General features: G+C 53.8%; 51 protein-coding genes and 1 pseudogene (1 of these 52 running past the window's edge). 16 read left to right on the top strand and 36 right to left on the bottom strand.

Features of this window, described 5'->3' with window-relative positions:
- Positions 1-523, bottom strand: partial view of a response regulator gene (locus tag ACOTZF_RS09910; RefSeq protein WP_040023207.1) — the 5' portion only. Its footprint begins 155 nt before the window's first position; only the first 523 of its 678 coding nucleotides appear in the window; it begins with the start codon at positions 521-523; its stop codon lies beyond the left edge, outside the window.
- A 205-nt stretch (positions 524-728) separates the two neighbouring features.
- On the opposite strand from ACOTZF_RS09910, the gene ACOTZF_RS09905 reads away from it, so the two are divergent.
- The 3 genes from ACOTZF_RS09905 to ACOTZF_RS09895 all read left to right on the top strand — a co-directional run bounded on the left by ACOTZF_RS09905 (position 729) and on the right by ACOTZF_RS09895 (position 3,373).
- A complete protein-coding gene (locus tag ACOTZF_RS09905) occupies positions 729-1,562 on the top strand; it encodes a MipA/OmpV family protein (RefSeq protein ID WP_047351743.1) in 834 nt (277 codons plus the stop codon).
- 270 nt (positions 1,563-1,832) lie between these two features.
- Positions 1,833-2,549: an SDR family oxidoreductase gene (locus ACOTZF_RS09900; RefSeq protein ID WP_047351742.1), complete on the top strand. Its 717-nt coding sequence runs from the start codon at positions 1,833-1,835 to the stop codon at positions 2,547-2,549.
- Between the two features lie 128 nt (positions 2,550-2,677).
- Positions 2,678-3,373: an alpha/beta fold hydrolase gene (locus ACOTZF_RS09895; protein ID WP_129318099.1), complete on the top strand. Its 696-nt coding sequence runs from the start codon at positions 2,678-2,680 to the stop codon at positions 3,371-3,373.
- Positions 3,374-3,443: 70 nt separating this feature from the next.
- Here the strand turns inward: ACOTZF_RS09895 and ACOTZF_RS09890 are convergent, their stop codons facing one another.
- The 15 genes from ACOTZF_RS09890 to paaA form a co-directional block, all read right to left on the bottom strand.
- Entirely contained in the window at positions 3,444-3,926 is a 483-nt protein-coding gene (locus tag ACOTZF_RS09890; RefSeq protein WP_038980521.1) for a hypothetical protein, read from the bottom strand.
- Positions 3,927-4,002: 76 nt separating this feature from the next.
- Positions 4,003-4,515, bottom strand: a complete 513-nt coding sequence (locus ACOTZF_RS09885; protein WP_047351739.1) for a GNAT family N-acetyltransferase — start codon at positions 4,513-4,515, stop codon at positions 4,003-4,005.
- A gap of 38 nt (positions 4,516-4,553) precedes the next feature.
- Positions 4,554-5,150 carry a phenylacetic acid degradation protein PaaY gene (paaY, locus tag ACOTZF_RS09880; protein ID WP_047351738.1) on the bottom strand — a complete coding sequence of 199 codons (597 nt, stop codon included), beginning with the start codon at positions 5,148-5,150 and terminating at the stop codon, positions 4,554-4,556.
- A 9-nt stretch (positions 5,151-5,159) separates the two neighbouring features.
- Positions 5,160-6,092, bottom strand: coding sequence for a phenylacetic acid degradation operon negative regulatory protein PaaX (gene paaX / locus ACOTZF_RS09875; protein WP_129251637.1), 933 nt, complete (start codon positions 6,090-6,092; stop codon positions 5,160-5,162).
- 136 nt (positions 6,093-6,228) lie between these two features.
- Positions 6,229-7,545 carry a phenylacetate--CoA ligase PaaK gene (gene paaK, locus ACOTZF_RS09870; protein ID WP_023621640.1) on the bottom strand — a complete coding sequence of 439 codons (1,317 nt, stop codon included), beginning with the start codon at positions 7,543-7,545 and terminating at the stop codon, positions 6,229-6,231.
- A 26-nt stretch (positions 7,546-7,571) separates the two neighbouring features.
- The gene (gene pcaF / locus ACOTZF_RS09865; RefSeq protein ID WP_129251636.1) at positions 7,572-8,777 is read right to left on the bottom strand and encodes a 3-oxoadipyl-CoA thiolase; all 1,206 of its coding nucleotides are present in this window, start codon (positions 8,775-8,777) and stop codon (positions 7,572-7,574) included.
- Complete coding sequence (gene paaI / locus ACOTZF_RS09860) at positions 8,777-9,199, bottom strand: hydroxyphenylacetyl-CoA thioesterase PaaI (RefSeq protein ID WP_013096754.1); 423 nt, start codon at positions 9,197-9,199, stop codon at positions 8,777-8,779. The genes pcaF and paaI overlap by 1 nt, the downstream gene beginning before the upstream one ends.
- Positions 9,189-10,613, bottom strand: a complete 1,425-nt coding sequence (gene paaH, locus ACOTZF_RS09855) for a 3-hydroxyacyl-CoA dehydrogenase PaaH (protein ID WP_129318098.1) — start codon at positions 10,611-10,613, stop codon at positions 9,189-9,191. Before paaH ends, paaI begins: the two co-directional genes overlap by 11 nt.
- Position 10,614: 1 nt before the next feature.
- A complete protein-coding gene (paaG, locus tag ACOTZF_RS09850) occupies positions 10,615-11,403 on the bottom strand; it encodes a 2-(1,2-epoxy-1,2-dihydrophenyl)acetyl-CoA isomerase PaaG (protein ID WP_097533547.1) in 789 nt (262 codons plus the stop codon).
- A complete protein-coding gene (paaF, locus tag ACOTZF_RS09845; RefSeq protein ID WP_129318097.1) occupies positions 11,403-12,170 on the bottom strand; it encodes a 2,3-dehydroadipyl-CoA hydratase PaaF in 768 nt (255 codons plus the stop codon). Before paaF ends, paaG begins: the two co-directional genes overlap by 1 nt.
- Complete coding sequence (gene paaE / locus ACOTZF_RS09840; protein ID WP_038419322.1) at positions 12,167-13,237, bottom strand: 1,2-phenylacetyl-CoA epoxidase subunit PaaE; 1,071 nt, start codon at positions 13,235-13,237, stop codon at positions 12,167-12,169. Before paaE ends, paaF begins: the two co-directional genes overlap by 4 nt.
- A gap of 7 nt (positions 13,238-13,244) precedes the next feature.
- Positions 13,245-13,742 (bottom strand): 1,2-phenylacetyl-CoA epoxidase subunit PaaD, encoded by a 498-nt coding sequence (gene paaD / locus ACOTZF_RS09835; protein ID WP_038980517.1) that lies wholly within the window; start codon positions 13,740-13,742, stop codon positions 13,245-13,247.
- 11 nt (positions 13,743-13,753) lie between these two features.
- Entirely contained in the window at positions 13,754-14,500 is a 747-nt protein-coding gene (paaC, locus tag ACOTZF_RS09830) for a 1,2-phenylacetyl-CoA epoxidase subunit PaaC (protein ID WP_023621630.1), read from the bottom strand.
- 8 nt (positions 14,501-14,508) lie between these two features.
- On the bottom strand, positions 14,509-14,796 hold the full coding sequence (paaB, locus tag ACOTZF_RS09825; protein ID WP_003857353.1) for a 1,2-phenylacetyl-CoA epoxidase subunit PaaB: 288 nt from the start codon (positions 14,794-14,796) through the stop codon (positions 14,509-14,511).
- Between the two features lie 12 nt (positions 14,797-14,808).
- Positions 14,809-15,738, bottom strand: a complete 930-nt coding sequence (gene paaA / locus ACOTZF_RS09820; RefSeq protein WP_013096761.1) for a 1,2-phenylacetyl-CoA epoxidase subunit PaaA — start codon at positions 15,736-15,738, stop codon at positions 14,809-14,811.
- Positions 15,739-16,024: 286 nt separating this feature from the next.
- On the opposite strand from paaA, the gene paaZ reads away from it, so the two are divergent.
- The 7 genes from paaZ to ACOTZF_RS09785 all read left to right on the top strand — a co-directional run bounded on the left by paaZ (position 16,025) and on the right by ACOTZF_RS09785 (position 25,291).
- The gene (gene paaZ, locus ACOTZF_RS09815; protein ID WP_129251633.1) at positions 16,025-18,064 is read left to right on the top strand and encodes a phenylacetic acid degradation bifunctional protein PaaZ; all 2,040 of its coding nucleotides are present in this window, start codon (positions 16,025-16,027) and stop codon (positions 18,062-18,064) included.
- A 211-nt stretch (positions 18,065-18,275) separates the two neighbouring features.
- Positions 18,276-18,758, top strand: a complete 483-nt coding sequence (locus ACOTZF_RS09810) for an Hcp family type VI secretion system effector (protein WP_038980514.1) — start codon at positions 18,276-18,278, stop codon at positions 18,756-18,758.
- A 2-nt stretch (positions 18,759-18,760) separates the two neighbouring features.
- Positions 18,761-19,165 carry a polymorphic toxin type 44 domain-containing protein gene (locus tag ACOTZF_RS09805; RefSeq protein ID WP_072036484.1) on the top strand — a complete coding sequence of 135 codons (405 nt, stop codon included), beginning with the start codon at positions 18,761-18,763 and terminating at the stop codon, positions 19,163-19,165.
- Positions 19,143-19,538, top strand: a complete 396-nt coding sequence (locus ACOTZF_RS09800) for a hypothetical protein (RefSeq protein ID WP_038980512.1) — start codon at positions 19,143-19,145, stop codon at positions 19,536-19,538. The genes ACOTZF_RS09805 and ACOTZF_RS09800 overlap by 23 nt, the downstream gene beginning before the upstream one ends.
- Before the next feature lie 156 nt (positions 19,539-19,694).
- Positions 19,695-21,971, top strand: a complete 2,277-nt coding sequence (gene tynA / locus ACOTZF_RS09795) for a primary-amine oxidase (RefSeq protein ID WP_038980510.1) — start codon at positions 19,695-19,697, stop codon at positions 21,969-21,971.
- A gap of 166 nt (positions 21,972-22,137) precedes the next feature.
- On the top strand, positions 22,138-24,111 hold the full coding sequence (locus ACOTZF_RS09790; RefSeq protein ID WP_029882838.1) for an alkyl/aryl-sulfatase: 1,974 nt from the start codon (positions 22,138-22,140) through the stop codon (positions 24,109-24,111).
- Positions 24,112-24,184: 73 nt separating this feature from the next.
- Positions 24,185-25,291, top strand: a complete 1,107-nt coding sequence (locus ACOTZF_RS09785; protein WP_129317974.1) for a GGDEF domain-containing protein — start codon at positions 24,185-24,187, stop codon at positions 25,289-25,291.
- 94 nt (positions 25,292-25,385) lie between these two features.
- Here ACOTZF_RS09785 and ACOTZF_RS09780 read toward each other — a convergent pair whose 3' ends face one another.
- Positions 25,386-26,885 carry an aldehyde dehydrogenase family protein gene (locus ACOTZF_RS09780; protein ID WP_129317975.1) on the bottom strand — a complete coding sequence of 500 codons (1,500 nt, stop codon included), beginning with the start codon at positions 26,883-26,885 and terminating at the stop codon, positions 25,386-25,388.
- Between the two features lie 241 nt (positions 26,886-27,126).
- Here ACOTZF_RS09780 and feaR point away from each other — a divergent pair, with 241 nt between their 5' ends.
- A complete protein-coding gene (feaR, locus tag ACOTZF_RS09775; RefSeq protein WP_038980505.1) occupies positions 27,127-28,035 on the top strand; it encodes a transcriptional regulator FeaR in 909 nt (302 codons plus the stop codon).
- On the opposite strand, the gene ACOTZF_RS09770 is transcribed toward feaR, so the two are convergent.
- From ACOTZF_RS09770 to ACOTZF_RS09755, 4 genes are all read right to left on the bottom strand, one after another.
- Positions 28,036-28,353 (bottom strand): YdbL family protein, encoded by a 318-nt coding sequence (locus ACOTZF_RS09770; protein ID WP_028028066.1) that lies wholly within the window; start codon positions 28,351-28,353, stop codon positions 28,036-28,038.
- A gap of 7 nt (positions 28,354-28,360) precedes the next feature.
- Entirely contained in the window at positions 28,361-28,552 is a 192-nt protein-coding gene (locus ACOTZF_RS09765; RefSeq protein ID WP_038980502.1) for a YnbE family lipoprotein, read from the bottom strand.
- On the bottom strand, positions 28,549-31,188 hold the full coding sequence (locus tag ACOTZF_RS09760; protein WP_038980501.1) for a YdbH family protein: 2,640 nt from the start codon (positions 31,186-31,188) through the stop codon (positions 28,549-28,551). The genes ACOTZF_RS09765 and ACOTZF_RS09760 overlap by 4 nt, the downstream gene beginning before the upstream one ends.
- Before the next feature lie 215 nt (positions 31,189-31,403).
- Entirely contained in the window at positions 31,404-31,727 is a 324-nt protein-coding gene (locus ACOTZF_RS09755) for a hypothetical protein (protein ID WP_038980500.1), read from the bottom strand.
- A 316-nt stretch (positions 31,728-32,043) separates the two neighbouring features.
- On the opposite strand from ACOTZF_RS09755, the gene ACOTZF_RS09750 reads away from it, so the two are divergent.
- Entirely contained in the window at positions 32,044-33,033 is a 990-nt protein-coding gene (locus ACOTZF_RS09750) for a 2-hydroxyacid dehydrogenase (protein ID WP_013096773.1), read from the top strand.
- 39 nt (positions 33,034-33,072) lie between these two features.
- Here ACOTZF_RS09750 and ACOTZF_RS09745 read toward each other — a convergent pair whose 3' ends face one another.
- From ACOTZF_RS09745 to dcp, 5 genes are all read right to left on the bottom strand, one after another.
- On the bottom strand, positions 33,073-34,281 hold the full coding sequence (locus tag ACOTZF_RS09745) for an MFS transporter (RefSeq protein WP_421636088.1): 1,209 nt from the start codon (positions 34,279-34,281) through the stop codon (positions 33,073-33,075).
- A 200-nt stretch (positions 34,282-34,481) separates the two neighbouring features.
- Complete coding sequence (locus ACOTZF_RS09740) at positions 34,482-37,064, bottom strand: bifunctional diguanylate cyclase/phosphodiesterase (protein WP_129317976.1); 2,583 nt, start codon at positions 37,062-37,064, stop codon at positions 34,482-34,484.
- A 210-nt stretch (positions 37,065-37,274) separates the two neighbouring features.
- Positions 37,275-38,393 carry an aspartate-semialdehyde dehydrogenase gene (asd, locus tag ACOTZF_RS09735; RefSeq protein ID WP_129251628.1) on the bottom strand — a complete coding sequence of 373 codons (1,119 nt, stop codon included), beginning with the start codon at positions 38,391-38,393 and terminating at the stop codon, positions 37,275-37,277.
- Between the two features lie 331 nt (positions 38,394-38,724).
- Complete coding sequence (locus tag ACOTZF_RS09730) at positions 38,725-39,528, bottom strand: DUF6694 family lipoprotein (protein ID WP_129251627.1); 804 nt, start codon at positions 39,526-39,528, stop codon at positions 38,725-38,727.
- A gap of 222 nt (positions 39,529-39,750) precedes the next feature.
- On the bottom strand, positions 39,751-41,784 hold the full coding sequence (dcp, locus tag ACOTZF_RS09725; protein WP_129251626.1) for a peptidyl-dipeptidase Dcp: 2,034 nt from the start codon (positions 41,782-41,784) through the stop codon (positions 39,751-39,753).
- A gap of 143 nt (positions 41,785-41,927) precedes the next feature.
- Here dcp and ydfG point away from each other — a divergent pair, with 143 nt between their 5' ends.
- Together ydfG and ACOTZF_RS09715 are read left to right on the top strand one after the other, a co-directional pair.
- Complete coding sequence (gene ydfG, locus ACOTZF_RS09720) at positions 41,928-42,674, top strand: bifunctional NADP-dependent 3-hydroxy acid dehydrogenase/3-hydroxypropionate dehydrogenase YdfG (RefSeq protein WP_020688209.1); 747 nt, start codon at positions 41,928-41,930, stop codon at positions 42,672-42,674.
- Positions 42,675-42,765: 91 nt separating this feature from the next.
- Complete coding sequence (locus ACOTZF_RS09715) at positions 42,766-43,452, top strand: GntR family transcriptional regulator (RefSeq protein WP_129251625.1); 687 nt, start codon at positions 42,766-42,768, stop codon at positions 43,450-43,452.
- 32 nt (positions 43,453-43,484) lie between these two features.
- Here the strand turns inward: ACOTZF_RS09715 and ACOTZF_RS09710 are convergent, their stop codons facing one another.
- On the bottom strand, positions 43,485-43,916 hold the full coding sequence (locus tag ACOTZF_RS09710) for a universal stress protein (RefSeq protein ID WP_038419309.1): 432 nt from the start codon (positions 43,914-43,916) through the stop codon (positions 43,485-43,487).
- Between the two features lie 289 nt (positions 43,917-44,205).
- Between ACOTZF_RS09710 and ydfZ the strand changes: the two genes are divergently transcribed.
- Positions 44,206-44,409, top strand: coding sequence for a putative selenium delivery protein YdfZ (ydfZ, locus tag ACOTZF_RS09705; protein ID WP_013096785.1), 204 nt, complete (start codon positions 44,206-44,208; stop codon positions 44,407-44,409).
- A 42-nt stretch (positions 44,410-44,451) separates the two neighbouring features.
- On the opposite strand, the gene ACOTZF_RS09700 is transcribed toward ydfZ, so the two are convergent.
- The 6 genes and pseudogenes from ACOTZF_RS09700 to ACOTZF_RS09675 form a co-directional block, all read right to left on the bottom strand.
- Positions 44,452-45,915 carry a mannitol dehydrogenase family protein gene (locus ACOTZF_RS09700; protein WP_048972388.1) on the bottom strand — a complete coding sequence of 488 codons (1,464 nt, stop codon included), beginning with the start codon at positions 45,913-45,915 and terminating at the stop codon, positions 44,452-44,454.
- Between the two features lie 224 nt (positions 45,916-46,139).
- Complete coding sequence (locus tag ACOTZF_RS09695; RefSeq protein WP_038419307.1) at positions 46,140-47,678, bottom strand: MFS transporter; 1,539 nt, start codon at positions 47,676-47,678, stop codon at positions 46,140-46,142.
- A 27-nt stretch (positions 47,679-47,705) separates the two neighbouring features.
- A complete protein-coding gene (gene uxaC / locus ACOTZF_RS09690; RefSeq protein WP_062729596.1) occupies positions 47,706-49,112 on the bottom strand; it encodes a glucuronate isomerase in 1,407 nt (468 codons plus the stop codon).
- A pseudogene (locus tag ACOTZF_RS09685) lies at positions 49,109-50,416 on the bottom strand (MFS transporter); the annotation flags it as partial. The pseudogene ACOTZF_RS09685 and the gene uxaC, both read right to left, overlap by 4 nt.
- Positions 50,417-50,557: 141 nt before the next feature.
- Complete coding sequence (locus ACOTZF_RS09680; RefSeq protein ID WP_060578694.1) at positions 50,558-50,875, bottom strand: hypothetical protein; 318 nt, start codon at positions 50,873-50,875, stop codon at positions 50,558-50,560.
- A complete protein-coding gene (locus ACOTZF_RS09675; protein ID WP_129317978.1) occupies positions 50,875-51,114 on the bottom strand; it encodes a hypothetical protein in 240 nt (79 codons plus the stop codon). The genes ACOTZF_RS09680 and ACOTZF_RS09675 overlap by 1 nt, the downstream gene beginning before the upstream one ends.
- 299 nt (positions 51,115-51,413) lie before the next feature.
- Between ACOTZF_RS09675 and ACOTZF_RS09670 the strand changes: the two genes are divergently transcribed.
- Positions 51,414-52,505: an acyltransferase family protein gene (locus ACOTZF_RS09670; RefSeq protein WP_129317979.1), complete on the top strand. Its 1,092-nt coding sequence runs from the start codon at positions 51,414-51,416 to the stop codon at positions 52,503-52,505.
- Between the two features lie 200 nt (positions 52,506-52,705).
- Here the strand turns inward: ACOTZF_RS09670 and ACOTZF_RS09665 are convergent, their stop codons facing one another.
- The 3 genes from ACOTZF_RS09665 to ACOTZF_RS09655 form a co-directional block, all read right to left on the bottom strand.
- Positions 52,706-54,868 (bottom strand): GDSL-type esterase/lipase family protein, encoded by a 2,163-nt coding sequence (locus tag ACOTZF_RS09665; RefSeq protein WP_164989332.1) that lies wholly within the window; start codon positions 54,866-54,868, stop codon positions 52,706-52,708.
- Positions 54,869-54,925: 57 nt separating this feature from the next.
- Positions 54,926-57,403 (bottom strand): host specificity factor TipJ family phage tail protein, encoded by a 2,478-nt coding sequence (locus ACOTZF_RS09660; protein ID WP_129317980.1) that lies wholly within the window; start codon positions 57,401-57,403, stop codon positions 54,926-54,928.
- Positions 57,390-57,671, bottom strand: a 282-nt coding sequence (locus ACOTZF_RS09655; RefSeq protein WP_421636087.1) for a peptidoglycan endopeptidase, incomplete at its 5' end; no start/stop codon positions are given. The genes ACOTZF_RS09660 and ACOTZF_RS09655, both read right to left, overlap by 14 nt.

The raw sequence follows: 57,671 nt of genomic DNA, 5'->3' as shown, positions 1-57,671 counted from the left end.
CCAGAAAACGGCGCGTAAGCACGCGGTCAGCACGCAACATCAGGGTTTCAAGCAGCGCGTATTCGCTGGCCGTCAGCTCAATATGCCGGGAACTCACCGTGACGCGACGCGTCGGCACATGCAGGGATAATCCTCTGATTTCTACCGCCTCGTTTTGATAGCCATAACTGCGTCGCGCCAGCGCCCTCACCCGGGCCAGCAGTTCCGCGAGCACAAACGGTTTAACCAGATAGTCATCGGCACCGGCATCCAGCCCGCTCAGGCGATCCTGCAGCGTTCCTCGCGCCGTCAGGATAATAACGGGGATGCCTTTTAGCTGCTGACGCACGTATGCCATCAGGCTCATACCATCGCCATCCGGCAGCCCCAGGTCGAGCAGAATAAGTTCAGGTGCGCAGACAGCAAGTTGATGCAGCGCATCCTCTTTGCGGCGGACCCATATGACATCTAATCCTTGATCTGCAAGGGCAATACGCACGCCATTGCCGAGATCAAGGTCGTCTTCAATAAGTAATATTTTCACAAGGGCAACTTTATCAAGCGTGAATGAAGAACGTCTTAAGAAAGAGACGGTAACAGGTAATTTAACAGTTTTGCATCATCGGCATCTGCTTCAGTCTTTCTTCATTTTGAGCTCATAAGAACCTTAGGGTGGACATTCAAACTGGGCGCTCTGGCGATTAACACCGCTTGTAACGTAATCATTTGAATCCAAAAGGACTTCTTTAATGAGACATATCGAACTGCGTCACTCGTTCCCCCTTTCGCTCCCGGGGCTCAGTCTGAAGAACATCGTGCCAGGCGCGCTGCTGGCATTACTGGCCACCCCGGTACTGGCCTCAGAACAACAGGGCAACGTGCTGACCTTAGGCGGAGGCGTGGATGTTGCGCCCCGCTATTCGGGTTCGGATAAAAACCGCGCCACCACGGCGGTGGTGGTGGATTACGCGATGTATAACGGATTCTTCGTCAGCACCACGCGAGGGATCGGTTACGGCAACAACATCGGCAACCTGGATTACAGCGCGGCGCTGAGCTATCGCGCGGGCCGTAAGGATCGGGACGTGGACAGCGATTCGATCAGCGGCGGCAGCGATTATTTGCGCGGTATGGGCGACATCAAAGGTTCGGCTCTGGTAGTGCCAGGGCTGGGGTACAAAGTGACCGACTGGCTGAATCTGCAATTACAGGCAGAGGTGCCGGTTTCGGAGCGAGACAATGGCGAAGCGCTGCATTTCGGCATTTCCAGCCCGCTCTTTACCTCACCAAACAACGCGGTGACGCTGTCGCTGACCGGTAGCTGGGGCAGCAGCAAGTACATGCAGACTTACTACGGGGTGAATGCATCCCAGTCCGCCGCATCCGGGTTTGCCCGATATGATGCTGGCGCCGGAATTTATGCCTGGTCAACGAATCTCGACTGGACGCATAAGCTCACCCAACGCTGGAGCGTGGTTGCTGGCGCAGGCGTTACGCAGCTGATGGGGGATGCAGCCGACAGCCCGATTGTTCAGCGAAAAACCTCGCCGACGGGAAGTTTGAAGGTTACGTATAGTTTCTGATTTATTTGGATGGAACGCCAAAACCCGCCCCGTGTTAGATGACGGGGCGGCACTTGATAGGGATAAGGAACGTATCGCGTCAGGTTGACAGGTCATGATTGCAGGCTGGTATGTGTACCAATACGCCATTCTGTTCCTGCGTTAGCGTCGGTTTTGAGCGAGGAGCAAACGTTGGCAATTATTCTGCTAGCCTAATAGAGGGTTAGTAAAAAATGGGATTTCAGTAAGCATTGGATTCTCATTCTTCCAAACGAAACTGAGGATTTTAATATGGGGCCTTATCGCACTTATCTAATCACTGGTGCAACAAAAGGGATAGGAAGAGCACTCAGTGACAAATTATCAGAACAGGGTCACCAGGTTGTGGGTATTGCCCGTAATGTTGATGCCAGCTTTCCGGGGGTTTTATATACGGCTGACCTGAGTAGCGCTGATGAGACTAACTTAATTTTATTGAAAATAGTCGAAAATCACGAAATTCACGGCATTGTAAATAATGTGGGTGTAGCCTTACCTCAACAACTTGGAGGCATTGATATTCAAACGTTCCTGAAGGTCATGGATATAAACGTACGGGTGGCAGTTCAAATAACACAAGCACTCATCGGCAACATGAAGAGCAGAGGCTGGGGAAGAATAGTTAATGTATGTAGCCGTGCCATCTACGGTGCGATTGACCGAACAGCTTACTCAGCAGCAAAAAGTGCTCTGGTAGGTTGTACACGGACCTGGGCATTAGAGCTTGCTCAATTCGGGATCACCTCGAATGCGATTGCTCCTGGGCCAATAGAGACAGAGCTTTTTCATAAAACACGACCTGTTGGAAGTGAAGCAGAACAACGTATTTTATCGACAATCCCAATGGGCAGACTGGGTTCTCCTGCTGAAGTGGCTTCAGCAATAGCCTTTCTTTTATCACCAGAAGCGAGTTTTATTACTGGCGTAGTGCTGCCTGTTGATGGTGGAGGAAGCCTGGGAGGACGTTAGAAACGTTCAGAAACTCTGTGGAAATAGATAACGCCTATCCAGGGCAGAAATTTGATATTGTCGCAGTTAGTAAGATATTTTTAACCGGTCTAATCCAATAAATACACTGATGCATTGAAGCGAGATCTATGAGTTTAAAGCTGCGTAAAATCGTTTTAATTCCAGGGTTTATGCTGAATGAAATGCTTTGGCATGAATTTGAAACATACCTCCCGTCAAACTGTATTGTTCATCATGCAGCTGTAACTGAAGGACGAACCATTCATGATGTAGTGCAGCATTTGATTACTCTTCTGCCTGAGAAGTTTTCTTTGATAGGTTTTTCGATGGGAGGGTATATTGCCCGGCAACTGGCAGCAGAATTCCCTGAACGTGTAGAGTCCTTAGTGCTTATTGCCAGTTCCTTACGGGAAGATACGCCGTTAGAGGCTGAAGCAAAGCGGAAAAGCGTGCAGTCATTGTCCCCCACAATGTTTAAGGGACTGAGCAGACATGCTATTGCCCGGTCACTCCACCCTCTAAACACATCAAATCAGGATATGATTTCAGCTATCCAGAAAATGGGATGCTCTCTGGGATTTGAAGCCTTCATCACGCAATCATCCTTGTCCAGGCAAGGTATACCTTCTGCAACGATACGTTGTCCAACACTGGTTATCGCCAGTGAAAATGATGCCATCCGTTCGATGAAGGAGGCAGAAGAATTGGTCGAAGCCATACCTTATGCGTCGTTAAGAATCATTCTGGATTGCGGCCATATGATTCCGCTCGAACAGCCCAGGGAGTTGGCAAAAACTATTGTTGAATGGATCCCGGCTACGTAAATTATTGGGGGTTTATCCGGCAAATATCCTGACTTACTTCATCAGGGTATGTAGCGCAACAGCCCATATTTCACTCCTCCCTCCAGGGAACAGGCTCACCAATAAAGGTGTGCGTACAGCATCGGCAAGTCACCTCTACATCCCTGGCACTGATCGATGGGTTAACCTGTTGTAAAACACCATTCTCATCAACAAACAGGCCCGGATAAAAGCTGCTATCGCCAATACAGACTAAATCCCTTTGCTGATGCTCATGCAACGCGACTAACCAGAACACTGGCTCGGTAGTATCAAGACGTCCACAAACTTCACTGAAAACGTCATCCCACGGTTTGCCAATCTGTTTGAGCAAAAAGTAAAACAATGGCGTGTAGTCACGTCCTCGCTTTTGTCCACTGTGCATGGTTTCACGTGTTACCAGCAGCTCATCCCCGGATTTTTTACGATTACGTTCCCAGCGATACTCAGCGCCAGGGTTGTTAGAATAGTGTCGTGTCGTCGTGTTGACGCTACGATACAATTTACGTGACTTGTGCTGTTGATGAGCCCGCATAGCCAGATCTATCCCTCTTTCAGAACCAATAATCCCTGTCTGACGAAGACAAAAGCCCCCTATAAGCAAAGGAAAGCTATAACTCCATTCCCATGATCTTCAATACACTCCGCTGCGACGCTGTTTCGAAGACCGTATCCTTGATAAACCGCATCCCCTGCTTTTCATAAAATCGCCGGGCACGTTCATTCTGTTCAAGCACCTCGAGCCACAGAAATTTTTTGCCATGACTTCGGGTAAGTTCGATGACGCTGCTAAACATGCTCTGACCGTAGTGATTACTCGTCTTGGTCGGATCAAGATAGAGTTTGTTAAGAAGCACACCGCTGATGTCGGTATCAGGGATTGTGGCTTCCCATGTCAGTTTCATAAAGCCAATCGGTTGATCAAGGTCCGCCACATACCAGCTTGTTCCGCTGTCTCTCAGACTCTGTTCTATCGCCGCAACGGAATATTCGGATTCCAGAAAATCGTTTAGCTCTGATTCCGACTTCCACAGATGCTTAAAGTGCGCGGGATAGATGCAATAGCCCAGTTCACTGAGTAATACTGAATCTGCTGATGTTGCTTGTCGTAAAAGTAACGTCACAGGATGCTCCCTTGCCCGGTAATATACATTCCCCCCGCTCACACCGCCGATTTCGGCCGTAGATTTTCATCAAACGTCAGTCGTTTTCGTCCCGGCTCTTCTTCGCGCAGCGGCTCCACCTGATGCATCGTCAGCTTACAGCGCTCCACCAGCACCTGATACTCGCGCGTGCCCTGCTTCTTCCAGGCCAGTTCCTGTTCGCTCAGCTCACGAATCGCTTTCGCCGGACTGCCGATAATCAAATGGTTAGCGGGCATCTCGGCTTTCGCCTTCACAAACGCCGCCGCGCCGACGATGCTGTTCTCACCGATAATCGCGCCATCCATCACCACCGCGTTCATCCCTACCAGGGCGTTGCGGCGGATAATACAGCCGTGCAGAATGGCGCTGTGGCCGATATGGCCGTCCTCTTCCACCACCGTATCCTGCTCCGGGAAGCCGTGCATCACGCAGTTATCCTGAATGTTCGCGCCATCTTTCACCACAATACGGCCAAAATCACCGCGCAAGCTGGCATTGGGGCCGACATACACGCCTTTGCCCAGGATCACATCGCCAATGAGCACCGCTGTCGGGTGGACATAGCTCTCGTCTGGCACCACCGGCGTCAGACCGTCAATTTGATAAACAGGCATCCTCACTCCTTATGCGGTCGCAAGACCACCAAAGCGTTGATAATAAAGCGTGCCGGGCACGGGCAGTTCACCCACCGAGGTTTCGCCTTTCTCGCTGACAAACGCCAGCGCTCCCGGTGCCACACGCTGATAGATGTTGATGCAAAGCTGTCGTGCGCTTTGACCCGCCCAGTGCGCAGGCAGTAGCTCCTCTGGTAGCAGCGGGTCTTTCAGCACCACGCGACGATAAAAGTGGATCAGTAACAGCTGGATGTGGAAGCAACGCTCCGGCGTAAGCTCTTCCGGCGTTGCCTCTTTCAGCAGCGGCAGCAGCGGACGGAACGACTGAATAAACGTCTCGTACATCGCGTTCTGTTCGGTCAGCTGCCAGCACTCCTCAACGCGGGAACGCAGCGCCGCGCGGGAAAGTGCCAGCGGTGAATGGGCTTCGAAGAAGATGACATTTTCCGCCACGCCCGAGTCATGAAGCAGCGACTGCACATCCGCCAGATGCTGCGAGGGCGAAGCCATCAGGCTGGGCGCCAGCGTGCCAAACCCTTGCCAGATTAGCTGTTTTTTCACATCGGCAAGCGTGGTTTTATCGAGACCTTCGGAGAGCAGCAGCAGCCATTTACCATCCCAGGCGGGCAACTCCGCGCGGTAGATCTTATTCTCCGCCCTGCGGGTTAAACGCAGCCCTTTGTCGCTCAGGCGGTAATAACTGCGACGCCCGATACGGGAGACATCCAGCCAGCCCTCTTTATTGAGCCGAAACAGCGCGGTTCGCACGAAGCGCTCGCCAAAGCCCATCCCTTCGAGCAACGCGGCCAGGCTACCAAGCCAAATCTCGCCGCCGCGATGGGAAAGCGCGTCACCGTATAACGAGGAGATTAGCGACGTCCCGCTGATGGGAACCGAACTGACCGCATGCTGAATAAAGGCGTCGAGTTTCATGTGATTCATTCTGTTGGTGTTTTTGTCCTGGATGAATCATAGCATACGAATCCTGGATAGACCCTCACCCTAACCCTCTCCCACAGGGAGAGGGAACTCAATACACCCTCTCCCTGTGGGAGAGGGAACGTAGAATGAGGATAATTCAACCGTTGGCCGCCACTTTACGCAGGTCAAACACCCGGCAGGCTTTCCCCTCCGAGCGCGGGATGCTGCCGCAGTTAACGATCATGACGTCCGTGGAAATCCCGACCATCGATTTAATGCGATGACGCAGCTGATGGCAGACCTGACAGCGCTGTTCGTGGGTCAGCGAAAGACTGCTCTCTTTCAGCTCCACTTTTACAGAAAGTGAATCAAGATGCCCCCGACGGTTCACCTCCAGCTGGTAATGCGGAGAGAGATGCTCAAACTTCACAATCTCCTCTTCCAGCTGCGACGGGAAGACGTTCACACCGCGGATAATGAGCATGTCATCGCTGCGACCGCTGATCCTGTCCATGCGGCGCATGGTGCGGGCGGTACCCGGCAGCAGACGGGTCAGGTCGCGGGTGCGATAGCGGATCACCGGCAGCGCCTCTTTGGTCAGCGTGGTGAACAGCAGTTCGCCCTGCTCGCCGTCATTAAGCGGGGTGCCGTCGTTCGGGTTGACGATCTCCGGGTAGAAGTGATCTTCCCAGATGGTCGGGCCGTCGGCGGTTTCGAGACACTCCATCGCCACGCCCGGCCCCATCACTTCCGAAAGGCCGTAGATATCCAGCGCCGTAATGCCTAACCGTTTTTCGATCTCATGACGCATCGCCTGGGTCCACGGCTCGGCACCGAACACGCCCACGCGCAGGGAGCAGGCGCTGGCATCGCCGCCCATCTGGCGCTCCAGCTCTTCAATCAGGTTGAGGCAGTAGGAAGGCGTCACCATGATCATATCCGGCTTAAAATCGCGGATCAGCTGCGCCTGCTTCTCGGTCTGGCCGCCGGACATCGGGATCACCGTGGCCCCTAAACGCTCGGCACCGTAGTGAGCGCCCAGCCCGCCGGTAAACAGACCATAACCATAGGCCACATGGATTTTGTCCTTCGCGCTGCCCCCGGCGGCACGCAGGGAGCGGGCCACCAGATTGGCCCAGTTGTCAATGTCGCCCTGGGTATAGCCCACGACGGTCGGTTTCCCGGTTGTGCCGGAGGAGGCGTGAATACGCACCACCTGCTCCATCGGTACGGCGAAGGTATCGAACGGATAGTTATCGCGCAGATCCTGCTTGGTGGTGCACGGGAACTTGCGAATATCGGCCAGTTCGCGGAAATCGTCAGGGTGAACGCCCGCGGCATCAAACTTACGTTTGTACATCGGCACGTTGTTATAGGCGTGGTTCAGCGTCCATTTCAGACGTTGGGTCTGCAACGCCTGTAATTCGTCAATGGACGCGGTTTCGATCGGATCAAGCTTTGTTGTATTTATCATCGCAGGGTACTCACATTATTGTTCGCTCAAACACGCTCAAGGATCATGGCAATGCCCTGACCCACACCGATGCACATCGTACACAGCGCGTAGCGCCCGTGGCGTCGATGCAATTCATTGCTCGCGGCCAGCACCAGCCTGGCACCGCTCATTCCCAGCGGATGGCCTAACGCAATGGCCCCTCCGTTCGGATTGACGTGTGCGGCATCGTCCGGCAAACCCAGCTGACGCAGCACGCCCAGCGCCTGCGAGGCGAAGGCTTCGTTCAGCTCAATCACATCCATCTTGTTAATACTGAGCCCCGCTCGCTCCAGCACTTTACGGGTGGCGGGCACCGGCCCTAGCCCCATCAGACGTGGCTCCACGCCTGCGGTGGCCATGGCCACAATCCGCGTGCGCGGCACAAGCCCCTGTGCGAGCGCCATCTGCTCGCTGGCGATAATCAGCGCAGCGGCGCCATCGTTCACCCCAGAGGCGTTACCTGCAGTAACGACGCCATTTTTGCGAAACGGCGCTTTCAGGGCGGTAAGTTGCGCCAGCGTGGTGTCGGCGCGCGGGTGCTCATCAACAGAGACCTCCGTGACGGTCCCTTTTTTTCCCGGCACCAGCACCGGCACGATCTCTTGCGCCAGAATGCCGTTTTGCTGCGCCCGGGCGGTACGCTGCTGGCTGCGCAGCGCGAACGCATCCTGATCGGCACGGCTGATATTTAACAATTCAGCTACATTCTCTGCCGTTTCCGGCATGCTGTCAGTTCCGAACGTCTGATGCATGAGCGGATTCACAAATCGCCAGCCAAGGGTGGTATCGAAGATCTCCGCCTGGCGCTGAAACGCCGCGGTGGCTTTCGCCATCACAAACGGCGCGCGGGACATCGACTCCACGCCACCGGCAATCAGCAGATCGCCATCACCGGATTTTATGGCGCGTGCAGCAAAGCCAACCGCATCCAGCCCCGAGCCGCACAGGCGGTTGATCGTCGTGCCGGAGACGGTCTGCGGCAGCCCGGCCAGCAGCGACGCCATACGCGCCACGTTGCGGTTGTCTTCCCCCGCCTGGTTAGCGCAGCCGAAGATCACATCATCAATCCGCTCCGGGTCGAGCTGCGGATAGCGCTCCAGCAAGGCACGCAGCGGTATGGCGCCCAGATCGTCCGCGCGTACAGCGGATAACGCCCCGCCGTACCGCCCCACCGGGGTTCGCACCCCATCACAAATAAATGCGTCACGCATCAGGCTTCTCCTGTCACATTGCCGCCGATGCGGTGGGATTTTCCGCGAAAGAGAGCGACGGTTTTCTGTTGTTGGTTCTGAATTTCGATGTCATATACGCCGGTCAGTTTGCCCTGATGCTTAACCCGCGCGGTGGCGGTCAGCTTGTCTCCGACAAAACCCGGTCGAAGGAAATCGATTGTGCAGCCAGAGGCCACCGCCGCCAGCCCCTGGCTGTTGCAGGCGTAGGCAAACGCGGTGTCGGCCAGCGAGAAGAGCTGTCCGCCGTGGCAGGTTTTATGGCCGTTAAGCATCTGCGGGGTGATGGTCATGGTCACCACTGCGTAACCTTCGTCCATGTCGATAATGTCCATCCCCATTGCCTGCGCGCAGGCATCCTGTTCGTACATGGTGCGGGCGTTATGCCAGGCGTTATGACTCATAGCTACTCTCCAGAAGCGCACGCTGGCGCAGTAGTGAACAGGGGCGATAACGTTCTTCACCGTAATGACGCTGCAGGTTTTCCAGCAGCGTTAACAGACGTTGCCAGCCCAGCCGCGCGCCCCAGGCAATCGGCCCGGACGGGTAGTTCACGCCCAGACGCATGGCGGTATCGATATCTTTTTCGCTGGCGACCCCTTTTTGCAGCGCATCCAGCGCTTCGTTGGCAATCATCGCCACCGTGCGCCAGACCAGCAGGCCAGGGTAATCGGCAATCTGCACCACCCGCTTTCCCTGCTGTTGCAGGTAGCGGATGACTTTTTGCGTCGCGGTATGCGGGTTGCTGGCCGCCGACGCAATCACCGCCACGTCGCGCTCAATGCGATCAACCACCACCACCGGGCAGTTGAGGCGCAGCGCCAGCGCCTGAGCGGTTTCGCCCTGCGTTTCAATCAGCAACACATCATCGATTTCCGTGACACCGTCACGTTTTCGTTCAACCCGCATTGGGCTAAAGCTGTCGTTGACCGCGTCGAGCCATGGCACCTGTGGCGATTCGCCGCGCCAGTCGTAAACGCCCTTCCCGCTTTTTTTGCCCAGTCGCCCCGCCAGCACCAGCTCCTGCTGCACCAGTGAAGGGAGAAAACGCCGCTCCTGCCAGAATGCGTTAAACACCGAACAGGTCACGGCGAAGTTAACGTCCTGCCCAATCAGATCGGTCAGTTCCAGCGGCCCCATCGGGAAACCGCCGCCTTCGCGCAGGGCAGCATCAATGACTTCAGGAGCTGCAACCTGTTCCTCCAGCGCGCGCCAGGCTTCGGAATAGAAGGGACGCGCCACGCGGTTTACGATGAAGCCCGGCGTTGACTGGCAGCGCACCGGCTGTTTCCCCCAGTTCAGCGCCAGCTCGCACAGCGCGTCGGCCACTTCCGACGAGGTCGCCAGCCCGCTAACCACCTCCACCAGCTTCATCACTGGTGCCGGGTTAAAGAAATGCAGGCCTGCCACTCGCTCGGGATGACGGATATCCGCCGCAATCGCCGTGATCGAGATAGAAGATGTGTTGCTGGTAAGCAGGGTCTGCGGCGGGCAGATCTCCGCCAGTTCGGCAAACAGCGCTTTTTTCACCTCAAGGCGCTCGGAGGCGGCTTCTATCACCAGGTCCGCCGCGGTTAGCGCACTGATATCCGTGACCGGGGTCAGCCGGGCGAGGATCTGCCCACAGGTCTCCTCAGTGAGTTTGCCCCGCGTCACCCGGGAGGCCAGGCGCTGGCGAATGCCGTCAATGGCGCGGAAAATGGCGTCTGAGGCGATGTCGTACATCATCACCTGATGCCCATGGCTTGCCGCGACTTCGGCTATTCCGGCGCCCATTGTGCCGCTTCCAATGACGGCGACAGTACGAATGTTCAGCATCTTACTTCCCCGTAAAATTCGGTGCGCGCTTCGCCAGAAAGGCGCTCACACCTTCGCGGTAATCGTCGCTGCGACCGGCCAGCCGTTGATAATCGCGCTCCAGGTCAAGCTGTGCGTCCAGGGAGTTGGTTTCCGCGGCATTGATCGCCTGCTTGATCAGCCCCAGCCCAAAGGTGGGCTGCGAGGCAAAGTGCAGCGCCAGCTGCTGCGCCGTGCTGGAGAGCTGATCGTCATCCACCACCTGCCAGATCATTCCCCAGGCGTGCGCCTGTTCGGCGCTCAGTTTGTCGCCAAGCAGCGCCAGCCCCATGGCACGGGCACGTCCGGCCACGCGCGGCAGGAACCAGGTTCCGCCGCAGTCCGGGACTAATCCCAGCTTGCTGAAGGCCATTACAAAGGTGGCGGAGCGCGCGGCAATCACCATGTCGCACCCCAGCGCCAGCGTGGCTCCTGCTCCGGCCGCCACGCCGTTGACCGCGCAAATCACCGGTTTTGGCAGCGCAGCCAGACGACGCACCAGCGGGTTATAAAAGGTCTCGACGGACATCCCCAGATCCGGCGCAGGACCGTTCGGGTCGACGTTACGGTCGTTCAGATCCTGCCCGGCACAGAAGCCGCGCCCTGCACCGGTGATCAGCAGACAGCGGATCGTCTCATCGCGCTCGGCCTGCTTCAGGCATTCTGCAAGCTGCTGGTGCATCACATCGTTAAAGCTGTTCAGACGCTCCGGACGGTTCAGCGTCAGGGTCATTACGCCTTGCTCTACATGACTGAGAATAAATTCCACAATTAGCGTCCTTTAAAGTCGGGAGTACGTTTCTGTAAGAAGGCGTCGATGCCTTCTCGCCTGTCTTCCGTGGCCGAGAGCAGCGTGAACAGTTGACGCTCCTGGGCCAGACCCGCCTGCAGCGGCACTTCCTGTGACTGGCGCAGCGCCTGTTTAGCCGCCTGTAGCGCCAGCAGCGAGTGGCGCGCCATCAGCGCTGCCTGTTTCAGGGCGTATTCCAGCGTCAGCGAGGCCGGGAAAACGTCGCTGACCAGACCGGCACGCTGGGCCTGCTGCGCCGTAATGCTTTCCCCGGTCAGTACCATTTTGCTGGCGAGCGATTTACCCACGCAGCGGATCAGGCGCTGCGTGCCGCCCGCACCAGGCATGATCCCAAGCGTAATTTCCGGCAGTCCGAAGCGGGCGTTGTCACCGGCAATCACCACGTCGCACAGCAGGGCCAGCTCGCAGCCAGCCCCGAGTGCAAAACCGTTCACGGCGGCAATCAGCGGCTTATTGAAGGCGTCAATCCGCTTCCACAGCTGAGGACGACTATCGTTCAGGGTGGCAGGCAGATCTTTTTCTGCCATTTCGTTGAGATCGGCTCCGGCCGCAAAGCAGCGCTCGCTGCCGGAAATCACACAGGCAGAGAGGGTGTTATCGCTTGCCGCCGCCTCCAGCTGTTCTGCAAGCTGTGTCAGCAGCGCATTGTTAAGGGCGTTGCGTGCCGCCGGCCGGTTAAGCGTGAGTTGCAGCACGCGGTCATAACGGGTGACCAGAAGTTCGCTCATGCCATCCCCTTAGCGTCAAAGTCGACGACCACGTCGGCGGTTAGCGGCAGCGCCTGACAGCTCAGCACATACCCGGCGGCCAGTTCGTCCGGCTCCAGGCTGTAGTTGGTCGCCATGTCCACCTTGCCGCGCAGCACTTTGCATTTACAGGTGGCGCAGACGCCTCCCTTACAGGCATACGGCAGATCCGCCCCCTGGCGCAGGGCGGCATCAAGAATGCTCTCGTCGTCCGCCGTGAGGACGATTTCGCGGTCACGTCCGTCCTGGCGCACGATTACCTTCTGGCCTTCCGCCTGCACGCTCACCGCACGCTTAACGGCCGTGCCCGGCGTATTGAACCGCTCTAGGTGAATGGATTTTTCGGCCATTCCCAGCGCTTTTAAGGTCGCTTCAGCCTCGTCCATCATCGCGGCCGGGCCGCAGATAAAGGCCTCGTCGTACTGGCGGAAGTTGATCAGCGTTTTTGCCAGCGCCTGCAGCTTTTCACCGTCGATACGGCCGTAAAGCAGGTCGCTATCCAGCCGCTCCTGGCTGAAGATGGCAACCAACTGCAACCGCTGCGGGTATTTATCCTTCAGGTCCGCCAGCGCCTGACGGAACATCATGCTCTGGCTGCTGCGGTTGCCGTAGATCAGGGTGAAGTGGCTGTTCGGTTCGGCGGCCAGCGTGGCGGATAAAATCGCCAGCATCGGGGTGATGCCGGAGCCTGCGGCAATCGCCAGATAGTGACCTTCCCGTTCAGGCTGCGGCTGATAGCCAAAATGCCCCTGGGGAACCATCACCTCCAGCGTCATGCCAGGTTTGATCTCATCCCGGGCGTAACGGGAGAAACGCCCGCCTTCAATGGCTTTAACCGCGACGCTGATCTCCCCCGGCGCGCTACTCCGGCAGATGGAGTAACAGCGGCGCAATTCGTCTGCACCCAGTCTGGTTTTCAGGGTCAGGTGTTGGCCGGGACGAAAGCGGTAAGCCTCCTGCAACGCCTGCGGAACCGAGAAGGTGATGGTCACCGCATCGCGGGTTTCGGGTTCTACTTTTGCCACTGTTAATGAATGAAACGTTGTCATGGCAACCTCAAATACATTTGAAATAGTCGAAGGGTTCGCGGCAGGTATTACAGCGATACAGCGCCTTACAGGCCGTAGAACCAAACTCACTGATAAGCGAGGTGTCGGTGCTGGCGCAGCGCGGGCAGCTCACCTCAGCGGGAACGTGGATATGACAGCTGTGCCCCACGGGTGGGCTGATGCCATACGCGCGCAGACGTTCACGCGCATCGGCGGTCATCCAGTCGGTCGTCCAGGCGGGTTCCAACTGCAGCACAATGTGCACCGGCGTATAACCGTGCGCCGTCAGGGTGTCGCGGATGGCGCCAAGCAGGTGTTCCGTCGCCGGGCAGCCTGAATAGGTTGGCGTAAAGCCAATCACCCAGCCTTCGCCCTGCGCGGTGACGCTACGCACCATGCCTAAATCGGTGATGGTGAGCACCGGCACTTCCGGGTCCGGGATCTGGCTTAACAGGGACCAGATGTGCGGAACCTGTGGGGGTGCGATGTCGACAAGACGTTGCATGGCGTTCTCCTTTACCACTGCTGACCGGGATACGCGCGCTGGAGATACTGCATCTCTGCCAGCATCGGGCCCAGATGCTCGGTATGCAGCCCGCGTTTTCCGCCGGTGCGATAGGCCGTCTCATCGGGCACGCGCAGGGTGGCTTCCCGCAGTCCGGCAAACACTTCGTGTTCCCACGGCTGGCGCAGGGTGCGCGGATCAACCGCAACGCCGGACTCAATAAGCTCAAGCTCAACGTCATCCGCCTCGAACAACTCGGCCGTAAAGCGCCACAGGTTGTCGATGGCCTGCTGCATTTTTTGCGACGAGATTTCGGTACCGTCTCCCAGGCGCACCAGCCAGCCGCGGCTAAAGCGCAGGTGATAACGCGCCTCTTTAATCGCCTTGGCGGCGATAGCGGCAAGCTGACTGTCGCTGCTGTGGATCAGCCGTTCGTAGAGGGCAACATTCCACGCGTCCATCAGATACTGGCGGGCGATCGTGTCGGCGAAGTTGCCGTTCGGCTGTTCTGCCAACAGTAAATTGTGAAACTGACGCTCATCGCGGCCGAAGGCCAGGGTGTCTTCATCGCCCTGACCTTCCCGCTCTGCCGCGCAGGCGAGGAAGTTGCGCGCCTGCCCCAGCAGATCGAGACCGATGTTGGCGAGCGCAAGGTCGATTTCCAGCTCCGGCGCGTGCCCGCACCAGGCTCCGAGGCGCTGCGAGAGCACCAGACCGTTGTCGCCCAGACGCAGGGCGTATGCAGATACTGTTTTCATCCCTGACCTCACATATGCTCGATGCCATCAGGGATGGTGTAAAACGTCGGGTGGCGATAGACCTTGCTTTCCGCCGGGTCGAAGAACTCGCCGCTCTCTTCCGGCTGAGAGGCAACGATCTCGCTCGCCTTCACCACCCAGATCGAGCAACCTTCGCTGCGGCGGGTATAGGCGTCCCGCGCGTTTTCCAGCGCCATGCGATCGTCAGCGGCATGCAGACTGCCAACATGGCGGTGGGATAACCCTTGTTTGCTGCGTACGAACACTTCGTACAGCGGCCAGTAGACATTGCTCATCGTGATTTCCTCTTATGCGGCCTGACGGGCGCGTTGTTTTTCTGCATGCGCCAGTGCGGCTTCACGCACCCACGCCCCCTCTTCCCAGGCTTTGCGCTTGGCGGCCAGGCGTTCGTGGTTGCAGATCCCGCGTCCGTTGATCACCTCGTCAAACTCCTGCCAGTCAATCTCACCGAAGCGGTAGTGGCCGGTTTCCTCGTCAAAGCGCAGGTCGGGATCGGGTACCGTCATCCCCAGCATCTCCACCTGCGGGATGGTGTTGTCGACGAAGCGCTGACGCAGTTCGTCATTGCCAAAGCGTTTAATTTTCCAGGCGAGACTGCGGGCGCTGTTCGGCGAGTTGTCGTCGTTTGGTCCGAACATCATCAGGGCGGGCCACCAGAAACGGTTGATGGCATCCTGCAGCATCTGCCGCTGGGCGTCGCTTCCCTGCGCCAGCGCCATGCAGGCTTCAAACCCCTGACGCTGGTGGAAGCTCTCTTCTTTACAGATTTTCACCATCGCGCGGGCGTACGGCCCGTAAGAGGTCCGGCACAGCGCCACCTGATTGACGATGGCGGCACCGTCCACCAGCCAGCCGATTACGCCGATATCGGCCCAGCTCAGCGTCGGATAGTTAAAGATGGAGGAGTATTTCATCTTGCCGTCGAGCATTTTCTGGTAGATGTCTTCCCGCGCGCAGCCCAGCGTTTCAGCCGCGCTGTAGAGATAGAGCCCGTGCCCGGCTTCGTCCTGCACTTTCGCCAGCAGGATCGCTTTGCGGCGTAGCGTCGGGGCGCGGGTGATCCAGTTCCCTTCCGGCAGCATGCCGACAATTTCAGAGTGGGCGTGCTGACCAATCTGGCGGATCAACGTCTTGCGATAGGCTTCCGGCATCCAGTCCTGAGGCTCAATCGCCGTCTCCTGCGCTATGCGCTGCTCAAAGCGTTGTTCTTGCGTCACGTCATCACCTTTATGATTCGTTAGTTTGCAACTTAAAGCGTAATTGTGAATCACTTTGTTTTTTTTAAAAGTTACACAAAGGTTAAATATACCCCCAAGAAATGTTTCCTGATTTTGTGATGTCGCTCGCAGGGCTTTTGCGCAAAGGCCGCCACATCAGGGCTACAACCGCCGCGCACCTTCCCTTGAGATCACATTGTTAACAATTCATTAAAACTCAGCTTGATTTTTATGATTCATGATCAAACTATTGATAGTGAAATAACGAAACATGTGGAGATAAGAGATGCAGCAGTTAGCCAGTTTCTTGTCCGGTGTCTGGCAGTCTGGCCGGGGCCGCGAACGTACTATTCATCACGCCATCAGCGGTGAAGCGCTCTGGAGCGTGACCAGCGAAGGGCTGGACATGGCGGCGGCACGTCGCTATGCCATTACCCATGGCGGTGAAGCGCTCCACGCCATGACCTTTATCGAACGCGCGGCGATGCTGAAAGCGGTGGCGAAGCACCTGCTCAGCCTGAAAGAGACGTTTTATGCTCTTTCAGCCCAGACCGGCGCGACAAAGGGCGACAGCTGGGTAGATATTGAAGGTGGGATTGGCACGCTGTTCACCTATGCCAGTCTGGGGAGCCGTGAATTACCGGACGACACGCTGTGGCCCGAGGACGAACTGATCCCGCTGTCGAAAGAAGGCGGCTTTGCGGCGCGCCATGTGCTGACGTCAAAATCGGGCGTGGCGGTGCATATTAACGCCTTCAACTTCCCCTGCTGGGGAATGCTGGAAAAACTCGCCCCCACGTGGCTTGCCGGGATGCCGGCGATCATCAAACCCGCTACCGCCACCGCGCAGGTGACGCAGGCGATGGTGAAAGCGATCGTGGAGAGCGGTCTGGTGCCGGACGGCGCCATCAGCCTGATCTGCGGCGGCGCGGGCGATCTGCTGGACCATCTCGACAGCCAGGATGTGGTGACGTTTACCGGCTCCGCCAGCACCGGCCAGACCCTGCGTGTTCACCCGAATATTGTGGCAAACGCGATCCCGTTCACCATGGAAGCCGACTCCCTGAACTGCTGCGTGCTGGGAGAAGACGTGACGCCGGAACAGCCCGAGTTCGCCCTGTTCATTCGCGAGGTTGTACGTGAGATGACCGCCAAGGCCGGACAGAAATGTACCGCCATCCGCCGTATTATCGTTCCGCAACACCAGATTGACGCGGTAAGTCAGGCGCTGATCGCCCGGCTGGAAAAGGTGGTGGTGGGCGACCCGGCGCAGGAAGGCGTGAAAATGGGTTCCCTGGTCAATAGCGAACAGCGTGCGGACGTGCAGGAGAAGGTGGATCAGCTTGTGGCCGCAGGCTGCCAGGTTCGCCTGGGCGGAAAAGCCGACCTGCAGGCCGCCGGAGCGTTTTACCCGCCAACCCTGCTCTTTTGCCCGCAGCCGGATGAGACCCCGGCGGTGCACGCCACCGAAGCGTTCGGCCCGGTGGCGACTCTCATGCCATATCGCCACGCAGACCATGCGATGCAGCTTGCCCGCGCGGGCGGCGGTAGCCTGGCCGGGACGCTGGTCACGGCGGATCCCGCGCTCGCCCGCCAGTTTATTTCTGGTGCAGCGCGGGCACACGGTCGCATTCAGATCCTCAATGAAGAGTCAGCAAAAGAGTCTACCGGCCACGGTTCTCCGCTTCCGCAGCTCGTGCACGGCGGTCCCGGACGTGCAGGCGGCGGCGAGGAACTGGGTGGCCTGCGTGCGGTCAAACACTATATGCAGCGCACCGCCATTCAGGGCAGCCCGACCATGCTGGCCGCCATCGGCAAACAGTGGGTACGCGGCGCGACGGTACATGAAGATCGCGTTCATCCGTTCCGCAAATACTTCGAGGAATTGCAGCCGGGCGACAGCCTGCTGACGCCGCGCCGAACCCTGACGGAAGCCGATATCGTTAACTTTGCCTGCCTGAGCGGGGATCATTTCTATGCTCACATGGACAAAATTGGCGCAGCGGAGTCGATCTTTGGCGAGCGGGTGGTACACGGTTACTTCCTGATTTCCGCTGCCGCCGGGCTGTTTGTTGATGCAGGTGTGGGGCCGGTAATTGCCAACTACGGCATGGAAAACCTGCGCTTTATCGAGCCGGTGAAACCGGGCGATACCATCCAGGTGCGCCTGACCTGCAAACGTAAAACCCTGAAGAAACAGCGTACGGCGGATGAAAAACCCACCGGCGTGGTCGAATGGGCGGTTGAGATTTTCAATCAGCACCAGCAGGCGGTGGCGCTCTACTCCATTCTGACGCTGGTGGCTCGCCAGCAGGGTGATTTTTAAGGCTGTTACCCGTGCGGGTTTAATCAGTTAATCACACTAAAAAAGAGGGGAAAACACGGACTGGATGGCTTTGGGTAACACATCATCCAGTCCGCATAGCCTGGCTAATTTACATCCAGAAACATTAAGAAAATTGACCACATACTTAGCATGGTTATTATCCCTTGCGGGAATTTTCCCCCAACTAAATTACATGGATGATGAGTAGACTATGGCAATTCCTGTATATCTTTTCTTAACTGACGACGGCGGTGCAAAAATCACCGGCTCGGTAGATGTTTATGATCGTGAAGGGAGCATAGAAGTTACTGGCTTTACGCATAACCTCCGGCTGCCAACAGATGCTTTAACGGGAAAAATCACTGGTAAACGTAACCATGCCCCCATCGTTTTTCAAAAGGAGATTGATTCCTCTTCCCCTTATCTGATGAAAGCTGTTGCGACTGGGCAAACACTAAAAACGGCGGAATTCAAATGGTATCGCATAAACAATGCCGGACAGGAAGTGGAATATTACAATATGCATCTCGATAATATTCGCGTCGTTTCCGTTACGCCCTTAATGCATGACACGAAGGATCAAACGAAAGAAAAACACAATCATCTTGAAGTTGTGGAGCTGCGCTATGACAAGATTACCTGGACGTATTGCGACGGTAATTTGCGTTTCGCAGATAGCTGGGCAGAGCGTTAATTATGCGTACTCCTTTATATTCCACGCCGTACGATATCTCTTCTTTTTCACCACCAGGGGTTGATGTTGTAAGCCATATGGTAATAGCCCGATTTCATGGCGGTGCCTCATTGATGACTTACGTATGGTTTTATCAAATGGTGAGAAACCATGGTCCATGGGATTTTAAGCAAGGCCGTGCCCAGTATGCCAACTTTGGAAATTTCCATTTCGGTGCCGTGGGCGCGGCAGCGGGCATCCCTGATGGTGTGTTACTTCGGGGTGCAGGTGCTGCGCAGATCCTTGCTGGAACAAGCGATCCGGTAGAATTTGCCAAATACCAGGATGCCTTTGCATATGGTGATGACCCGGTTGACCAATTATGGATAAGAGCAGGAATAGATTATGCGCGACGGTCGGGTTTTTAACTGGCGAGTCGGGGTGATGGTTGTCATTCTCCTGGGCTTCATCTTGTACCCTTTTCGCGATCTTTTCACCGTGTATGAAAACCTGCAGGGAAAAATGAAGGTTAATGAGCAATTAAATTTGTATATCACGCGGGTAGAGGCAAGTTCATTATCCAAAGATACGTTTCACTTTTATCTCTATGATGCGAGAAAAAGCCCCGAAGCGTTTATGTCTCATATTAAGGACATTAAGCCTGTTATGGTCACCAATGATGATAAAGCCACCGCGACCGTAAAAGACGGTGAAATTTATCTCCACGTTCGTGGCAATGTTTACTCGTTCAACACGGTTGGGTACGACGTACATATACATCTCGATAGATCACCCTACTGATCATCAACGCTATTTACCGGGGATGTGATTTATCCCCGCACTTTTTTAACCTGGCAAGACTGACAAATAACCTGGCAGATGCAGGCAAACGCTTTTTTCACGCGCCTGTCAGGATAAGACTCACAACACAATAAACACAACAAGATGAGGTCTACGATGAGAAGCAATTCTTCATTTTCTGCCCGTAGAACGGCACTGGCTCTGGCCGTTGCGCTCTGCTGTGCCTGGCAATCTCCCGTTTTCGCTCACGGCAGTGAGGCGCATATGGTCCCAATGGACAAAACGCTGGCAGATTTTGGCGCAGAGGTACAATGGGATGATTACGCACAGATGTTCACCATTGCGAAAGACGGTGCGTTCGTAAAGGTTAAGCCAGGCGCTAACACCGCCATCGTTAATGGCAAACCCCTTGCGCTGTCGGTGCCGGTGGTGATGAAAGACAACAAGGCCTTTATCTCGGACACCTTTATCAATGATGTCTTCCAGTCCGGCCTCGACCAGACGTTCCAGGTTGAGAAACGCCCCCATCCGCTAAATGCGTTAACGGCGGATGAGATTAAGCAAGCCGTGGCCATCGTCAAAGCCTCAAAGGATTTTAAACCGAACACCCGCTTCACTCAGATTGCCCTGGCCGAGCCCGAGAAAGCCAAAGTGTGGGACTTTGTGCTAAACGGAACGGCGGTGGATGCCCCGCGTCAGGCGAATATCACCATGCTGGACGGCAAACACGTCATCGAAAGTCGTGTGGATCTGAAGGATAAGAAAATCCTGCGCTGGGAGGCCGTGAAGGATGCGCACGGCATGGTGCTGCTGGATGATTTCACCACCGTGCAGCAAATCATCAACGAGAGCCCGGAATTTGCTGAGGTGCTGAAAAAACGCGGCATCAGCGATACGAAGAACGTGATCACGACCCCGCTGACCGTCGGCTATTTTGACGGCAAAGACGGCCTGAAGCAGGAAGACCGTCTGCTGAAGGTGGTGAGCTATCTGGATGTGGGCGACGGTAACTACTGGGCACACCCGATTGAGAATCTGGTGGCGGTGGTTGATCTCGAACAGAAGAAGATCCAGAAAATTGAAGAAGGCGCGGTTGTTCCGGTGCCCATGACTCCGCGTCCGTATGATGGCCGTGACCGCATCGAAACCCCGAAAAAACCGCTTGAGATCATCGAACCGGAAGGCAAGAACTACACCATTACCGGCGACATGGTGCACTGGCAGAACTGGGATTTCCACCTGAGTCTGGACTCCCGCGTGGGGCCGATGATCTCGACCGTCACGTACAACGACAACGGTAAGAAACGCCAGGTCATGTATCAGGGCTCCCTGGGCGGGATGATCGTCCCTTACGGCGATCCGGATGTGGGCTGGTACTTTAAAGCCTATCTCGATTCGGGCGACTATGGCATGGGCACCCTGACCTCCCCGCTGGTGCGCGGCAAAGATGTGCCGTCCAACGCCGTGATGCTCAATGAAACCATCCCGGATTACACCGGTACGCCGATGGAGATCCCACGTGCCATCGCCATTTTCGAGCGCTACGCCGGGCCTGAATATAAGCATCAGGAGATGGGCAAGCCAAACGTCAGCACCGAACGCCGTGAGCTGGTGGTGCGCTGGGTAAGCACCGTTGGCAACTACGATTACATCTTCGACTGGGTATTCCACGAAAACGGCACCATCGGCATTGATGCCGGAGCCACCGGGATTGAAGCCGTGAAAGGCGTGCAGGCCAAAACGATGCATGACGCCAGCGCCAAAGACGACACCCGATACGGCACCTTAATCGATCACAACATCGTCGGTACCACCCACCAGCACATCTATAACTTCCGTCTCGATATGGATGTGGATGGCATCGACAATAAACTGGTGGCGATGGATCCGCAGGTGAAACCGAACACGGCTGGCGGCCCGCGTACCAGTACCATGCAGGTCAATCAGTACGATATCGATACAGAACAGCAGGCGGCGCAGAAATTCGATCCGGGTACCATTCGCCTGCTGAGCAACACCCGCAAAGAGAACCGTATGGGGAACCCGGTCTCGTACCAGATCATCCCTTACGCGGGTGGCACGCACCCGGTAGCCACGGGCGCGAAGTTTGCACCGGACGAGTGGATCTACCATCGCCTGAGCTTTATGGATAAACAGCTGTGGGTGACGCGTTACCATCCTGACGAAATGTACCCGGAAGGGAAATTCCCGAACCGCTCCACGCACGATACGGGGCTGGGTCAGTACAGCAAAGACAATGAGTCACTCACTAATCAGGACGATGTGGTCTGGATGACCACCGGAACCACGCACGTTGCCCGCGCGGAAGAGTGGCCCATCATGCCAACGGAATGGGTGCATACATTGCTTAAGCCGTGGAACTTCTTTGACGAAACGCCAACGCTTGGCAGAAAAAAAGACGAACAAAAATAATCACCGACCGGGCGTAATGCCCGGTTTTTTATTCATTTATTTGCCGAATCTCTCAGCCTGATTATAGTTATTTAACCACTCATTCTAATGACATCTTTTCAAACATTTTCAGCCAGGACACGACGTTTAATCACCGTAACGTAGTACTTTCTCTGAGAGGTTTTAGATGAAATTGAATTTGATTGTCAGAAGTCTTGCTCTGGCTGGGCTTCTCGTTTCCGTCAGTCCCTCTTATTCCGCCGAAGCCCCAAAGGACGCGACCGCGGCGACGCAACAGGCGAATAATGCCCTTTTCAACCAACTCCCTTTCTCCGATAACACCGACTTCACCAATGCACATAAAGGGTTTATTGCCCCACTGCCGCAGGAGATTATCAAAGGGGAGCAAGGGAATGTTATCTGGGATCCGCAACAGTACGCCTTTATTAAAGAGGGTGATAAAGCACCGGATTCCGTTAATCCCAGTTTATGGCGTCAATCTCAGCTGATTAATATCAGTGGCCTGTTCGAAGTGACCGACGGGGTATATCAGATCCGCAACCTCGATCTGTCGAATATGACGATTATCGAAGGTAAAGAAGGAATTACCGTTGTCGATCCGCTGGTATCAGCAGAAACCGCAAAAGTCGGCATGGATCTGTATTACAAAAACCGGGGTAAAAAGCCGGTGGTCGCCATCATTTATACCCACAGCCATGTGGATCATTACGGCGGCGTTCGCGGCGTGGTGGATGAAGCTGACGTGAAATCCGGGAAAGTGAAAGTCTATGCCCCGTCCGGGTTTATGGAAGCCGCGGTGGCTGAAAATATCATGGCGGGCAATGTCATGAGCCGTCGCGCCAGTTACATGTATGGCAACCTGCTGAAACCCGATGCCAAAGGACAGGTGGGTGCAGGGCTGGGTACCACGACCTCTGCCGGTACCGTTACCCTGATCGCACCGACCAACATCATTGAGAAAGATGGTCAGAAAGAGGTTATCGACGGGCTGACCTATGATTTTATGCTGGCACCGGGCTCAGAAGCGCCTTCAGAGATGCTCTGGTATATCGAAGAGAAAAAGGTCATTGAATCTGCCGAGGATGTCACTCACACGCTGCATAATACCTATTCGCTGCGCGGCGCAAAAATCCGTGAACCACTGCCCTGGTCGAAGTATATCAATCAGGCAATTGTCCGCTGGGGTGACAAAGCAGAGATCATCATGGCACAGCACCACTGGCCAACCTGGGGCAACGATAATGTGGTCAAGCTGCTGAAGAGTCAGCGCGATCTTTACCGTTACATTAACGATCAGACGCTGCGCATGGCGAACGAAGGTCTGACGCGCGATGAAATTGCCGCGAATTTCACCCTCCCTGACTCGCTGGCCCATACCTGGGCTAACCGGGGCTACTATGGTTCAGTCAGTCACGACGTAAAAGCCACCTATGTCCTCTATCTGGGCTGGTTTGACGGCAACCCGGCAACGCTTGATGAGCTTCCTCCTGTTGATGCCGCGAAGAAATTCGTGGAGTACATGGGAGGCGCTGACGCCATTCTGAGTAAAGCCAAAACCGACTACGACCAGGGCAACTACCGCTGGGTGGCACAGGTGGTCAGTAAAGTGGTCTTTGCCGATCCGAACAACCAGGCCGCGCGTAACCTGGAAGCGGATGCGCTGGAGCAGCTCGGCTACCAGGCTGAATCCGGGCCGTGGCGTAACTTCTACCTGACCGGTGCGCAGGAGCTGCGTAACGGCGTCGTGAAAGGCCCAACGCCAAACACGGCAAGCCCTGATACCGTTCGGGCGATGACGCCGGAAATGTTCTTCGACTATCTGGCCGTGCATATTAATGGTCAAAAAGCCGGGGACGCAAAATCGGTATTTAATATCGATCTTGGCAGCGATGGCGGTAAATATAAGCTTGAGCTGGAAAACGGCGTGTTGAATCACACGGCCAATGCCGAAGCGAAAGACGCCGATGCGACGCTCACGCTGAACCGGGACACGCTTAACAAAATCATCCTCAAAGAGATCACGCTGAAACAGGCGCAGGACAGTGGCGATGTCAAAATCAGCGGCGACAGTGCCAAACTTGATGCCATGCTTGGCTACATGGATAAATTTGATTTCTGGTTTAATATTGTGACGCCGTAACATCGCGGATTTACGGGCGGTTTACCCGCCCGCTTTTATTTCTCTTTCTCCCTGGACGGGGTAAACATCATAAATGGAAAAAAGAAAAAACCTCCCCCCCGAACGAGCCACCTGGCCTACACGTCAGGCCATGGTGCATCACGGGCTGGCGATGAACCTGCCCTGGCTGGCCTTTGTAAACGTCAGCTTTGCCCTGATGATCCTGCTGCGCCACATCCTGCTGGAAAACAGCGCGGTGCTGTACCCCGGTTCACAATACCTGACCCGGATTGTCGATGCCTCGATGCTGGGCATTATTATACTGTCCGCTGCATTAATCCTGATGGCCTGGCGCCGCATCGCCGGGATAAGCGTAGTGCTGTTTGTCTGCAGTGCCTTCTGGTCGATGTGCAGTTACTGGTTCATTACCGCCCTGCACCTTCCCCACGTCTGGCCGCTGTGCGTGATTTTATTGCTCTCCGGTTTGACGGCGCTCTATTTTTACCCGGAGGGATTACTCTCGTTTGTGCTCCCGCTCTGGCTCACCCTGCCGATCGCCAGCTGGGTGCTGAATGATGGCCTTAATCTTCGCTTTGTCACCATCTGGAGCGTATTCACGCTGATTATGCTTTGCGGGCGGTTTATCCTGTTAAGCTGGTTTGACGAGGCCTGGCGGCGGAATCAGCAAAACCAGCTGTTAATCTCCAGGCTCGATGCGCTGGCGCACCAGGATCCCCTCACCAAAACCGCCAATCGCCGGATGATGGAAGTGGTGCTGGAGAATGCCGTTGAGCAGAATAAAGCCTTCTCGCTGATCATGCTGGATATCGATTATTTCAAGCTTTACAACGATACCTATGGACATCAGGCCGGTGACGACTGTCTGACACGCGTGGCGCAGGTGCTGAAGCAGGCCGTGCGCACCCCGGACGATGTGGTGTCACGCTACGGCGGAGAAGAATTTGTGGTGATCCTGTTTAATTGCCCGGAGAACGTTGCACAGCAGGTTGCCCGCCGCATTCAGGACGGCCTGCGCGCGGCGGCGATACCGCACGGTGCGTCCAAAGTGAGTGAGCATGTGACCGTCAGCATGGGGATTGCAGGAATTGCACCGGGCCTGGCGGGCCCGGAACTGATCGCCCGCGCCGATGCGGCGCTGTACCGCGCGAAAGAGGCCGGGCGGGATCGGTGGTCGTTGTAAATGTCGGGTGGCGGCTACGCCTTACCCGACCTACAAAACCGACCTGTTCCTCGATCCCGTAGGCCGGGTAAGCGCAGCGCCACCCGGCTTGTTTTTAATAGCGCACGCACACCGATTTGGTTTCACACCAGCCGTCCAGCCAGTCCGGGCCGAAGTCGCGTCCGGTGCCGGATTGCTTCATGCCGCCGAACGGCAGGTTGGCGTCAATTAGCGTATGGCTGTTCACCCAGACGGTGCCCGCCTGCAATCTGTCGGTATACTCCAGCGCCTTACTGATATTCTGCGTCCAGACGCTGGCGGTCAGGCCATATTCGGTATCGTTGGCAAGGGTTAGCGCCTCTTCGCCATCGGCTACGCGTACCAGGTTGACCACCGGGCCGAATACCTCTTCGCGGGTCAGCCGGAGTCCCGGATCCGGGTTGACCACCAGCGTCGGCGAGATGTAATACCCTTTTCCGTCCGGGCCACGGTTACCGGTGATCAGCTCTGCATTGCGCGATTTTGCTTCATCCAGGAAGGTCTGCACCTTGTCGCAGTGAGCGCGGGACACCAGCGGGTTGATAAACGCCTCCGGCGACATGCCCGGCCCCACGCTCAGGGATTTCACCGCCTGCTCAAACCCGCTGACCAGCGTGTCAAAAAGCGGCGCTTCTATATAGATACGCGAGCTCGCGGCGCAGACCTGGCCCTGATTAAGGAAGCTGCCGGTCATCAGCCCCTCAATCACCCACGCCGGATCGGCGTCTTTCAGCACGATGGCCGGGTTTTTGCCGCCCAGCTCCAGCGTCACGCCGGTCAGCGTGTCCGCCGCCGCGCGGGCAATCTGTTTCCCCGTCGCCGTGGAGCCGGTGAAGCTCACTTTGGCAATATGCGGATGCGAGGTCAGCGCTGCACCGCACACCGCGCCGCTTCCGGTCACCACGTTAAACACACCGTCAGGGATACCTGCTTCGCTCGCCAGTTCCGCCACCCGCAGCATGGTCAACGGCGTGGTTTCTGACGGCTTAATGACGATAGAGCAACCCGCTGCCAGCGCAGGCATCACCTTCCACATGCCGATCATCAGCGGGAAGTTCCACGGCACAATCCCGGCCACCACGCCCACCGGCTCTTTACGCGTCCACGCCTGATAGCGTGCGCCTTGCGGCAAGGGAATGGAGAGATCGAGCGTTTTGCCGGTTATTTTGGTGGTCAACCCGGCGGTATAGCGCATCCAGTTCAGGGTGCAACCCACTTCAAAGAGACGGGAAATATTGATGGATTTCCCCTGCTCCAGCGTTTCAATCTGGGCCAGCTCCTCGCTGTGCTGCTCCACCAGGTCGGCAAAGCGCAGCAGGATGCGCTCGCGCTCTGCCGGTAATTTCCCGGCCCAGGTGCGGGCGACAAAGGCTCGCCAGCCGGACATCACCGCGCGGTCGACATCATCGACGCTGGCATCTGCCGTAGAGGCGATAACCTCCCCGGTGGCAGGGTTATAAATATTCAACCGTTTTTCACTCTCCGACGCGGCCTGCCTCCCCTCAATCCACAGCCCGTGATGTCGGTCCAGAAACTGCTGTACGCCTGGCTGGATGGCGACCTGTGATTCAGACATAGGGTACTCCTTCGTTATTATTCGTAGGGTGTTACTGCAGTCTAAGAGGCCTTTCGCATTCCCGCTTTTGTCTGTGTGACATTCGCTTTGCCACCTGTGACAGGTGCCGCAATTCGTGATAATTCCGCCTTATAACGCTGTTACCGGTGAGTGTTCTTTCCTATAGTCAGCCTCATGACTCTGACAAAACGCAACACAAATGCAACAATGCGAAAACATTGATGGCGCAGCGAGATAAACGATGGCATGTGTAATCGAACAGGAACGGTATCAGCAGTGGCTGGCGCAAATTAACCATGTCTGCGGGCGCTTTAACGCGCGTCCTTTAGAGGGGGAATTCTTCGGCGAGCTGGAAACCAGCTACGCCCGAAGCCTGAAGTTAAGCACCGTCACCGCAGGCGGGGTTAACCTGTTCCGCTCCCGTCAGGAGATCGCTCAGAGCAATGATGCCTGGTTTTATACCGTGTTCCAGCTTGAAGGCAGCGCGCAGATTGAGCAGGACGATCGCCGCGCGGTGCTGAACGCCGGCGACATTACGCTTCTTGATGCCGCTCGTCCCTGCTCCATCAACTGGCAGCAAAAATCCCGTCAGATTTCCCTGCTGGTTCCCCGTCAGATTATTGAGCAACAGTGTCGTTTTCAGGAGGTAAGTTGCGCCCTCGCGCTCTCCCGCTCGCTGCCAACCGTACAGCTAAGCCATCGCCTGCTACTGGAGAGCATGGGAAATGCCAACCTGAGTGACCGGGAGAGCGAAGCCGCGCTGGAAGCGATGATCTGCCTCCTCCGCCCGGCGTTTCAGCAGCGCGACGCGGTGCAGCCGCGTAAGGAGCGCCAGTTCAGGAACGTTCTGTCACTGATTGATGACCATATTCAGTCGGAATCCCTGCGTCCGGAATGGATTGCCGCAGAGAGCGGCATGTCGGTGCGCAGCCTGTACCGCATGTTTGCCGATAAGGGGCTGGTGGTAGCGCAGTACATCAAAAATCGTCGGCTGGATCTGTGCGCGCAGGTGTTGCGCTCCGCCAGCGACGAGGAAAAGCTGGCGGGAATTGGCTACAGCTGGGGGTTTGCCGACCATAGCCATTTTTCAACGGCGTTTAAGCAGCGTTTTGGCGTCTCACCGGGCGAGTACCGCAAGCGCTTTCGCTGATTACTTCTTCAGCCATTTTCCGTTAATGCCCTTCACGTATTCTCCCGGCTGCGCGCGGGCCACCAGCTTTTGCCCGGCCATCTTCGCCACTTCATCAACCGGCAGGTTATTGCTGTCCGCCAGCTTCTGGTAGCTTTCCGTACGCGCCGCGTTGATGCGGCTCACCAGCGCCAGCGTTTCGGGGTCTTGTTTCACCGGGGCAAGATACCCGCTCAGGGTTTCCCCGACACGCCCCTGCGCCCGGGCCTCGTTTAAGGTCAGGGTTGCCGCCTGCACGTTCATGCCCAGCGCCAGTAACATCAGAGCTAATCGTTTCATGGCGTCCTCAGAACAGATCGCTGCGCGATTTCAGCAGGGTTTCAACGTCTTTATCGACTTTAATGTGGATCTCATGTTCGATTTTGACGTTCATATTGATGGTAATCGGCTCCTTCGGCGCAGCGACTTCAATGCGCGGCGTACAGCCGGTCAAGATCGCGGCAACGGCGACGGTGAGTACACCAGCCCTCATTTTCATTGTTGTTCCTCACTTTCCTTGCCAGTCGAACTGCGGATACCAGGTAGCGCCGCGTGTTGCTCAAACCAGGTTTGTAGATTGTCTCCAAAGCGCAGGCTACGCCAGAGAGTAAAGACGTTCTCGTCATGGGTGTAGTTAAGATTTACGGAACTGCTTTTGCCATCAACCCGGCTGGTGCCTTTGAGGGTCGCCTGCATGGTTAATTCACCCAGATTATCTAAATTGAGTCTTGTCCACGACTGTGAAATTTCCATATAGCGGAGCCAGTTAATCGCTGCCCCTGCAACCATATTATCGTTGACGATGGCATCAGCGGTGTCTTTATCAATACGCAGCGTCATTGGCCCCGGGTTGGTTAGCCAGCCATCTTTAATGATCCATTTTTCATTGTCCAGCCAGAACGGTAGCGCCCCGCTTACCGGGCCAGACAGGGCAAACTGCTTCGGATTAATGGCGCTGATCAGCTCGCTGGAGGAGATGTTGTCCACGCGCAGCAGCGCCGGGTCATGCTGCGGCATTCTGAGCTGCTGCATGGTGATTTTCCCGCCGAGGGTCTCCACCTTGACGTTGGTCAGCAGCAGCGGGTTTTCCTCGCTCCACGGATAGTCACCCTGCAGGTCTGCGGTGATGTTGCGCGCGGTCACCAGGTTTTCCACTTCGCCAATACGCAGCGTAACGGGGCCGCGCGTGCCCAACGACCAGGTACCCTCGCTAAAACGGAACGGCAGCACAAAATCCACACCGTTGATCTGGTTGTCTGGCATCCAGGCGCTACCGGATTTCAGTACACCGTGGCCGCCAGCCTCAAAGCCCTGATCGGCAGCGGCAGAGAAGGCCACCTGCGCATAAAGCTCACCGTCGCGCAGCGTCATTTTCCAGTCTGGCGGGATCAGTGGCTGGAACACGGTAAGGGATTGTTTTGGCCACCAGGCCTGACCGCGAAGGCGTTCCCCGTCCCAGCGACCGTTAACCTGCACCGGGCCGATGGCCTCGGCATGCAGATCGCCTTTAAACTGGAATATCGTCGGGTCTGTTCCGTCAACGCTGAAGGTCAGCACCGACGGGGGCAACACGCTGCCGCCCGCAAAACGGGTCTCTCCGGCATTGAGCGACAGCGCACCGCTGAATGTCGGCGTGACAGGGTCACGCACCCAGCGTACCGGTTTATCCAGCACCAGACGCGGTTTACTGACTTCCATGGTGCCGTACTGCAGCTTGTCAAAGCCGGTAGAGAGCGCGGTCAGCTCGATGAGCTTGTCGCGCCATTCGCCTTTTCCGGCCACATCCCAGCGCGCGTTCATTGGCGTAAAGCCACCTTTGCCCCAGTAACGCCACTGCCAGAGGCCGTTATCGGGTAAAAAGTCGTTGGCCTGGCCGTCCAGGTGGAGTTCAAAATCCCCCATCTCGTTCTCATGGGCGCGCAGAATCGCCTGCAGACGACCATCCACGCCCTTTTGCGTGAGCTTCACGCCCGCCAGCGGCCAGCGAATTTCGTCGATATCCAGCGAATCAATAATGCGCCCGCGCGAACGCAGCAGCGCGCCCGGCTCAAAGGCAAGCTGCGGATCGTTCAGGCTGCCGGTCAGTCTGGCCGGGAGTCTGGCGTAAAGCACCAGATCGTCCTGTTTGGCCTCGCCGCTCAGGTGAAGCGGCATGTCGCTGTTTTCCAGGCTGAGCCTGCCCGGCCCAAGATTCAGCACGGCGTTACCCTTCCCGGCATCGCCCTGAGTCAGAACGTTGAGGCGTCCGGTAAAGGTGGCTTTTTCCAGCCCCTGCTGCCAGTTATCCACCCGGAGACCCACGCGGCCGCTCATCGGCATGCCGGACAGGTTCCAGTTCCAGCGCCCGTCGCTGATATTCAGCTGTTGTGCCGTGATCTGCCACGGTAAATCGAGCAGCGGATCGGGGTTATCCCGCGCCATCACCAGCAGTTGCCCCTGATTCTCCTCCCAGTCCAGATCGGCATCGACCAGCGAGGTGAGCTGTGGCACGTTAAAAGTCGCGACCGCATGGCCTTTCACCGGCACGCCATCCGGCACCAGCGGCAGGGTAAACTCACCCACCAGTTTTACGGGCGGTACCTGGCCGGGGAGTTGTACATCAAGCTGACTGACCGAGAGAGTCTGGCCGCGTAGCTGCCCTTGGAAACTGACCTGCTCACCGTTGTAGGTCACCGCCTGTACCGCAGGCGTCAGTGAGGCATGCAGTTCCCCTTCCCACTGTTGCCAGGGAGACAGGGTAAGACGGCGGATAGTGAGCCAGGTATTAGGCAGCACCGACTGCCATTGTGCCAGGGTTTTTGGCGCAACGGTTGAGGGGGCAGACTGGGGAATTTTACTGAGGCACACCGTGTTAAGTTCAAGCGCACCAATATCCAGATTCCAGCGGCTGGGGTGCGACAGCGTGGCGTTTTCAATCCTGGCAATCTCGCAATCCTCAACCAGATAGCGCAGATTGGGGATCACCAGCGCGTGACGGGTCAGTTTGGGGCTTTCCTCAAAGGCGATACGTGTACCGACAGGCAACCAGATACCGGCGAGGGTCGGTACCCACTGGGCGAGCGTCATTAGCAGCGTCAGCGGCAATAAAATCAACAGCAATAAGAGCGCAATCGCGGCTTTGTATTTACCCTTCATGGGCAGTTAATATCCTGATTTAGCGAGAGAATTAAGCCGACAGTGCCGATCATTGTCGCATGTTTAGCAAGTGAGTTGAAGTAAATGCCCGATATAAGGATAGATGCACTGCCCCGCTGGGGGAAATTTTTCATTTTGCGCAACCTGAAGAAGTTAAATGAGATTCAAGAGGTTACGCATCAGGCGAGACAAAATTTCAGAGTAAGTGAACCCTGTTAGTAGCGGTTACGTGGCAGAGCCAGCAAATACAGGAGCGAGAAAATCAGCGAACCCCAGTAGACCGAGTCATACCGATAAGGATCAAAATCGATACGTAAAAATCCGTCCACAAACTCATAACCATTCGCAAAGATGTTTATTTGTACTGCGGCCATGCCGATCACGAACAACGTATAAACAATGAACAGAGGGTATTTACCAAGTCCATTCACCTTCAGCTTCCCCACATACAGCAACAGGAAAACGACTATTGATACAATGAAATAGCATAAGGCAGGCCAAATGGGTGGGGTTAATGACAACTCAAATTCTTGCGACATAATCAATTCCCTTCTGCTATCTGATACATCTGCCAACCTGTCACACTGCAACGGGTTATTGCTGTTTTAGAAGCCTGTTGCCATCCTTTATCCATAAGACCCGATCGTGTGCAGTGCCAAACTCCATGTATTTGTCCTTTGGTTGTCCCTGGCTACATTTACCCCAGTAACGTCCGGGAGTAAGAATATCATGGAGTTAGCAACCTCACATGCTCTAAAATAATTGATAGAACTTATTGATTTAAATAATATTTTAGAAATTGTAAGATTATTTTAATCATGCTAACGTGGATGTAAAATCACTGGAGAAAGTCTTATGAAACTCGCGGTATATAGCACAAAGCAGTACGACAAAAAGTATCTGCAACATGTTAACGAGGCTTACGGGTTCGATCTTGAATTTTTCGACTTTCTGCTGACCGAAAAAACCGCTAAAACGGCGCACGGCTGTGAAGGCGTCTGCATCTTCGTGAACGATGACGGTAGTCGTCCGGTACTGGAAGAGCTGAAAAAGCACGGCGTAAAGTATATCGCCCTGCGCTGCGCGGGTTTCAATAACGTCGATCTTGATGCGGCGAAAGAGCTGGGGCTGAAGGTGGTTCGCGTTCCGGCCTACTCCCCGGAAGCGGTCGCGGAACATGCTGTGGGTATGATGATGTCCCTGAACCGTCGTATTCACCGCGCTTATCAGCGTACCCGAGATGCGAACTTCTCGCTGGAAGGACTGACCGGCTTTACCATGTACGGTAAAACCGCAGGCGTGATCGGTACCGGTAAAATCGGCGTGGCCGCCCTGCGCATTCTGAAAGGCTTTGGTATGCGCCTGCTGGCGTTTGACCCGTACCCAAGCGCCGCCGCGCTGGAGCTGGGCGTGGAATATGTCGATCTCCCGACCCTGTTCTCCCAGTCTGACGTGATCTCCCTGCACTGCCCGCTCACACCGGAAAACTACCACCTGTTAAATCAGACCGCGTTTGAGCAGATGAAAGACGGCGTGATGATCATCAACACCAGCCGCGGCGGGCTGATTGACTCTCAGGCGGCGATTGAAGCGCTGAAAACCCAGAAAATTGGCGCGCTGGGGATGGACGTGTATGAGAACGAACGCGATCTGTTTTTTGAAGACAAGTCTAACGACGTCATTCAGGACGACGTGTTCCGTCGCCTGTCCGCCTGCCATAACGTACTGTTTACCGGGCACCAGGCGTTCCTGACCGCTGAGGCGCTGATCAGCATTTCCGAAACCACGCTGGGGAATTTACAGCAGCTGGAAAACGGCGAAGCGTGTCCTAACGAGATAGTCTAAGCCTGGCATGCCGGGTGGCGGTTGCGCCCGGCACATACGCTACGCCCCGTCCGGGGCGTTATCGGTCTGCCAGGTCCGGTTCGGGAAACGCCACCAGAGCAGGACCGCCGCCAGGGCAATAGCGCTCAGCACACTGAATGCCGTCGCAAAAGAGTAGTGTCCGGCGATCGTCCCGGTTAAGGCAGGGCTCATCGATGCGCCAACCCCCTGCATCAGCATGACCACGCTCTGCCCGGCATTAACGTGCCCGCTCCCACGCAAAAGCACCACGATAAATGACGGCACCACCACGCCCAGGATCCCGGCGGCAAGACCATCAAGAATTTGTACCGGGATCATCATAAACGGTGCATCGGTAGACGCAGCCAGCGCCGCGCGTACCGGCATGATTAACAGCGCCAGCATGATTAAACGCCAGTAACCATCGCGTTCGATTCTCCTGGAGGCCAGGATAGCCACCGGGATCATCACCGCCTGCGAAATAATCACCGTCGCCGCAGCAATCACGCCGGGATTAACGCTGGCCGGTGCGGCAGCGACCCGCATGCTGAGCATCGGCAACAGGGCCGCATTCGCCAGATGGAACAACAGCAGCGTCAGCCCGGTCACGAACAGGGCTCTGTTTTTCATCAGTACCGCAAAACCCGGCACCGGCTGATGTTCTGACGCGTTCAGGCCGCGCGCCGCCTCATTGTCGATATCCTTATTGCGTATCGCCAGCAGCGAACAGAGCGTTAACAGCGTTGTACAGGTCATCAGCAGGAAGATGCCCCCAATGCCCCAGTACCACGCAATGCACCCGGCGATCAGTGCCGTGAGGAAATTTCCACCGTGATTGAACGCCTCATTTTTGCCCATCTGCGCGCTAAACCCGCTCTGCCCCGTCAGCCCCAGAGTGATCCCGGTGATAAGCGGCCCCACGAACGCCGCGCAGATCCCGGTGACAATTTGCGAGAGCGCGACAACGCCACTCTGCTGGCTAAACCAGAGCAGCAGCGTACTCAGGGTGATCAGTAAACAGAGCAGCGCCAGAACGGAACGTTTGTTTTTGGTGGTGTCGGTGATGAACCCCGCCGGCAGCGTGGCCAGAAGTCCTGCCAGACCTCCGGCGGTCATCAGCAAGCCGATGTCATCCGGCGTCCAGTGCCGCTGCGTCAGGAAGATACCGAGAAAAGGACCGAGACCGTCACGGACGTCAGCGATAAAAAAACTCGTCAGGCACAACGCCCGCAGTGAACGAAGAGACATACTTCCTGCCTTTTGTCGGGATGGCTGGCTCGGTTAGCGGCGGCCTGAATCTCAAGTTCGCCGGGAAATCAAAACGTTGAGCCGAGTTTATCAGCCAGACGTCAGAGCGAAAACTACGCGATTTGATTACAGGCACGCCGGGTAACGCTGCGCTTACCCGTCCTACCGGATCAGCAGGCCCAGGCAAGCAGCATGTACCCTTAATAGATTACGTGGTTGGTTTTTAGATTTAAATCTGCAATCGCCGCCGGTTTGCCGAGTAAATATCCCTGGACTTCGTCACACTTATTTTTCTTCAGGAACGACAATTGTTCTACGGTTTCGACACCTTCTGCGGTGACCTCCATGGAATAGGCTTTACCCAGATCGATGATCTTCTCGACCACCGACTGGTTCTGTGTCGAATCCCCTAAAGAAAAAATAAAGCTTTTATCGAGCTTTAAGCCATCAAACTGGAACTTCCGCAGATAGCTCAGAGAGGCATAGCCGGTACCGAAATCATCAATCAGAATACGCACCCCCATTTTTTTCAGGGCCATCATGGTCTGCAACGTTTTCTCTGGATTAGAGAGCGTGACATTTTCAGTCACCTCTATTTCCAGCCGGGTAGGCTCAAGCCCGGTTTCATCAAGAATAGCTTTTATTCTTTCGGCGAGATCGCTTGCCTGGAATTCAATGGCTGAAATATTGACTGAAACCGAAAGCCCTGGCAGTTTTTCATGCGTCTCTGTACAGGCCTTACGAATGACCCAGTTGCTGAGGTTGATGATGAGCCCCGTTTCTTCAGCGAGTGGAATAAACTGATCGGGCATCATGTTTCCGCGTTCAGGATGCTGCCAGCGAACCAGGGCTTCTACGGCGTCGATGCGTGAATGTCTGAGGTTATAACGCGGCTGATAAACCAGATAGAGCTGGTCTTCCCGAATTGCGGTCTTCAGCGCTAATTCCAGCTTTCTGCGCTCGGTCAGCTTTTCCGACATATCCTGACGATAATAGACCCATCGGTTTCGACCGGATTGTTTAGCCTGATAAAGCGCAATATCAGCATAGCGTAAAAGGTCGTTTGCACTGGTACTGTCCTGGGGAGCCAGAGCAATGCCCATGCTGACGCCGATGGTCACATCATTGCCATCAATGGTGAACGGGCGGTTGAGTTCTTGCACGATGCGATGACACACCTCTTCTATGTGGTCCAGGTGCCGGGTGTTGTCGAGAAGCAGCATAAATTCGTCCCCGCCCTGTCGTGCGACAAAATCACCGCGACGAACACATTTTTTAAGCCGTAAGGCAACCTCGCCAAGCAGGGCATCGCCCGTTGAGTGGCCGAAAATATCATTCACCGGTTTAAACTTGTCCAAATCAAGGCAAATCATGGCAAAGGGGGAATTGTGGATATCCTCTTTAGCCAACTGTCCTGTGAGGAACTCCTTAATATGGTACCGGTTGGGAAGGCCCGTTAATTCGTCATGGCGTGACAGGAATTCAACGCGTTTGGTGGCTTCCACTTCCAGAGAAACATCCGATGCCGCCCCCCGTAAAACCACCGTGCCATCAGGCTGAGCAGAGAATTTTGCCAGAAGAGTGCAGTACGAAGTTGACCGTTGAGCGTTAGTGTACGGGCAGTTCTTAAATTCAAAGCGCCCCGATAACTCACGCCGCCTGACGCACGTATTTAATAAACCGTTTGTCGAAGGAAAAAGCGCATCCAGCTTGCGTCCCAGCCACTGACTCTCGTCATAGCCCGTGACAGTCGTAAAACGCCCTGATAGCCAGGTGATCGTTAACGATAAATCCGTTTCCCAGAACCAGTCACTGGTGGTTTCACTGACATCCCTGAAGCGTTTTTCACTGGTAATCAGATTTAACCGAGCCTGCTCAAGGAGAAAGATATTTTCGTCATGAATTTTTGCCTTGTGCAAAATATGACGCATCAGGATCGCCGTCAGCGCGAGGGTCAGAAGGACAGACATAATGAGCAAGGGTAAAAAATAAATGATCAATGCCTGGCCAGGGTTTTCTGTGTCCCAGACAATGTGGACTGGGCCATTCTGGGTACGTAACGTTAATGCTGTCAGACTGTCTGTCTCAGCAAGGGCGTCAGAAGAGACCGCGCGGACGTTTTCGATCCCTGCATCGTGCCCAATCGCAAGCAGTTTCTTAGCCGTTAAGGTGTCGATAAACAACATGGTTGATGGCTTACCGGGCAACGGCTGCACGCTGGTATCATCTCCCGTCGTTATCCATGCCGCAGAAACTATGGCGGGGACGGAATGGATAAGCGTGAGCATGGAGACCGGCAGTCCATTTTTACTGCCCGTCTCACTGAGTAAATGGTCTATGGTGGATTGATCTAACCAGCGTTCCAGCTCTTCGTGCTTCAGTTTCCCGTCAAGCACGCTGTAACGGGTGGTTCCCTCCGGGGACAGCACAAACACGCCTTCGTAGCCAAAGTTATCATACAGAGACTTGCCCAGATTCTGCTTATCCCATGCCCAGTTCAGGTCAGTTTTTTGATGAAGATGTTTGTAAGCATCTCCCCACTCAGCATTATCTTTCAAATGGCTGCGCATGTTTTCCTGGCGGGCGTCTAATGCTTGCCTTAACAAAAACTCGTCATGTTTATCGCTGATTTTATTAACATTGTTTTTAATGATCAGCAATGACACTATCGCTGCGATAAAAATACCTATCAACAAGGTAACAATATAGGTAAACGTTTTATTTATCAGTCCTTTAGAATGCTCGCTATCCGTAAAGCCAGGGGTCTTCTGAGGTATGGTCATTCTTCGCCTTCTTAACTGCTATTACGTCATTTTTGTGCTATCCACAGTTATCGGCAAAAAAACACAAATTTTTATAGCGAAGCCTCCTTAAGCAAAACATTGTTTATTTTTTTAACCCAGTTCAAATTATTCCGCTTTAACGCGCATAAAAAACCGGACTGCCCGCCCGGTTCTGTTTTCAGCTAATAATGAATAACAGGTCTAAACCCATTATATTCTGTTAAGCAAAATATTAAGCATGCGGCGTAATGGTTCCGCTGCCCCCCATAATAGTTGATCCCCAACGGTCAATACCGAATAAACAGGTTCATTATTTAGCGCCATTTTTTTATAACGTCCTACGCCAACCTTAAGCGTGCCGCTAATATGTGTGGGAGTAAGCTGGCTGACGCTGGCTTCTTTATTATTAGGGACGTATTTTACCCAAGGGTGAGCGTCGCTTACCCTTTTAGCAAATTCAGCTTCATCCACTTCGCGTTTGAGTTTCATTGTAATGGCCGCACTATGGCACCTGATTACACCAACACGAATGCACAGACCATTAACCGGGATGGTGCCTTTTTTCAGGCCAAGGATTTTATTTGTTTCTGCTTCTCCCTTCCACTCTTCGCGGCTATTGCCATCCCCCAGGTCGCTATCAATCCAGGGAATGATGCTCCCCATCAGCGGCGCGCCAAAATTCTCAACAGGCAAGTCACTGCTGTTAATCAGTTCGCTGACTTTATTGACCAGAGGAAGCACCGAGCCTGCGTTTTCCAGCTCATCGGGGGTTAAATTTCGGGTGACAAATGCACTTTGGGCGATCAACTCGCGGACATGCTTTGCACCCGCCCCCGAAGCTGACTGATAGGTCATCACGCTCATCCATTCAATGAGATCGGCCTTGATCAAACCGGCGAGCCCCATCAGGCTTAAGGTGATTGAACAGTTTCCGCCTACAAAAAGTTTACCGCCCTTTTTGATGGAATCATTGATATTTTCACGGTTCACAGGATCCAGGATGATACAAGCTCTTTCGTCCATTCGCAGCGCTGATGCGGCATCGATCCAGTAACCTTCCCAACCATGATCAATTAATGATTGATACATCGATTTTGTATATTCACCGCCCTGGCAGGTAATGATGATATCCATTTCCGCCAGCGCATCCAGGGAATACGCATCTTTAAGTACCGAACGGACACCATTAATGACAGGCCCAGGTGCCCCAACAGAAGACGTACTAAAAAAACTGGCTGCAATATCATTAAAATCATTTTCTTCGACCATACGTTGCAGCAATACTGACCCAACCATACCGCGCCAACCAACAATGCCAACCTGCTTCACGGGTTTACCTCAATGACGTTACAAAAGTGTTAAGAGAGGTAAAGTTTATAACCCGTTAAATCCCGCGCGTCATTCTTTATTTTACTCGTTTTTGCAATAATAAGAATGTTTAATAAGGGGTTAGCGAAACTGATGAATATTGTGTTTGTGTTCAAGTCAAAAAAAATAGATATCTTTAATTAGGCTGTTTAAAACGATTTTATGCCCCTCGGAAACATAAAGTCATAGTTATCAGCGAAGCCGATGCCCACACCGATGCGCCGTTTGCAACGCCACCTTTCCTCAACGCATAAAAAACCCGCCGGTTGGCGGGTCGGTTAGTCTTTAAAGATCAGAGATTTTTTTTCTTCAACTCTTCAAGCCTGCTGTTATCTTCCTCAGTGAACATTGTTGCATCATACAACGTCTGATTATCAGTACCGTCCACTCTTACGAGTGTCACAGTCAAAACAGCGTCTTTTGGGGCATAAAGTACACCCCATTCAGAATTCTTAGGGGGGGCAATAGCCCATGTGGCTTCTTCATTTGGCTTAAGCCCCTCAGGAATATCATAGAAAAAATTACTTACCAGCCATGGTACTGAGTATCCCTCGCTTGCCATCACTCCGTGCAGGTACGCTCTGGAGATAACGGTATCAGTATTATTTTTAACAACCAGTCTAATTACGGGTTGTGGCTTACCGTCTTGCTCAGGCTCCATGGTAAATCTGGATGATAAAACCTGGATTTTCATCAACTCTTTTTTAGCCACGTCGGCGTCAGCTTTTTTCTGTTCCAGCGCTTTGATTTCCTGAGTCATCTTTTCTTTTAACTTCATCTCTCTCTCAGCAGTGACTTGCTGTGCGTAAGAGATTATTTCTTCACCCGTCTTACCAGACAGGCTTTCGCGCATCTTTTTGCTTATCTCTTCGTTATCATTATTTGTAGTGGAACGCATCAGGTCAGCCATATTGATGTTACTGAATGCCACAACCTTTAAGGCGCTATCGAATTCCTCCCGTTTATTTTCCGGAAGTGAATCTCTGACTTTGGCTATCGAGGATTTCATTGCAGCATCAGTTGAAGAATCAATTTTGGGTTTATCGCACCCGACGAGTAAGCAAGAAAGTAATAACACACCAACAATTTTCTTCATGTTCCTGTTCCATCAGTAAAAAATTAAGATTAATCCTACCAGAGTTTGACCACACGACAAAATCTACTTGTGCATGTTATTGGAAATTTGTTGCATACCAGACGAAACCCTTAGCTTTAACTGCTTCGCCAGTGCGGAGCAAAATTAGAGGCGTTTTCGAGAAGAGAAACTGGACAAAAAAAACCGGGCTTCCGCCCGGTCCTGTTTAAGCCAAAATTGACGCTACTCGCTCAGCCCGCGATTCTCCAGCATCGGCTCAATCTTCGGATCGTGCCCGCGCCAGGTTCGGTACAGTTCAGCTAAATCCGTGCTGTTCCCGCGCGACAGAATCGCCTCACGGAATTTTTGCCCATTCTCGCGGGTTAAACCGCCCTGCTCGACAAACCACTGATAGCCATCGTCCGCCAGCATCTGCGTCCACAGGTAGGCGTAATAACCTGCCGCATAGCCGCCGCCGAAGATATGCGCGAAGTAGCTGCTGCGATAACGTGGCGGTACGGCGGGCAGATCCAGCCCCTCTTTTTCCAACGCTGCTTTTTCAAATTCCTCTACGCTCGAAACGGCCTCACGAATGCCGTGCCAGTTCATGTCCAGCAGCGCGGCGCTGAGCGTTTCCGTCATGTCATAGCCTTTATTGAAATGCGTTGCGTTGAGCATGCTTTCGCGCAGCGCGTCCGGCATCGGTTCGCCGGTCTCGTAATGGCGGGCATAGTGGGTAAATACCTGCGGGTGGCTGGCCCAGTGCTCATTGATTTGCGACGGGAACTCAACAAAATCACGCGGTGTATTGGTCCCGGACAGCGTGGCGTAGCGCTGACTGGCAAACAGGCCGTGCAGCGTATGACCAAATTCGTGGAACAGGGTTATTACATCATCCCACGAGAGCAGCGCGGCGCCTCCGTGGCTGGGTTTTTGATAGTTACACACGTTGTAGATAACCGGACGGGAGGCAAATTCATATGATTGCTCGACGAAATTCCCCATCCACGCTCCGCCCTGTTTCGAATCGCGGGCGAAGAAATCGCCGTAGAACAGCGCCATGCCTTCTCCGGTGTGGTCGAAAATTTCCCACACGCGGACGTCCGGGTGATACACCGGAATATCGAAGCGCTCGACGAAGCGGATGCCAAACAGCTGGCTGGCCGTCCAGAATACGCCATCATGCAGTACGTTATTGAGCGCAAAATACGGCTTAATTTGCGACTCATCCAGGGCATATTTCGCCTGACGCACACGCTCGGCATAAAAGGCCCAGTCCCAGGCCTGCACGGTGAAGCCGCCCTGCTCATCATCAATGACTTTCTGGATATCGGCCTGTTCCTGCACCGCACGGGTGCGCGCCGCAGGGACAATTCCACGCATAAAGGTCAGTGCGGCCTCCGGCGTTTTTGCCATCTGGTCGGCAATGCTCCAGCTCGCAAAGTCGTCAAAGCCCAAAAGCTGCGCCTGGCGCGCACGCAATGCCGTGAGACGAAGGATCAATTCGCGGGTATCATTTTCATCGCCTTTCTGCGTACGCAGCCAGCCTGCGTTAAACAGGTTTTCACGGGTCTGTCGATTGCGAAGCAGTGAAAGCGCAGGTTGTTGGGTGGTGTTCAGGAGGGGGATTAGCCAGCGATCTTTCAGCCCTTTATCGGCGGCGGCCTGAGCAGCCGTGGCGATCTCCTCTGCGCTTAACCCCTCGAGCTGGTGAACATAATCCACCACCAGCCCGCCCGCCTTATCTGCGGCCAGCAGTCGCTGGTTGAACTGGCTGATCAGTGAGGCGACTTGTGTGTTCAGGTCTTTCAGTTCAGCTTTTTCAGCGTCGTTCAGTCGCGCCCCGGCCAGCACGAAGCGCTGGTGCGTCACTTCAACCAGTCGGCGGGACTCAGCATCCAGCGCCTCACGATCCTGCCAGACGCTCTCCACGCGGGAAAACAACGTGTCGTTGAGCCAGATATCATTGGCCAGCGCGGCCAGCTCGGTTGAGAGCTGTTCTTCCAGCTCCTGAAGGCGGGCATTGGTGTGCGCCGACGTCATGGCAAAGAAAATACTGCTGACGCGCGCGAGCATGGCACCGCTTTTCTCCAGCGCCAGTACCGTATTATCGAAATCGGGTGCTGCCGTTTGCGCGACGATGACGTCAATATCTGCCCGCTTCTGGCGTATGGCCTCATCAAATGCCGGGCGATAGTGGCTGTCGTTGATTTCATCAAAACGCGGGGCCTGATAAGGCAGCAGGCTAATGTCAAAAAAAGGGTTACGGGTTGACATCTTTTACTCCTGATAACGGTTAACTTTCCCAGAGTAGGCCAGGCCGCCATTGACCGCAATGCGGTCATACAAATGATGCCTTAACGCACCCTCTCAGGGCGTGCTATGTTAGTACAACACAAAAAGCGTTGAGGAACAGTGAGATGATTATTTTAGTTACCGGGGCAACGGCAGGTTTTGGTGAATGCATCACGCGTCGCTTCGTCGCCAACGGCCACAAGGTGATTGCCACCGGCCGCCGTCAGGAGCGTCTGCAGGAGCTGAAAGAAGAGTTGGGTGACAATATCCTGACCGCGCAGCTTGATGTGCGCAACCGCGCCGCCATTGAAGAGATGATTGCCAACCTCCCCGCGCAGTGGCGTGCCATTGACGTGCTTGTCAACAACGCCGGTCTGGCGCTGGGTATGGAGCCCGCGCACAAAGCCAGCGTGGAAGACTGGGAAAACATGATCGACACCAACAACAAAGGGCTGGTGTATATGACCCGCGCCGTGCTGCCAGGCATGGTGGAGCGCAATCGCGGCCACATTATCAATATCGGCTCAACCGCCGGAAGCTGGCCGTATGCGGGCGGCAACGTCTATGGTGCGACAAAAGCGTTCGTGCGTCAGTTCAGCCTGAACCTGCGTACCGATCTGCACGGCACCGCCATTCGCGTCACGGATATCGAGCCGGGCCTGGTGGGCGGTACCGAGTTCTCCAACGTGCGTTTCAAAGGCGATGACGCGAAAGCAGATAAAACCTACGAAAATGCCAACGCGCTGACGCCGGAAGATGTCACCGAAGCGGTCTGGTGGGTCGCGACACTGCCAAACCACGTCAATATCAACACCGTAGAGATGATGCCTGTCAGCCAGAGCTTTGCCGGACTTAACGTTCATCGTGGCTGACTCTGCCCTTCCCGGCCTGCGGGCCGGGTCTGTATCAGGGTATAAAAGAATGGTAGTATGTTCAGGCTAACTCTCTGAGAAATGACAACTCATGGCCGCTGAATCGCAACTCAATCCCACCCAGCCCGTTAACCAGCAAATCTATCGCATATTACGACGTGATATTGTGCATTGCCTGATCCCGCCTGGTACCCCGCTTTCAGAAAAAGAGGTATCCGTGCGTTTTGACGTTTCCCGTCAGCCCGTACGTGAGGCGTTTATCAAGCTTGCTGAAAACGGCCTGATTCAGATCCGCCCGCAGCGCGGCAGCTATGTGAATAAAATATCGCTTTCTCAGGTCCGTAACGGCTGTTTTGTCCGTCAGGCCATTGAGTGCGCGGTGGCCCGGCGTGCGGCCACGCTGATGAATGACAACCACTGTTACTGGCTGGAGCAAAACCTGCATCAGCAGCGTATTGCCATCGACCGCAAACAGCTTAACGACTTCTTTCAGCTCGATGATGAGTTTCACCAGAAGCTGGCGCAAATTGCCGATTGTCAGCTGGCCTGGGATACCATTGAAAACATTAAAGCCACGATTGACCGTGTGCGGTATATGAGCCTCGACCACGTCTCGCCACCGGAAATGTTGCTTCGACAGCATTATGATATTTTCAGCGCACTGGAAAAACGCGACCCTGACGGTGTGGAAAAAGCGATGACCGTCCATCTGCAGGAGATCAGCGAATCCGTGCAGCTTATTCGGCAGGAAAACAGCGATTGGTTTAGCGAAGATTAAATTCGCCGCACCCTTTCGGCGCGGCGGAGAGATTAGCGTACAACCAGGACCGGAATAGTGGCGTAGCGCAGGATAGATTCCGCATTTGAACCCAGCAGATGCGTGGTGATAGTCGGGTTTTTTGAACCGATAACAATCACGTCATATTCCCCTTCTTTGCTCATCCTGATAATTTCATCGCGCACGTTGCCGAAACGCACCTCACAATGAATGTCCTCCGGGGAGAGATCGAAGAGACGCGTTAACTCCTTCATCTTTTTGCTGGATTCCGCGGTCATATACTCTTCAAACTTCCTGATATCTGCATTGAATCCGCGCAGTAACGAGCGGCTGCTGTTGGGCAGAATGTTGACCAGGGTTATCGATGCACCTTCAGCCTTCGCCAGGTTGGCCGCGTGCCGCACCGCTTTATCGCTTAAATTCATTTCAAACACATCAACAGGCATCAAGATTTTCTTATACATAAGCCTGACTCCTTATTTCCAGGAAACGTTATTTACTGCATTCAGAGTGCCATCAGGAATATAAACCAGACTTAAACGCTCACTGGTTGAAATTATCAATTAAAGAAAATAACTGTCCGCTTTGTAAATTACCGTCGTGAACCGTCATCGCCCTGCCGAAATGAAGAAAAAAGTGTGAGTTTGATCAAAAACAAAAAAATGATGTCCAGAGAGGCGTATTTATAGTGCCCCGTGGACGGCACAACCTGAAATAGCGCCGTAACGGATGTGTTAGCGAGGAGAAAATACCATGATGACTTACGACCGTAACCGTAATGCAATTACCACCGGCAGCCGCGTAATGATTAACGGCACCGGGCATACCGGGGTAATTAAAGCGATCCACAGCGAGGGACTGGATGCCGCGCAGGTACGTCGCAGCAAAACGGTGGAAGTGGAAGGATGCGAAGGTAAGTTCGAACCGATTGAACTGATTCGCCTGGGTATGCACTAACAGGTGCGACATCATGCCGCCGCGAACGGCGGCATGACTGAATTACAGCTGTGCCGCGTACTGCGCAACCGTGGCTTTCGCGCCCTTTTGCAGAAGGGTCTGATACGCCGTCATGACCGCCTCCACAAAGCACGTGTCGTGCGGCAGTTCCTTACCGAAGATGGCTTCAATGCCCAGCAAGGCTTTCACCCGACTTTCCCCTTCCGTGCTCCCGTTGACCGCGGCCTGAATCACCGCCAGTTGAGGATCGCTCACGTCGATGGCGTTCCCCTGTTCATCCACCCCGCCGACATAGCGCATCCAGCCCGCCACACCCAGCGCCAGCAGTGGGAAAGGTTTCTGATGCACCAGGTGCCAGCGCACGGAATCGAGCATACGCTGCGGAAGTTTCTGGCTGCCGTCCATCGCGATTTGCCAGGTCCGGTGGCGCAGGGCCGGGTTGCTGTAGCGCGCTATCAGCAGATCGGCATAGTGGCCTAAATCAACCCCTTTTACTTTCAGCGTCGGCGCCTGCTCTTTCAGCATCAGCGCGTGGGCGGCACGACGGTAGTGTTCATCTTCCATACAGTCGTTAATGTGCTGATAACCCGCCAGATAGCCAAGGTACGCCAGGAAAGAATGGCTGCCGTTGAGCATCCGCAGCTTCATCTCTTCAAACGGAATAACGTCGGCCACCAGCTCCGCCCCCGCCTTTTCCCATTGCGGACGTCCGGCGACAAAGTTATCTTCAATCACCCACTGACGGAACGGCTCGCAGGCCACGCCCGCCGGATCGCGAACGCCAGTAAGCTGTTCGATTTTATCCAGCGTTTCCGGCGTTACCGCAGGCACAATACGATCCACCATGGTTGACGGGAAGGTGACGTTGGCCTCAATCCACGCGGCCAGCTCCGCGTCGACCGCGCGGGCATAGGCGCAGGTGACATTGCGCATAACGTGACCGTTCTCCGGCATGTTGTCACAGGACATAACGCTAAAGGCAGGCAGCCCCGCCGCTTTGCGTCGCGCCAGCGCTTCAACCACCACACCCGGCGCAGATTTGGGCTGATGCGGGTTTTGCAGGTCGGCCGCAATCAATGGATGATCGAGCATCAGTTTGCCCGTGGCCGGTGAGTGGCAGTAGCCTTTTTCGGTGATGGTGAGCGACACAATCGCCACCTGCGGCTCACACATCGCCGCCAGTACGGCCTCCAGCCCGTCAACCTGCGCGTGCAGCGCATTTTTGACCACACCGACGACCCGTGATGTCCACGCGTCCGCCGACATTTCGGCCACGGTATAGAGGTTATCCTGCGCGTTCAGATCGGCAATCTGTTGTTCGCCACCAATCAGGTTCACTTCTGTGTAACCCCAGTCGCTGCCGTGTTCAGCGGCCAGAATATCGGCGTACACCGCCTGGTGTGCACGGTGGAACGCGCCAAACCCTAAATGAACAATGCGTGCCTGGAGGCTGCCGCGATCGTACTGAGGCAGCGTCGCTTTCGCCTGTAATAATCGGTTTTCCATGGTTGAGACTCGTTTAATTAATGAAGCTGAGTTCTGCGACCGCACGTTGGCGCGCGGTCGCGCATGTTGACTACACCAGCCAGAATGGCAGTAACCCCCTGGGGCCTTGCCCACCACCATACGGGTTATGTTTAGCGGAACATTGATTTACATTAACTTTGCGCTAACTGGTGTGATATCAAAATTAAGTTGTGTGACATCTTTCAAAAAGATATATACCAAGGTCACACAAGATTACGCGCCGGTTCTGCGCCTGAACGGCCAGCGGGCTCACGGCACAGCCTGTCGTAGGAATACCCCGTCAAATCTTCCACCACACGGCGTGCTTCGGCGGACACCAGCTGGGGAGAACCGTTAGCTTTCAGGCGGTCCAGTTCATCCACGAAGATCTTGTGCGTACGCTTGTTCAGATGGAACGTTAATGCCTGCCACAACGCCAGGATGAGTAAGCCCGCAGTCCCGATGAACATCAGCATTGCGATGGTATGAATGGCCTCCTCCGGCTGTGTCTGGCTGCCCTTCACAAAGCCGCCATTCTGTAACAGCAGCCCCACAATAAAGGTGGCGATGGCCACGGTCGTTTTGCGGGAGAAGGTCATCACCGCCGCGAACAACCCCTCGCGACGCTGGCGGCTAACCATCTCGTCAATATCGGGGATGAACGGGAAGACGTTCCATGGCGTAAACTCCAGCACACAGCGACCGACCTGATATAACCCGGCCAGAACAACCAGCGTCGCGACGGTATTAAGTGCCGGAATTTGATACACAGCGAAAAAGCCGCCCAGGCAGAGCATCATCAGCGAGTAGGCAAACACATACAGCTTCGACGGCCCGAATTTAATGATCCCCACTCCCGCAATCAGCGTGACAGGCAGGCCGACGATACTCATCGACAGCAGTGTGCCGGCAAGCGACGAAGAGACATTCAGGCAGTAAACACAGAAGAAGACAAATACGGTGTTGTAGACATCTTTCCCGGTAAACGACAGCAGGTAGATGGCAAGGTGTTTTCTGAAGGCCCGGATTTTCAGCGTTGAACCATACTCTTTAAAGAGACGACCAAAGGCAGCCAGCTTTTGCGTCAGCGTTCGGGGCGCCGTGCTTGTTTCAAGCTCGGCCAGCATTTCCGGGGTTAACTCGCGTTCCCAGGTCACCTTCCACGAGATAAAGACGCACACCATAAACAGGACGGCAAAAATAACGCCGTTAATCAGATAAGCATGGGCGCTGTTTTCCCCAAAATAGCCAATCAGCAGCCCCGGAATGAACGTCGCCAGGAAGGTACCGGACGCAGAAAGGAACATGCGACAGGTAGAAAGTTTGGTGCGCTGGTTAAAGTCTTTTGTCATTTCCGATGGCAGCGTTTCCCAGGGGATCAATACCATCGCGGCGATAATTTCAAACGCCAGATAGACCGCGAGATAAAAACCGTAGGTCATGCCATCAAGCCACAGTAACGCATAGACCAGCATTAACGGCGCGCCGATCAGCAAAAAGAAGCGTCGACGACCAAATTTTTTACCAAAATAATTTTTGTAAAAATGATCGGTGAAACTTCCCATAAACAGACTGACAATGGCATCAACAATACGCGCGATGGCGACAATGGAGGCTGCCTCAACCGGCGATAGCCCAACGAATGTCGTATAGAAAAATAACAGCCAGGCGCCGATCACGGTAAATGCACCGCCACCCATAATATCCGTTAGTCCGTAGCCGATACTAACCGGAATGGTAATTTTTTTAGCCGCACGAGACATATTTCATCCCCACTTGATGAAGCGAATTTAAAATTTGAAATAATTCTTAGCGTTGTCGTGGCAAATATTTTTAATCATCCGCGTGAGAATATCGTTATTATCCGGAACTTCTCCCCGCTCCACCCAACCGCCGATCATATTGCATAGAATGCGGCGAAAATAATCGTGACGGGTATAGGAGACCAGGCTGCGGGAGTCGGTCAGCATGCCGACAAAATTCATTAACAGCCCCTGATCTGCCAGGCTGTTGAGCTGGTTTTCCATCCCGCGACGGGTGTCGTTAAACCACCAGCCGGAGCCGAATTGCATCGGTGATTTCACTCCCAGTTCTGCACTCTGAAAATTGGCGATCGTCGTCGCGACAATATCGTTGTAGCTGGGGTTGAGGTTATACAGAATGGTTTTCGGCAGCGCGTCTGCAAGGGCCATGGCATCCAGCAGCTGATTAATATTCGCAGCAAGATTGACCTGATCCGTCAGTGAATCAAACCCGGTATTTATGCCCAGGGCACGGTACATGCGGGTATTATTATTGCGTATCGCACCGAAGTGTATCTGCATGGCCCAGTCATGCTGTCGGTAATAACGCGCCAGCATGATAAAAATAGCACTGTCAAGAATCGCGCTATCTCGCGCGTTGAGATGTTCACCCTGCCGTTTACGGATAAATATCGATTCCACGATACTGTCATCCGCAGCCTGATAATGGATCTCCACAGGGCCATGATCCGAAATACGGCACCCCATGTCGTGGAACCAGGCAATACGCTCGCCGAGCGCAGCAGCAAAATCACTAAAGGCGTGAATGGACCGCCCCGTCAGCTCCGCTAATCGATCGGTAAAGTCGGCGAACTGATGCGCATCCGGCGTAAAAACGTCATCCGGGCGGAATGTCGGTAATACCTTGACGTTGAATGTTGCGTCATCGCGCAATAACTGATGGTAACGCAGGTCATCCAGCGGTGCATCTGTGGTACATATGACCTCCACTTTTGAGCGTTTAATCAGTTCGCGGGGCGTAAAATCAGGCTGTTGTAATAAACGATTACAGCGCTCCATTATTTCACGCCAGTTATGGCTGCCCAGCGGTTCATCACAGGAAAAATAGTGATGCAGTTCTAAATGCGTCCAGTGATAGAGCGGATTGCCATAACTGGCGTCGACCGTTTCAGCCCACGCCGCAAATTTTTCTTCCGCGGTGGCGCTGCCCGTAATGTATTTTTCATCTATACCGTTGGCGCGCATAGCGCGCCATTTGTAGTGATCGCCTGCAAGCCAAAGCTCGGTAATATTCTCCAGCGGTTTATTTTCGAAAATATCTTTCGCAACCAGATGACAGTGATAGTCAATTATCGGCAATTCTTTCGCGACATCACGATATAACGCAACGCCCCTGGCGTTGCTAATCATAAAGTTATCATTAATGAAACTCATAGCAGCGCTCCATATTTGCGTGACTCACCAGCCTTATCGTTCAGCGCCTGTGGTTCAGCCGCGTCTTGTGCCGCGCTCAAATCACGGTCGCGCACTTCCGGCATGAAAATGGCTGAAACCAGACCAATCACAGAATAGGCAATCAGCATCGCGACAATCGGCCACCAGGAGCCGGTCATGTTGCAGAAGATCCCCGCCAGCACCGGACCAAAGCCCACCGCCACCAGACCGCCCGCCTCTTTGGAGATAGCCATGCGGGTAAAGCGATTACGCGAGCCAAACATCTCCGCCATGGTGATGTTTTCCAGCGCGAACAGCCCCAGCACCGCGAAGTTATGAATGACAATAATCGAGAGCATAATGACGCCCGGCGCATAGCTTTTATCGACGATAATCGACAGCATCGGGTACGCCAGAATGATGGCGGAAACGTTGAGGAGGATATACGGCAGACGGCGACCGACTTTGTCCGACAGCCAGCCCAGCAGCGGGATAGAGATAAACCCGAGGATTGAACTTATCATCAGCGCATCGGTGGGGATCGCTTTATCAAACAGCAGCGTCTGTACCAGATACCCGGCAAGGAACGTCTGGATCAGACCGGAGTTACCCGCCTGACCAAAACGCAGCCCGGTGGCCAGCCAGAAGGATTTGCTTTTCACCATCGCCCCAAGGGAGGTATCCGGCTTCGCCACCGGTACGGCAGCTTCAGCGTCGTTCACTTTTTCGAAGACCGGGCTCTCTTTCAGGTTCATACGCAGCCAGATGGCAAAGATCATCACGACGACGCTGGCCAGGAACGGCACGCGCCAGCCCCATGCCACCAGTTCTTCACGATCGAGAGCAAAGAACATCACCGCCCAGATCGCCGTGGCACTCAGGGTTCCGCAGTTGGTCCCCATCGCCACCAGCGAGGAGATGATCCCGCGTTTGCCCTTTGGCGCATACTCGGCCAGCATGGTTCCCGCACCGGAGATTTCTGCCCCGGCACCCAGCCCCTGAATAATGCGCAGCGTCACCAGCAGAACCGGCGCAAAAATGCCAATCTGGCCGTAGGTCGGCAACACGCCAATCAGGGTGGTACAGATCCCCATCATGGTGATGGTAATAAACAGCACCTTTTTACGACCGATCCGGTCGCCCATTCTGCCGAAGATAAAGGCGCCGACGATGCGCGCAATATAGCCTGCGCCGTAGGTCCCCATCGCCAGGATCAGCGCCATGGCCGCGGACTGTTCCGGGAAAAAGATCTCATGGAAGACCAGCGCGGCCCCCAGCGAGTAGAGCTGAAAATCCATAATTTGCGGCACTACAAACAGGATGTATGCTGATGTAAGTTGAAAGCAGGCTTAAACCAAAACATTAGCGCAAGATGAATCACTACCCTCCACGGTTTTGAGTTGTTTTGCGCTAATTTTTTGCCCCAACCATGCCCCATTGCCCCATCACACCACCCTGTCATCCTGCATCACGCTGTTGATGAAGAACGTCACCCGCCCCATCACCTCAACCTCTTCCGCAGCCTCCCCCTCTATCGCTTCACCATCATCACAAATCAGCGCCCTGCCCATGACTCTCGCAAACTGAGTCCGTCCGCCGCTGAGGATTAGCAGAACCTGATTCTGTACCAGTCTGGTGCACGGCTCGATAACCGCAAAGCCAATATCTGTCTCAAGCACTCTGCTATCCGCTCCAATGTTACACAGCACAGCAGGAGATAATTGTTGCTCAACGTAATCTGATGCCGGTGAAGGAAATCCCATCAGTGCACCCTCCCCATGTTACGCAGGATCCAGTATCGGTTATCGCTGTGGTCTGTTGTCTTATCCACAAAGTCTTGCTGGTAACGTTCTATCCATGCATTGGCATCTGACCGGGTAAAGTGCCAGTTGTACTCACGCAGCTTCTCGATGAAGCTCTCGGTCCGAAGGTACTGGTACCCCTTTGGGTTTAGCTGTATGGCCGCAACGAAGGCGGTGTGTATATCTGCTGTGCGTGGCATAATTACCCCACAAATCTACTGTATTCATATACAGTAGTCCATTCGCCGGGTAGCGATCAATCGCTTTCTGCATTTGTCGATAATTTGCGGTGATGGTGCTAGAATCCGCTACAACATTGCTGATAGAGTTCGATATAGATGTTATTGAAAAATATAAATATTTGATGACATTGCTTACTTTTGTGGTGCAGCAAAATGACAATCGGTTTTTATTTATCCTGAGGTTAATTTGTTGTAGAAAGTGCGCAGTGATTCGTATAGTCCAGAGTATTGGAAATTTATAATATTTAGGTTATGGAATGAAAACTTTAAATCACAGCTATATGTCAAGACTTGATCACCTGCGTTTTGCAGCATTCATACTGGTCATATTCCATCATTGTAGGGGAAGTATTAATTATGGTGGGTCTGTAAGTAGCCTTCAAGACTTTGCATCTTTATGGATTAGATGGGGATCTTCTGGGGTGAGCCTTTTTTTGGTCTTGTCAGGATTTCTTTTTTGTATAATTTCTGATGCTGGAAGAAAGGAAATAAAATATGCAAGCTTTGTTAAAAACAGAATTCTTAGGATCGCGCCTCTAACTATAATATTTGTATTTATAGCCATTTGTGTAGACCAAACAAACTCCACGCCAATGGATATTTTTAGACTTTTAACACTACAACTTAACACTGGTTCGCCAGGTACCGGTTGGGGATATAAATTATACCCAATGGGTCCGATATGGACAATTGCAGTAGAGTTTCAGTTCTATTTAATATTTCCCTTTTTGGCGGTATTTTTATCTAAAGATGGACTAAAATCATTATGTGGAATTGTTGTTGCATTTATTTTAATTAAATTATCATTAGTAATATTTAATGGTCCGGGAATCTATTACAGACTTTATCATTCAATAGTTGGGAGATTGGATCAGTTCTTGATAGGAATGATGGCAGGTTATATATATGTTAATGGCTACATTAATAGGTCAAAAACCCCTCAAATTTTTATGATAGTCGCCTCGATAGCTATTATATCAATATTCATGCACTTGAACTCTCAGATGACAAAGTGGTTTATGCCATTCTCATTCACTCTTGAGGCTTTTGGTTGGGCCTTGTTGATAATTGGATATACAACTCTTAATATTAATATTAACAAACGAACTGACTCAGTAATTGCTTATCTTGGGGGATTAAGTTTCTCTGCCTACCTTACGCATTTGGTGGTAGCAAAGGCTCTTTATATGACAGTTTTAACGCCACCTCAGGATAAAATGGATGCAATTATCAACACTGCATTATTTATCTTGCCAGTTACGATAATAGTTTCAATGATCACATATGCATACATAGAAAAACCATTTCTAAACTTACGAGTAAAATACATAAATGGTGATAAAAAATGACTGACTTCATCATTACCACAGTTATAAGAGTTGCAGGTGCTATATCTCTGGCTCATATTGTTTATTCTGCCATATCTTGGAATATTGATAGTGCAGATCTTATATACGTTGCATTCATATTCATCTGGCTTTCTGGTGAGTATTCATGGTGGAAAAAAAGGCAGTAGCTTTGAGTGGAAGGCGGCTATGCCGCCTTTTTCTTAAAAGATTGATGGCGGGTTGTGATACGCGGTTTTGTCTGAGGTAGCACTGATACCTGTCAGATATACAATCCCTCCAGCTACTCCATAAGTAGGAAGCATTGCGACGGAGGCTGCTTTGGTATACGTTATAAGCCTTGAACCATTAATGTCTACGTACATGACGCTTCCTGTTGGGCTCATACGTAGTTCAATCATTACTCGATCAACAGTAATAGTGGCGGTTGAAGTGGCGAGTACGGTTCTGGAGATCGCGCCTGATACATTCTTAAAGACACACAATGAAACGGTGTTATCTGCATTTCTAATTACGCCGAGGGAAATATATCCGCTTTGCGACCAATCATTTGCAAATATACGGTTCGTTGAAAATAGAAAAGCATAACCCTGATAAAGAGTGCCATCAATACAAACTGACTTGTCCGACCCATCTACAGATATTACAGGCATGGTATTGTATACCGGTGTACTCCATACTGATGATGACGATAATCCTTTTGACGATTTCCCTTGCGGAGTACCGCTTCCAATCCTTATGTACCCTACGTTATTGGCGACCTCGTTTGCACGGTAACTAATACGATACAAACCGGCTCTTTTCTTCCCTAAATATATATTTAAATCAGCTGGTCTATCAGTAGTAGCATATGCATAAGTGCCAACATTGACATAACCAATTGTTTGAACTCCTGAAGCATCATATACCCCTATCTGCGAGTATACAGATCCTGCCGAAACTGAATCCCTATCAGGCGAGCAGTAGTGTATGTCAGATTCTTCTTCAAGCCATATCCATAGTCTGGATATTTCCGCGATAGCTCCAGCTCCTACAGTAATTGCACAACCCATTCTGTTTTGAATTGCTCTATTCAAACCTACAGTTCTACCTTGCCAGGCAATGCGCCCCTGCCAGAAGCCCAAAGTGTCTCCGACATTTGCATCGATAATGTAGTCCTTAAAAATCTCCTTCGCAGCAACACCAGTTTTGAAGCTATGACCTCGATCACCAAAATGCAAACCATCCTCTTGGTTGTCGGCAATAACATCCGACTGATTACGAGAATTTTCCACCCATGACTTTGTATATTTACTGATATCAATAATATCAAGATTATACTTCTGAGCACAATCCTTCATAGCTGGCACTACCTGTCCAAAAAGCTTCAACATGTTCCTGTTTTCGCTTATTTGGCATGTGGTATCAGGGGTCACCAATACAGGAATGCGCCCTCCATTTATAACCCTTCGAATCAATGACTCAAGTTTTTGAGAATAGTTATAACCAGTGAATTGGCTATTAACCACATCATTCAAACCAAAGCCGATTAAAACAAACTGCGCAGCCTTGTTCGTGTCGTGATTCTCAATGACTGTAGAATAATTTGATTCAGCCCATCCATCAACGATGGACTTACCTCCATAACCACAGTTGAACACACTTATATTTGTATTCTCACTCATATCCCGAAGGAGCTGCTGTAAAAGCACGGGCCAAGTATTAGGAGCTTCTGGGTTATGATCATGGTTAGGGACTGCATTTCCAGATGAATCAACAGCATTCTTTGTCCATCCCGTAGTCCTATCCCCGTCTACCGTGCTATCGCCATAAACAGCAATTCTCACAGCAGCGCCAGCACGACACATTTCCGCCAGCTTACTAAGCCCTTTACCTCGGAATAAATTTACATCTGGAAGATCGGATAACCAGTCTTGAACCGTCCTTCCGTCGCTGGCCCCGATAAGCGCTGCACCTGTTGGTTTCGCTAAATCTTTTCGCAGTACATCACTCACATCGACTGCAAGCCACTTTCCTTCACCCACCCCACCAGTTGAATCAGGATCTGATCCCGACGGCACTGTCTTTGGTAATGTGCTCAGGTCATCCCAGCGGTACCAGATACCGGCGCTTTCATCCTGAATAATGTCACCTGCGGCATCCAGAGTAGCTCCATCCTGGAATGAACCAACCAGGTTCCAGCCGAGATTGTAGATCTGCTGGAGTACGAGCTGTTTCAGGCCTTCAATCGTATAATGTGAATGACCAAAACGATCAATGTACTGAAGTGCCATAGAAGTGACAAATTCGTCAATTTTCCCGGCGTTAAACTTAAGGTCTCGTGGCGATTCACTTGGAACTGGCAGATTGGTCGGTTGAGTAGTCATATTGATTCCATAAAAAACCCGGCGCGGTGGCCGGGTTCGGTTGGTCGGGGATGGTTCTTATTGGTAGATGGCGTCGCTGTATTCCGCGACGGTCAGAGATACCGTGTTATCTGTGTTCGGTTTGATGCTGTTCACCGTCCATAGCTGGCTGTCCAGTTCCTCAACTGTCGCAATGAGATAGCGCGACGGGAGCTGTACAGTGTCTCCGTTCCATATGTTGAGCTGAATGTCGGGTATTGCCGCGGTGAAGCCGTACTTCGTATCAGCGCGGGCCGTCGCCGGATAACGCAGTGTCGGATTGCCCAGGCTATCTGTGACAAGCACATACATCGAACCGGTGAAGGTGATCGGCTCGCTGGTATCGAAGTCATTTCCGGATCGGCCGGTTACGTAACCACCTTGCTGGTTGCTGTCGTAGATGTCCGGCATCTGAATGACGCTGCCAACCTGGATAATGCCGTCTTCGAACACTTTGGCATTCATCTTCACCCTGGAGTAGATCAGGCGCTTGGTTTCGCGCAGAGCTCGCTCCCGGGCCTGATACTCATTACGGAAGCCGACGATCTCCAGCTTGTTCGGGTTCTCAGCTTCCTGCTCGACGATAGCGCCGTTCACCACGCGGTAGTTGATGTACGTCTTGTTGTTTGTTGTCGGGTGGACGTATGACACCTGCACGCCGTCATAACCGCCTGGCAGCGTGGCCTCGTACGTTATTTTGTACTCGTCCGTCTTCATGTTGGCCCGGTTGAATACTGCAGCCGGGTAATCCACTTTCTGGTCACGGGTAAACGTCAGCACGCCGTCATCCCAGTACGCCACAACCGACGCCGCATTGCAGATCGCCTGCACGCGGTCGCCCAGCGAGTCGTTCTCGTCATCAAACGTGTAGTCGAAGTAACCCAGGCGCTCATCAGGCAGGCTTTCAGCAATCGAGTACAGGCCGTACAGGTCAATGCTGCTTACCGGCTGCTCACCCATGATGAGCCAGGTGTGCGCCACTGCATCAGCGAACAAGCGCGACGGACGCAGCGTGTAATCCACCGTCTGCGTGTCCAGGTCGTACGTGATGGTGTGCCGCGTCACCAGAGCGTTATATTTACGCTCTCGGCTGCCAAGGGCGTTCTCTGTCGCCCTCACCTTCACACGTACCAGCGTGTCGGTAGGGTGAACGACGTTTGTCCTGATATTGATGCTGTGGATCTCTTCGACCTTCAACAGGCTTGCATCACTGGAGTTATCTGTGCGCTGGAAGCTGACCGCGTACTTTCCGAATCCCCCGGAAGGTGTGATTTTGTCAGTGCGGTAGAACACCTCACTTGTGGAATCATGCGGGGTCGTCTGCCGGTATGTGAAAGTCTGCTGCGTACCTGGCACCTGGTTGTAATCGTCGTCGATTTTCCAGAGGACGACCTTCCAGTTAGTTTCCTTATTTCCGCCCAGGCTGGACTGTGTATGCAGCCAAAGCTGAGTTGACTCAACCGGGGAGAAGAACGGTCCGACGATCAGAGCCTCGTTGTCATTGAGAATGAACTTCGTGGTGTTTATCGTCGCGTTGGCAGGGATATCCTGTGGTCCCTGGAGTTGGTTCATCGTGAAGGTGTACCAGCGAACCGGGTTAACCACCGCGCCGTCGTTTGTTTCGACAGCGGAAATCAGCGTGCCGGAGAATGTTGCATCCTTCGTTACGCTGCCAGATGCGGTGTTGTAAGTCACGTTTATCGTGAAGGTCACTGCATGCGGCAGTACGAGCCCCATAAAATAGTCAAACTCTGCCTGTTTCACGATTTTCATCGCTATCTGTCCGCCGGAATACGTTCCGCTGACAACCGTGTTTGCCGTTGCTGTTTCGATCGGGAAATCGCTGGCTTCGTTCTGCCCGGGCACCTCCTGCCCGTCGACGTCATCGAACCCATAGCCTTCAACGATCTGCGGAATAACTTCGCCTGGCTGGAAGAACTGGAATTCGGCACCAGCCAGTGAGCCGAGGCTTGATTCTGAGTAGCGCACAGACTCGTAATCGTATTTGCCGATCCCGATGCACATCCATTCCGTGACGTACTTTAGGCCGCCGTCGGTGGACGTCTGGTGCACGTATTCGAATACTGACTCCTGAATCAGATCCGGGAACGAACGAATCTGGCCGTATATGTCTGGCTTGGCCTTATACACACGCGCGGTGTTTGTCTGACCGGTCAGACTATTGTTTGGTGAGTCGACGGTATTTCCGCCGTTGTTTGCGATAGCTGGCTTCGGCGCCAGGAACGAAAACACCTGGCCCACCACTTTAAAGATCGGGCTCAGAATGTCGCCGACAATGCCCTTTGGCTGGTCGAATATCTGGATGTTGTCCAGTTCGCTAAGCTCAAACGCCAGCTCGTCATCGTCGCCCAACTTCACGCCATTGCGGACGATCAGCAGGTCGCGGTGGAAAGTAGCGTCATTGGCCGCCAGCCAGTCATAAAAAAGGGTGCCGTTTGGCACCCTGCAACGCAGCTTAGGCGTTCCTGGAAAGTTCGATATCTCAACCAGCGCCATATTCAAAAAACTCCACTTTGGTGAATGCCCGCTGAATGACCAGCAACGAGTCCATGCGCACGCTTCCGTTCTCGCCGCGCGAGTGCAGCGCCTGCCGGTTCAGTACCAGACCAACATGCGCCGGTTGCGCGCCGCGGTACCCGACGAATATCCCGCCCTCGACTGGTTTATCTACCTGGAGCCAGAAAACGACGTCACCCTCATAGCAGGTGAAGAAGTCGGCCCCGGCTTCGTAATCCGGCGTCTGATGCAACTCAATGCCGAGGAC

Origin of the sequence: Enterobacter cloacae complex sp. SHL021, assembly GCF_049237765.1 — a bacterium.
GTDB classification, from domain to species: Bacteria; Pseudomonadota; Gammaproteobacteria; order Enterobacterales; family Enterobacteriaceae; genus Enterobacter; species Enterobacter cloacae.
Note: the sequence above shows the minus strand (reverse complement) of the source record. Positions and strands in the feature narration are given on the sequence as shown.

Excerpts from the sequence above, each read along its gene's own strand:
- ACOTZF_RS09670 (WP_129317979.1), top strand. The coding sequence starts at position 51,414 with ATGAAAACTTTAAATCACAGCTATATGTCAAGACTTGATCACCTGCGT.
- ACOTZF_RS09715 (WP_129251625.1), top strand. The coding sequence starts at position 42,766 with ATGGCCGCTGAATCGCAACTCAATCCCACCCAGCCCGTTAACCAGCAA.
- paaI (WP_013096754.1), bottom strand. The coding sequence starts at position 9,199 with ATGAGTCATAACGCCTGGCATAACGCCCGCACCATGTACGAACAGGAT.
- feaR (WP_038980505.1), top strand. The coding sequence starts at position 27,127 with ATGGCATGTGTAATCGAACAGGAACGGTATCAGCAGTGGCTGGCGCAA.
- ACOTZF_RS09680 (WP_060578694.1), bottom strand. The coding sequence starts at position 50,875 with ATGGGATTTCCTTCACCGGCATCAGATTACGTTGAGCAACAATTATCT.
- ACOTZF_RS09890 (WP_038980521.1), bottom strand. The coding sequence starts at position 3,926 with ATGCGGGCTCATCAACAGCACAAGTCACGTAAATTGTATCGTAGCGTC.
- ACOTZF_RS09665 (WP_164989332.1), bottom strand. The coding sequence starts at position 54,868 with ATGACTACTCAACCGACCAATCTGCCAGTTCCAAGTGAATCGCCACGA.
- tynA (WP_038980510.1), top strand. The coding sequence starts at position 19,695 with ATGAGAAGCAATTCTTCATTTTCTGCCCGTAGAACGGCACTGGCTCTG.
- ACOTZF_RS09745 (WP_421636088.1), bottom strand. The coding sequence starts at position 34,281 with ATGTCTCTTCGTTCACTGCGGGCGTTGTGCCTGACGAGTTTTTTTATC.
- ACOTZF_RS09675 (WP_129317978.1), bottom strand. The coding sequence starts at position 51,114 with ATGCCACGCACAGCAGATATACACACCGCCTTCGTTGCGGCCATACAG.
- paaD (WP_038980517.1), bottom strand. The coding sequence starts at position 13,742 with ATGCAACGTCTTGTCGACATCGCACCCCCACAGGTTCCGCACATCTGG.
- ydfZ (WP_013096785.1), top strand. The coding sequence starts at position 44,206 with ATGATGACTTACGACCGTAACCGTAATGCAATTACCACCGGCAGCCGC.
- ACOTZF_RS09660 (WP_129317980.1), bottom strand. The coding sequence starts at position 57,403 with ATGGCGCTGGTTGAGATATCGAACTTTCCAGGAACGCCTAAGCTGCGT.
- ACOTZF_RS09730 (WP_129251627.1), bottom strand. The coding sequence starts at position 39,528 with ATGAAGAAAATTGTTGGTGTGTTATTACTTTCTTGCTTACTCGTCGGG.
- ACOTZF_RS09765 (WP_038980502.1), bottom strand. The coding sequence starts at position 28,552 with ATGAAAATGAGGGCTGGTGTACTCACCGTCGCCGTTGCCGCGATCTTG.
- ACOTZF_RS09790 (WP_029882838.1), top strand. The coding sequence starts at position 22,138 with ATGAAATTGAATTTGATTGTCAGAAGTCTTGCTCTGGCTGGGCTTCTC.
- ACOTZF_RS09780 (WP_129317975.1), bottom strand. The coding sequence starts at position 26,885 with ATGTCTGAATCACAGGTCGCCATCCAGCCAGGCGTACAGCAGTTTCTG.
- ACOTZF_RS09760 (WP_038980501.1), bottom strand. The coding sequence starts at position 31,188 with ATGAAGGGTAAATACAAAGCCGCGATTGCGCTCTTATTGCTGTTGATT.
- ACOTZF_RS09755 (WP_038980500.1), bottom strand. The coding sequence starts at position 31,727 with ATGTCGCAAGAATTTGAGTTGTCATTAACCCCACCCATTTGGCCTGCC.
- ACOTZF_RS09805 (WP_072036484.1), top strand. The coding sequence starts at position 18,761 with ATGCGTACTCCTTTATATTCCACGCCGTACGATATCTCTTCTTTTTCA.
- ydfG (WP_020688209.1), top strand. The coding sequence starts at position 41,928 with ATGATTATTTTAGTTACCGGGGCAACGGCAGGTTTTGGTGAATGCATC.
- paaC (WP_023621630.1), bottom strand. The coding sequence starts at position 14,500 with ATGAAAACAGTATCTGCATACGCCCTGCGTCTGGGCGACAACGGTCTG.
- ACOTZF_RS09900 (WP_047351742.1), top strand. The coding sequence starts at position 1,833 with ATGGGGCCTTATCGCACTTATCTAATCACTGGTGCAACAAAAGGGATA.
- ACOTZF_RS09750 (WP_013096773.1), top strand. The coding sequence starts at position 32,044 with ATGAAACTCGCGGTATATAGCACAAAGCAGTACGACAAAAAGTATCTG.
- paaE (WP_038419322.1), bottom strand. The coding sequence starts at position 13,237 with ATGACAACGTTTCATTCATTAACAGTGGCAAAAGTAGAACCCGAAACC.
- ACOTZF_RS09895 (WP_129318099.1), top strand. The coding sequence starts at position 2,678 with ATGAGTTTAAAGCTGCGTAAAATCGTTTTAATTCCAGGGTTTATGCTG.
- paaX (WP_129251637.1), bottom strand. The coding sequence starts at position 6,092 with ATGAATCACATGAAACTCGACGCCTTTATTCAGCATGCGGTCAGTTCG.
- ACOTZF_RS09700 (WP_048972388.1), bottom strand. The coding sequence starts at position 45,915 with ATGGAAAACCGATTATTACAGGCGAAAGCGACGCTGCCTCAGTACGAT.
- ACOTZF_RS09905 (WP_047351743.1), top strand. The coding sequence starts at position 729 with ATGAGACATATCGAACTGCGTCACTCGTTCCCCCTTTCGCTCCCGGGG.
- ACOTZF_RS09695 (WP_038419307.1), bottom strand. The coding sequence starts at position 47,678 with ATGTCTCGTGCGGCTAAAAAAATTACCATTCCGGTTAGTATCGGCTAC.
- ACOTZF_RS09770 (WP_028028066.1), bottom strand. The coding sequence starts at position 28,353 with ATGAAACGATTAGCTCTGATGTTACTGGCGCTGGGCATGAACGTGCAG.
- pcaF (WP_129251636.1), bottom strand. The coding sequence starts at position 8,777 with ATGCGTGACGCATTTATTTGTGATGGGGTGCGAACCCCGGTGGGGCGG.
- uxaC (WP_062729596.1), bottom strand. The coding sequence starts at position 49,112 with ATGAGTTTCATTAATGATAACTTTATGATTAGCAACGCCAGGGGCGTT.
- ACOTZF_RS09810 (WP_038980514.1), top strand. The coding sequence starts at position 18,276 with ATGGCAATTCCTGTATATCTTTTCTTAACTGACGACGGCGGTGCAAAA.
- paaK (WP_023621640.1), bottom strand. The coding sequence starts at position 7,545 with ATGATAAATACAACAAAGCTTGATCCGATCGAAACCGCGTCCATTGAC.
- ACOTZF_RS09710 (WP_038419309.1), bottom strand. The coding sequence starts at position 43,916 with ATGTATAAGAAAATCTTGATGCCTGTTGATGTGTTTGAAATGAATTTA.
- ACOTZF_RS09800 (WP_038980512.1), top strand. The coding sequence starts at position 19,143 with ATGCGCGACGGTCGGGTTTTTAACTGGCGAGTCGGGGTGATGGTTGTC.
- paaY (WP_047351738.1), bottom strand. The coding sequence starts at position 5,150 with ATGCCTGTTTATCAAATTGACGGTCTGACGCCGGTGGTGCCAGACGAG.
- dcp (WP_129251626.1), bottom strand. The coding sequence starts at position 41,784 with ATGTCAACCCGTAACCCTTTTTTTGACATTAGCCTGCTGCCTTATCAG.
- paaZ (WP_129251633.1), top strand. The coding sequence starts at position 16,025 with ATGCAGCAGTTAGCCAGTTTCTTGTCCGGTGTCTGGCAGTCTGGCCGG.
- paaH (WP_129318098.1), bottom strand. The coding sequence starts at position 10,613 with ATGCTGAACATTCGTACTGTCGCCGTCATTGGAAGCGGCACAATGGGC.
- ACOTZF_RS09740 (WP_129317976.1), bottom strand. The coding sequence starts at position 37,064 with ATGACCATACCTCAGAAGACCCCTGGCTTTACGGATAGCGAGCATTCT.
- paaF (WP_129318097.1), bottom strand. The coding sequence starts at position 12,170 with ATGAGCGAACTTCTGGTCACCCGTTATGACCGCGTGCTGCAACTCACG.
- paaB (WP_003857353.1), bottom strand. The coding sequence starts at position 14,796 with ATGAGCAATGTCTACTGGCCGCTGTACGAAGTGTTCGTACGCAGCAAA.
- ACOTZF_RS09785 (WP_129317974.1), top strand. The coding sequence starts at position 24,185 with ATGGAAAAAAGAAAAAACCTCCCCCCCGAACGAGCCACCTGGCCTACA.